Genomic DNA, 57,671 nt, shown 5'->3' with positions numbered 1-57,671 from the left:
CTGATTTTGTGCGAAACCAATCTCGACGAAATATTTAAGCACATCAAAAACACGTCGCCCCAACTTGTAATCATCGATTCCATTCAGACCATCTACGACGATGCACTCGAATCGTCGCCCGGAAGCATTTCGCAAGTACGTGAATGTGCCGCTTCCATCTTGAAGTTTGCCAAGCAATCGGGAATTCCGGTGATTCTCATCGGACACATCACGAAAGAGGGCAGCATAGCCGGTCCGAAAATTTTGGAACATATCGTCGATACCGTTTTGCAGTTCGAAGGCGATCAACATTACATGTATCGCATTTTGCGCAGCATCAAAAACCGTTTTGGCAGTACTGCCGAATTGGGCATATACGAAATGCATCAGTCTGGGTTGCGTGAAGTAAGCAATCCCTCGGAGCTTTTGCTCACACAAAATCACGAAGGGTTGAGTGGCGTAGCCATTGCTGCCGCCATTGAGGGCATTCGTCCGTTTCTCATCGAAACGCAATCGCTTGTGAGCACGGCGGCATATGGAACTCCTCAACGATCGGCAACGGGATTCGATATCAGAAGGATGAACATGTTGCTGGCCGTTCTCGAAAAACGTGCCGGTTTTAAGTTGGCTCAGAAAGATGTGTTCCTGAATATCGCCGGAGGCCTGAAGGTGAACGATCCCGGATTGGATCTGGCCGTAATCAGTGCGGTGCTTTCGTCGAGTCTCGATATTGCTGTTGAGCGCGACACCTGTTTGTGTGGCGAGGTTGGGCTCTCAGGCGAAATCAGGCCGGTAAACCGCATCGAGCAGCGCATTTTGGAGGCCGAAAAGTTGGGCTTTGCGCGCATCCTCATCCCCTCTAACAATCTGAAAGGTTTTTCGTCGAAAGTGCATATTGAAATACAACCGGTGAAAAAAGTGACGGATGCTTTTCGTCTCCTGTTTTCGTAAATAAGGGTATCCTCTTTTTTGATACTCAAAAAAATGTATTATCTTTGCACCCGCTTTAAGCGCGAACGGTACCTTGACCGAGTGGCTAGGTAACGGTCTGCAAAACCGCTTACGGCGGTTCGAATCCGCCAGGTACCTCACGAAAAAGAGGCTGTCTTCAATTCAGGACAGTCTCTTTTCTTTTTCTGACGTTTCTAATCTTTTGCATTAAACAAGTGACGCAGAATTTTCGGATATATGATGAGAAATAAGAAGTGAAGAAAGAAAGAAGTTGGAAATGGGAATTGAAAGTTACGAGTTACGAATTACAAGATGAAAATGAAACTTTCTAACTTTATGAACTTAAATGATTATCATAACTCCTGTACTGCCCGGATTCATCCGTAAATCGATAAATCATCGAATCAATCAATTTACATTATCCATTTTGAATTGATTCTTTGGGGCGTTGCCCCAAACCCCACATACTTTTTTGCCTTGATGCAAAAAAGTATGCAAAAAAAAATCAAGACTGCATCTCATCATCGACCCGATAGCTGCTTGTTCGCTAAAAGACAAATAACTCGCCGCCTTACGGCGGCTCAAACAGCTTGTCTTTTGCCTGACGGCACGCTCTCTGCGCAGATCGGGTACCCCGATGATGAGATGAGGTCGGGAAAATAAGGGAGAACGGATGAGTGTGAGAGAAGAAAAGAAGTTAGAAATGAAGAAATATCATAACCCCTGCACTGCCTGGCGACAGCGCTTGTCCCCTTATCTTAAGGGGACTGTTCAGATGGTGTAATCCCATAATTGAGAATTTAAGAAAGAAGTGGGGAAGTCAGAAGTGGGAATTTTAAATTACGAATTTTTGTTTTTGTTTGTTCGCTTTTCGCCCGCATGAATATTCGTTTGTGCAACTGCAGTGGTTCTGCCTTTCAGGCAGCAATGGCAGGGACGTCTTTGTCCGCAGGTCGTGACCTGCGGTTATGAAGATTATTGCCTTTCAGGCAAAAGTGAGCTGGTGAATTGAAGGCTTCCGCTGCGATGAATATTTCTGTATTCGAGGGTGTTTTTGGCTTGAAAAGCCGAATTTTCATAACCGCAGCATTTATTCTGCGGCATGAATCGTCGTCGGAAACCTGCCTGAAAGGCAGTACCTTTCCGTCGCCGGCGCTGAATATCCGTCTGTGGACTTGTTGGGGCGTTGCCCCAAACCCCACATACTTTTTTGCCTTGATGCAAAAAAGTATGCAAAAAAAATCAAGACTGCATCTCCTCATCGACCCGATAGCTGCTTGTTCGCTAAAAGACAAATAACTCGCCGCCTTGCGGCGGCTCAAACAGCTTGTCTTTTGCCTGACGGCACGCTCTTTGCGCAGATCGGGAACCCCGATGATGAGATGAGGTCGGGAAAATAATGGATAATTGAGAATTTAAGAAAGAAGTGGAAATTTTAAATTACGAATTTTCGTTTTATTTGTTCTTTTTTGCCGGCGAAGATATTTATCAATGCAGCGACAATAGTTCTGCCTTTCAGGCAGTAATGGTAGGGACGTCTTTGTCTGCAGGTCGTGACCTGCAGTTATGAAGGTTATTGCCTTTCAGGCAAAAGTGAGCCAATCAATTGTGCGAAACAAGAGTCCTGTTTTTTCGGCGGAACGACCTCTGCGTACAAACAATTATCATTCTTTTAACGTTGAGCGACTTTTGTGCATACACAAAACAACAAAATCGATGGAATTATACCATTTGTTGAAACACAAATGCCATTCCTGAAAAAAATTTCGGGCAAGTGATACATACAATGGTCGTTCGGCAGAAAAAGAAGAGTGTTTGTGAAGATTATGAAGCATTGGAAAAACCTGCTACCGAGGAAATTCTGAGTGAAAAATATAGCCCGAATTTTCATTCGAGCCAAGTACGATGCGAAAAGTAGGTGGAGCTTACAAAAAACGGATATCCCTTGTTGTGTTTTTTCGAAGATGAAATAATTGCGCCTGTTAATCGTGCTCTTTCTTTTTGAAAGCATCTACAATTTTTGCATAACTTTCTTTCCAGGCCGATGACACGGAATTAAAGAATTCTCCGGCACTTTCTTTCACGACGTCCCATTTGCTGTCGGCAATTTTGTCGAATTCATCCAACTTGGTGGATAGTTGCGATTTCAACTCTTTCAGGTTATCGAGTTGTTTGTAATATTCCTCCTTGGCATCGTCGGCAATCTCGTTTGCTCTTGTTTCCATTTCGTCGATTCTGCTCGATAGTTCGTCCAGCACACTCTGAGCCTTGTTTTTAAATTCTTCTTTTTTCATCGCGAATGCATTTAGTTGGTTAATTTAATCGTTACGCTATTAACGTCGAATCGCATCTATAAGTTCAAAACCAAGAGTGTCCGAAATAGGTAAAAAAGTAAGAAGAAATTTAAGCATCTCGAATGATTTTTGAGTTACTGGTTTTGCCAAATTGGTAAAAAACAGACCAGCCTCTCGGAATCGAGAAAAGTTCATAAACTTCGTAAAGTTAAAAGTGTTGAATATGTGGATTTGAAATTTACAAAAAATCCTTTTGAACTTAAAAATAAAATAATACATTTGAAGCCGGAAAGAGATTCAAGTTCTCCTCAACAACTTACTTTCTTTCTTTATGAACCTTAGTAGTTATAGATATGATTGTAACCGAATTGCTTGAACAAGCAAATTAACGATTACTTAATTTACGGGAACATAGGATTTTATATTAAAGGTTATATGCCATAAGGGTTTCAGTGGGTATTCAAGCGTTGTATCCCGCTCAAACTACAAAGCGGTTTGACAAGAAACTACCACTCAATTCCTTACGACACATATACGTAACCGTTAGTCGACAATGGCAAATTAGGAGGAAATGATTGACAATGAGGAAATATTTGACCGTCATATTAGCGATAATTATCTTTGCCATTATTCATGAGGGTACTCACGCTCTTATGGCAATGGCATTTGAAGAGTATGAGGCATTTCAGGTTCATCCCTACGGATTGGAAGTTATATTCAAAACTCCTGTAGCTGAAAGGCAAGGCATCAAGTGGGGTTTTATTTCAGGAATGAGCAACTTCATTACGATTGTGTTGGGCTATTCAATGTTCTTGTTTAGAGTGAAGATAGCACGTTTACAAAGTTCCTTTTTTGGTTCGTTAGGCTACTGGCTGATTGTACTTTTTTTGCTGGTGGATGCATTGAATCTCTCCATTGGTCCTTTTATCTATGGGGGAGACATCGGAGGTATTGTAGTGGGATTTGGTATTAATCAGTATCTTGTTCAGATTGTATTTTTTGTGATCTTTCTCATAAATAGGGAGCTCATTGCCCAAAAACTACTTCCGGTATATGGCATAAAGACTAAACATCCTCTATTCCGACCATGGATAAGGCCAAAAGAAAACAGGTAATTGCAGCGTCGCCTAACAAAAGACGTATCTCTATCCCAAATCCTGCTTTGCAGGACTTCAGATATCCTCGGAACGTTTGCGGCAAGCGTACCACGACATAAAATTAAATGACAGAACGGACAAGTTCCATACTTTCTTTTTCCTTTGACGATTGCCAACTCAATCATTCTTCTAATTTTAAAATCGCTTAGGACGCTATTTGGTTCAAAATATGAAAAATACAAAAATTTGACGGGGTATGCGTCCTTAAAACTTCGCTATACGCTACAAAACTCGTATCTTTGCAGTTCCTTATGCTTATTTATCAAAATATTAAATATATGCTGAACATTGTTATTTTTGGGGCGCCCGGATCGGGGAAAGGTACACAAAGCGCTAAGCTAATCGAAAAGTACGGATTGAAACATGTTTCGACCGGAGATTTGTTGAGGGCAGAAATAAAGGCAAACTCGCCGCTTGGCCAAATGGCCGAATCCTATATGTCGAAGGGGCAGCTTGTTCCGGATGAGGTTGTTATCGGAATGTTGGACGAACTGATCAAGAAAAATTCCGATGTCGAGGGGTTCATATTCGATGGCTTCCCTCGAACCTTGGAGCAGGGGAAAGCGCTCGACGAAATGCTCGAAAAAAACGGTCAGTCCATTTCGCTTGTTCTCAGTTTGGAGGTTAAAGACGAAGAACTCGTTGAACGTTTGCTGAAACGTGGCGAAATATCGGGAAGAAGCGACGACAATCGCGAAACGATAGAATCGCGGCTGAAGGTTTATTACGACCAGACAGCTCCATTGAAAGAATTTTATCGCCGGCAGGGTAAATTGCACGAAATATACGGCGAAGGCTCCATCGACGATATCTTTGCCGCGATGGAGAAAGTGATTGATTCATTTGCCCAATAATATAATCATGGCCGAAACCAATTTTGTTGACTATGTCAAGATTTTTTGCCGTTCAGGAAAAGGCGGGCGCGGATCTGCTCATTTCCGGCGCGAAAAGTACATCCCCAAAGGGGGCCCCGACGGTGGCGATGGAGGTGATGGCGGAAGCGTCATTCTGCGCGGTAATCGCAATTATTGGACTTTGCTTCATCTGAAATACGAACGACATATTTTTGCCGAACATGGCGAAAACGGGGCTCGCAGTCAACGAACAGGCAGGAAAGGTGAAAGCAGGGTAATCGATGTGCCTTGTGGAACAGTTGCTTACGATGCTCTCACCGGCGAATACCTCTGCGATATCACCGATGACGGGCAGGAAGTTGTTTTGCTGAAAGGCGGTCGTGGGGGATTAGGCAATACGCATTTCAAAAGTGCCACCAATCAGGCGCCACGTTACGCACAGCCCGGCGAACCGTATCAGGAACGATGGGTTATTCTCGAATTGAAAGTGCTGGCTGATGTCGGTTTGGTCGGATTTCCGAATGCCGGCAAATCCACATTGCTTTCGGTGGTTTCGGCTGCCAAGCCCAAAATTGCCAATTATCCTTTTACCACACTCGAACCCAACTTGGGAATCGTTTCGTATCGAGACGGAAAATCTTTTGTGATGGCCGATATTCCGGGCATCATCGAAGGTGCAAGCGAAGGAAAGGGATTGGGATTGCGATTCCTTCGCCATATCGAACGAAATTCGTTGTTGCTTTTCGTGATTCCTGCCGACGCGGACGATATTAAAAAAGAATACGAAGTTTTGCTCAACGAGCTCACTCAATATAATCCCGAATTGCTTGATAAGCGTCGGGTTCTTGCCATTTCCAAATCGGATATGCTCGATGACGAACTGATTCACGAAATGTCGTTTTCGTTGCCGGCCGATATTCCCTACGTTTTTATTTCATCCGTCACCGGTTACGGAATTTCGGCACTCAAAGATTTGCTTTGGCGAGAGCTTAATGCTGATGATATGGTGAGTCAATTTTCTGTTTCTCGAGATTCGATTGTCCATCGAAAGCTCGATGTCAGGTCTCTTCATTTTGATGAAGACGAAGAAGATGTTTCCGATGAGTTCGATGACGACTTATATGACGAGAGCGAAGACGATGAGGATGATACGGATTATTTCGAAGAAGATTTTTAGATTCCCTATATGCATCCACATCCCGAATATCCGACTTTGTTGCAATTCGATTTGCTGAGTGCTGAACCCGGAATCGAACATTTTTTTACTACGCGAAGCGGTGGCGTAAGCAAAGGGGAATTTTCATCGCTTAATCTGGGAAATTATTCCGATGACGATCCGGTGTCCATTTTCGAGAATCTGACCATTCTGGCTCGAATGTGGTACATGAACCCTTCGGTCTTTATCGTTCCGCACCAAACTCACGGCAGCCGTATTTTGGCTATCGATGAGCATTTTTTGTCGTTGCCTCTCTCGCAAAAAAACGAAATTCTGTATGGCGTAGATGCAACCGTGACGCAGCTGAAAAACTTTTTTTTGTGCGTAACCGTAGCCGACTGTGTTCCCATTTTGCTATATGATCGAGCTAAAGGTGTTGTTGCTGCTGTTCATGCCGGTTGGCGAGGGACAAGCGATCGAATGGTGGAGAAAACGATTCGCTTTATGCAAGAGCAATATTCGTCTTCGGCTTCTGATGTTGTTGCAGCCATCGGCCCTGCCATTTGCATGCAACATTACGAAGTGGGGGATGAGGTGGTGGAAATTTTTCGTCAACAAGGTTTCGATTTATCGTCGGCTTCCATCAAAAATGAGATTACCGGAAAAATGCACATCGATTTGAAAGAAATTAATCGTCTCGAACTACTCCGTATGGGAATTCTCCTCCAACATATCGAGAAAGCGGATCTTTGCACATACGAAAATCCCGATCTGTTTTTCTCGGCACGCCGCCAGAGTGTGCATTGTGGCCGAATGCTTTGTGGCATTATGCTGAAATAAAAAAAGGAGCGAATTTGATGATTTTCGCTCCTTTCCCTGTCACTAAAAAAATGTTCAGGTTTGCCGGAAATGACTGCTTTCAATTAATAACGTTGGCTTACAACGTCCCAGTCAACAATCTTCCACAGTTCTTTCAGGTGGTCGGCACGACGATTCTGATAATCGAGATAATAAGAGTGTTCCCATACATCGAATCCCAGAATTGGAGTTAATCCTTTTCGAACGGGATTACCGGCATTGCTTTCGCTGTCGATTGAAAGTTTGCCATCTGCGTCTTTAGCCAACCAAACCCATCCCGAACCGAACAAGGCGACTCCGGCTGCAGTGAAATCTTCTTTGAATTTTTCGAACGAGCCGAATTGTGCATTGATAGCTTCGGCAAGTTTCCCTTTAGGTTCGCCTCCACCTTTGGGTGAGAAAGAAGTAAAATAGAGGTTGTGATTCAACACCTGTCCTGCATTGTTGAAGATAGCTCCATCGCTTTCTTTTACAATGGTTTCAAGATCGGAATTTTCAAACTTTGTTCCGACTATAAATTTATTCAGATTGTCCACGTAGGCCTGATGATGCTTGCCGTAGTGGAGTTCGATGGTTTGTTTGCTGATAACCGGCTCCAATGCGTCGGTTGCGTAAGGTAATGCTACTTTTTCGAATGTCATAGTTTTTTTGTTTTTAGATGAATTGATTTCTGAATTTTGAGCTTTCACTAAATCACTTCTCCCGATCAGTAAGATGGAAGCGATCAAAAGAACCCAATAGCTGTGATTAATTTTCATATTTATAAAATTATTTTTTTTGTTTCTGCTTTCGTAAATATATAACGAATCAAGATTTTATTTGTTCATTCTAATTTAGACTGATTCTTATTAATAAAAGCTAAATAGGATAAAAAATAAAAATGCCGATAATGCAACGAGCTCGATAAAACAAATTTGCGAAGCATATTAAAAAAATCACTACAATTAGTGATTGATTTGCACCACTTTATTCTATTTCTTTGCAGTCGAAATAGTCGAAAGTTTGTAGCTTTCCCATGATAACAGATCGAAAAATGAAACAAAACAACATTCCATTAACAATCTTCAGACGATTGTCGCTGTTTATAGTCCTCCTACAGGTTTTGACATTTCGCTCGAATGCGGAAGATTTGGACACGCTTCGTCAATACACCCTCGACAGTATTGTCGTTTCGAGTTTCAAACTGCCTAATAAAACCTGGGCTGTGCCGGTGGCTGCCACCTCGATGAATGCCAAAACAATGGAACGCCGACAAATCGTTGACATGAAAGATTTTTCGGCTACGATTCCAAATTTCATCATGGTCAATCGCGATACGCGATTGACATCATCTGTGTTTATACGCGGCATTGGTTCGCTGATCAACACACCGGCGGTGGCCATGTATGTGGATGGCGTTCCGCATTTCGAAAAATCGTCGTTCGACATCAATCTTGCCGAAATCGACAATATTACATTTTTGAGAGGACCGCAAGGGACACTTTACGGACGAAATGCGATGGGAGGAATTATTTTGGTAAACACGACCTCGCCTTTTGTTCGTCAGGGAACGACCATCAAACTTCGCTACGGCAGCTACAACGATGCAATGATTGCTTTTTCGCATCTGGATAAAATCAACGAACAGTTTGCTTATGGAGTTTCCGGAAATTACAATCATAACGACGGTTTTATCGAAAATACCTATAAAAACGAAAAAGCCGACCGACTCAACACCGGTACGCTTAATCTTCGGCTTGAATGGAGGCCGACAAATAGTTTGAGCGTGCGTTTCCTTAATGGGTTTGAATATACCCGACAGGGAGCTTTTGCCTACGGCGTCGTGGATACGGTGAAAAATTACGTGGACAGCGTAAGTCTCGACCACGACAGTTATTACGATCGCAAAATTTATGATTCAGGATTGCAAATCGATTATCATAATTCCGTTTTCTGGTTGCGATCACAAACCTCTTTCCAACTGCTGAATGATGAATATAACGTCGATCAGGATGCTTCGGCAAAAGATTTGTATTACGCCGTTCAGGGCGAAAAACAGCGATTGATTTCGGAAGAAATCAACATTAAAAATTTGAATGAGAGTCGGTATAATTGGAATTTCGGTCTTTTTGCATTCAACCACAACATCGACAGAAGTACGGATGTCTTTATGAACATGGCAAAACCGCCTTACAAACTTGTCAAACGCTACAACGATTACAGTCGTGGCTTTGCCGTTTATCATCAATCGGAGTTTCAAATCACTCCCAAGCTGCACTTTGTTGCCGGAATTCGCTACGATTACGAACACGACCATTCCGATTTTATTGAAAACAAAGTTACAGGCAGCGAAACAAAGCTCAACAATCAATACGATTCGCCGCTCACTTTCACGCAATGGACACCCAAATTTTCGCTGCAGTACTGGCTCAACAGTGACAATCAAGTGTATGCAACCGTGGCCAAAGGATACAAAACAGGCGGATTCAATACGGTTTTCGAATCGGAGGACGAACGTACGTTTGGGCCGGAAACCAGTTGGAATTATGAAATCGGAGCGAAAACATCTTTTTTCGAAAAAAAACTTTTTGTTGAAGCCGCACTCTTTTACATTGACATCAAGAATCAACAGATCAAACAATTGCTCGATTTACAAGGTCTGAAAGTGCACAATGCGGGCAATACGGTGAGTAAAGGTGCTGAACTGTCTTTGAGAGCCAATCCCATTCGGAATTTGAGTTTGAGTGCATCTTATGGCTATACCCATGCCACTTTCAAGGATTATGTTTACAACAGTACCGTCAATTATGCCGGAAATTTTCTTCCATTCATTCCAAAACATACCCTTTCGATAAATCTTGAAAAAATTTTCCCCTATCGATCGGCTATTTCGGATCAGATTTTGTTCAATGTCGGATACACGGGAATGGGAGAGATTTATTGGAGCGAGAATAACGAAACGAAACAACCGTTTTATGGCACACTCGATGCCAGCTTGGGCACGAACAAAGGGAAAGTCGATTTCACATTGTGGGCTAAAAACATGACCGATACCAAATATTTAGGTTATTACTTCGTAAGTTCCGGTCGAAAGTTGGGAAAACCGGGAAAACCGTTCACGGCAGGAGTAAGTTTGAGCTATTCGTTATAATTTTGTGGAATGAAATCGAAATCGGGAACCACAACATACAATCTTTTCACCTTTTTTTCGCTCTACATCGCACAATCCATTCCGATGAGTTTTTTTGCGACGGCACTTCCCGTGTTGATGCGACAAGGTAACTATTCGCTTTTTGCCATTGCCCTGCTCAAACTCATCAAACTGCCCTGGATCGTGAAATTTTTGTGGTCGCCGCTGGTTGATTCCCGCACCGACACTACACGACAATACAAACGATGGATATTGGGTGCCGAAATCGTGTATGCCGCTATCATTTTTGTGGTAGCCATGCTCGACATTCAAACCGATTTTTCGCTCATTATTTTGCTCATCCTATTGGCATTCATTGCCTCCGCCACACAGGACATTGCCACCGATGCAATGGCAGCACGTGCTTTCGAACGGAAAGACAGCAGTCTGCTGAACAGCATTCAGTCGATGGGCTCATTCACCGGAAGCATGGTTGGCGGGGGTTTTCTGCTTCTGCTGTTTCATCAAATGGGCTGGACGAAGATGCTTCCTTGGGTTGCCGTTTTTGTGCTGATTGCATTGATTCCTTTAGTCATCAATAAACAGATTCAACTTCGTGAACGAAAAAACACGAAAAAAGCCTCGCCAAAAGACATGCTTTTGTTTTTCACCCAAAAAGGGATTTGGCGACAAATTGTTTTTCTCGTTTTGTTTTATGCCGGACTTATCGGCATCCTGTCGTCGCTCAGTCCGTTTTTGGTCGATAAAGGATATAATATTAAGGAAATTGGTGCAATGGTAGGCATTTTCGGGGTTTCCACGGGAATCTTTTTCTCGTTCGTTTCAGGAATTTTTATTCGAAAAATAGGGAAACAAAGAGCTCGAAAAATCATTGCGTTTTTCATCCTCATTCCTGCCGTTTATTTCATTTGGCTTATTTCAAACGAAAAGCCGAGTTATGGATTGATATTAACCGGCGTGGCACTCGTCTGGTCTATCTATGGAATGGCATCGACGCTCATCAACACCTCTGCGATGGACATTGTGCGCGACGGGCGCGAAGGTACGGACTTCACCATTCAAATTGTATTGACACACTTGGGTGCAATGATTATTACACTGGTAAGTGCCAAGGTAGGCGATGTGCTCGGATTTAAAGGTTTGTTTATCATGGAATTGGTTATTGCTGCAATTTCGCTTATATTTGTATTGTTTACAAGACCTTACACTTTGGATGTAGAAAAGGAATTTTTAAAATGAATCAGCATATCCTCGAAAAATATAACGTTCCTGTACCGCGATATACAAGTTATCCGCCGGCTAACTTTTTTCGGGACGATTTCGCGGAAAGGAATTTGTTGCAGGCAATTGAAGAATCGAATTCTCAACGGCCCCATCATATCTCGTTTTACATTCACATCCCCTATTGCAAGCGAATGTGTTATTATTGCGGATGCAATTCCTATCCACGCACCGGCGAAGCCGACGAAAAAGCTTACGTAGAAGCGGTATTGAAAGAAATAGAATTGGTTTGCGACAAAATAGACAAAAGTAGAAAAATTGCTCAAATCCATTATGGAGGCGGATCTCCGAGTTCCATCGATCTCAATTTGATTCGAAAGATCAACGACTCGCTTCTCGGCAAATTCGATTGTATCGAAAATCCCGAAATTGCTATCGAATGTCATGCCGGATATTTGACAGAGAAAGATTTCCAAAGCCTGATCGATGCCGGCTTCAACCGAATGAGCATCGGCATCCAGGATTTTGACAATAATGTTCTGAAAGCTTCAAACCGGATACCGACTTTGTTGCCCATCGAACAGATTTTCGAACTGCTTCGTAGCAAAGGCATACGCATCAATCTCGATTTCATTTACGGGTTGGCTTTGCAAACAGCTGACAGTTTTTCGAAAACGATCGAAAAAGCAGTTCCCCTTTTCCCCGACCGTCTGGTAACTTTCTCGTATGCCCACTTGCCTTCGCTTTTCCCGCGTCAAAAGTTTCTGGAAAGATTCGGTCTTCCTTCGGAAAACGAAAAGGACAAGATGTATCATGCCGCTCAAAAAATTTTGCTCGAAGCCGGATACAAACAAATCGGCCTCGATCATTTTGTCCGCGAAAGCGATGAACTTTTCGAAGCTTGGCAAATGCACAATCTGAGTCGAAATTTTCAGGGCTATTGCACACGTCGCACCACCGGTCAGGTTTATGCGTTCGGCGTTACCGGCATCAGTCAACTGACCGGAGCTTATGCTCAAAACACAAAAGTAATTTCGGAATACGTCGAAACGGTAAACAGCGGACACATTCCCGTGAAAAAAGGTTATCGACTCAACAACGACGAACAAATTACGCGTGAAGTGATTACCGACCTGATGTGCAACGACCAAATCGAGTGGCAGCAAATTGCCTCGCGATTAAATCTTACGATAGCAGAAGTAAAAGCTGCCACAGCCTATTCCGAACAGAAAATGCAGGAATTTGCCGCCGACGGAATTATCGATTTCGACGAAAACCATCTTGTAATGAAAGAAAAAGGTTCGCCATTTCTTCGTAATGTGGCGGCATCGCTCGACAAACTGCTCATCAACAGCAATAAATTGTTTTCAAAACCTATATAACAAGACATGGAAAAAGATGTAACCATCATCGGAGCCGGACTCACGGGACTTTCGGCAGGCGTGGCACTGAAGAGAAGAGGCGTTTCGTTTGCGGTTCTCGAGAAGTCGGATCGTTCCGGCGGACAAGTTCGCACTTATCACGAAGATGGATTTGCTTTCGAATCCGGCCCAAATACCGGTTCCGGAATGTCCGAAGAACTGATGAACCTTTACGATTTGCTTTCGGATCAATGCCAAATTGAATATGCTACCAAAGAAGCCGAAAGCCGATGGATTTGGAAAAACGGAAAATTTCATAATCTTCCAAGCGGGTTGTGGGGTGGGATCACCACACCGCTTTTTACACTTTCGGACAAATTTCGCATCTTGGGCGAACCTTGGCGCCCCAAAGGAACCGATCCCGACGAATCGGTCGGTTCGCTTGCATCGCGGCGACTGGGAAAATCGTTCGTTGATTATGCAGTCGATCCTTTTCTTTCGGGCATTTATGCCGGCGATGCCGATGCACTCGTAACCCGTCATGCATTGCCCAAACTTTATGAGCTGGAACAAAACTATGGCAGCTTCATTCGCGGCTCCATCGCATTGGCAAAGAAAGCCAAAGAAAAGCCCAAGACAAGCGGCAGTTCTGCCATCTTTTCCACCAAAAACGGAATGGAAGAATTGCCTAAAGCAATGGCTAATTTTATCGGAAAAGAAAATCTGTTTCTTTCCACTGACGATATTTCCATCGTTCCCGACAGCGAAACCGGCTACTGGGTCGTGAAAGGAACTCAAAATGGTCAACCGGTTGAAATCAAATCGAAAGAAGTGATTACTACCATCGGTTCGTATGCTTTGCCATCGGTGCTGCCATTTGTCGATGCCGACGATATGTCAAAAATCAGCAATCTTCGCTATTCGCCGGTTGTGCAGGTTGCCGTCGGAGTAAAAGATTCGCGTCCATTGAAATTCAACGCTTTCGGCGGATTGTTTTCTTCGAAAGACAACGAAGATTTTTTGGGAATTTTGTTCCCTTCGGCTTGTTTTGTGAACAGAAGTCCCGAAAACGGAACCCTTTTTTCGTTTTTTATGGGAGGAATGAAAAAAATCGGCATTACCGAATTGCCTGATTCCGAAATCGAGAATAAAGTACTGAAGGGATTTCATCAGAAATTGAAATTTCCGGCAACCAAAGAACCCGATTTAATTCGGATTTTTCGGCATAAATATGCCATTCCGCAATACGAAAAATCGTCGGAAGATCGATTTAGAACCGTAGAAAAACTCGAAAAGCAATACAAAGGATTGCACATCGCCGGCAATCTGCGTGACGGCATCGGAATGGGGCAGCGCATTTTGCAGGGAACATTGCTGGGAAAAGAAGTTTTGAAGTGATTTCCATATCTGAACCATACGTCCATAGAGATTTAAATCACATTAATCATAATTTGTGAATTTGCCACTCATTTGGATTGTCTGAGTATGTGATAGCCAATTACAAAAAAGAAGACAGATGAGTGATTGTTTATATAGTGTCCGACAAAAAATATACGCTAAAATGAAGGAGAACCCCTTTCGGTAATTCCCCCGGAAGGTTTACCTTTATAGTTGCAAAACAAAAAAGATAACCGACATGGGCAAAGGTACAAATTTTAGCGGACAGCCGATCTTTACACAGCTGTTAAATTTATTGGACAAGTCAAAAATATCAAAGGCCTTCAAGTAGTTGGGAGCTGATAAGTATGTGAAGCGATTCACCGGCTATAAACATATTGTTGTGATGTTGTTTGTTGCTTTCGAGGGCTACAACTCCATTCGTGAGACTGTATTGGGTCTGCTGTCCAATGCACATAGGCTCGGGCACCTTGGCCTTGATTATGTTGTCCGGCGCAGCACTCTTTCAGAGGCCGATGCCCGTCGTACACCCGATATCTTTGCCCGGGTATATTATGATACCTATCGACGTTACTCCGGTAGTTTAGCGGACGGCAGCTTGAGTAAACAGGATATGAAGCGGCTTTACATCATGGATTCGACCACGATAACGCTGTTCAAGAACATTCTGAAAGGCGTAGGGCGTAACCCTGATAATGGAAAGAAAAAAGGGAGTATCAAAGCCACACCATCATCCGTTCGGAAGATAACCGGCCATGTTTCATCCGTTATACAGAGGCCGCAAAACACGACCATCTTTTGCTAAAGGAGGTAAATCATGTGGATTACGCACAGTATGAGGTTTTCACTCGTAAAAGGATATGATACGTGACCCGAAAGGATAACGCCCTTTACCAGGCACGCAAAGAGTTCTATATCCCGGATGATGCAGATTTAGGTGTCCTGAAAGACGAACAGATTGAGCTTTCTTACGGTAAGAACAAATCTGAAAAGCATCTTTCCAGACGTATTGCCTATTGGGATTCCACCAATGGGTGACTGTTTGAGTTCATCACCAATAACATGGATCTTCCGGCAGAAGTAATCGCGCAGATTTATAAAAAAAGATAGCAGATAGAGCTGCTTTTTAAACAGCTAAAGAAGAACTTTCCTTTGAAGTATTTTCCGGGAGACAATGAGAACGCTATTATCATACAAATTTGGTCCGTTATGCCAGCCAACTTGCTACTGATGATACTCAAAAGCTAAATTAAGCGGAAATGGGCATTTCCAAACATGGTTTCTGTAATCAGACAGCACTTGATGAGTTAGATCAATGCCGGAAGCTTCTTTGAGAATCCTGAAAAAACTTGGCAGGAACTTATTGAAGAGCAAAAGGCTCGTCAAAAAGGAATGACGGATCAATATTCGCTCTTTCCTCAATGGGAGGGGGCTTACTTTTAGAAACTCACGAAAAACAGGGCTGAAAGCCCGTGAAATAGTGTCAAAAATTTAAACACCCGGTTTTACCGGACAACATATTGTTTTGGCATGGAATACATATCGGGTAAATCCTGTGAGAAAAAAGTTCTCGGATCATTATAAAACCTCAAAAAATCATTTTCTGATGTATGTCCTTTGTAAACGGAAAAAAAGTGCGCGCCTTCTTCTGCCGGATCATAGGCATTTCTCCACATTACCACCATACTTATGGTTTGACCAACAAGCGGGGTTAACAGCTGCTTGGTCCAATAATCCGTAACCGGAGATCCATTCGGATAACGGATGCCTTCTACTCCGGTTTCTGTGATCCCGCAAGGCTTTTTTATGTCTTTTGAAAATTTGCTCAGGGCATGAGCGTTAATTGTCAACGTATTGGGATTTAATCCATGATACGAATCCATTCCGACAAAATCAACATAGTCATTTCCCGGCCATCGATACAAAAAATCATTGGTTGTTTTGGGTGAATCCATTTGAGGTGAGATGGCATAAATAAAAGAATTGACTCCCTTGATGTCTCTAAGATAGTTGACCGTAAATTGCCATAAATCGATAAATTCATTTTGAGTGGTACATGAACTTCCCCACCATGACCATGTTTGTGTATGTTCATGAAAAGGGCGAAAAATTACCGGTATTATTTCTCCTTTATCGCCTTTTAGATGGGATGAAAATACAGCTAAACGATCCAGCCAACTTTTAAATCGTTTATTTGTATCGCTGCCCTCCTTAAGAATTTCCTTTACTACATCGTTGCGCGAATTATCCCACGAATCACCCCCGGTTAACGGATTATTCAAATGCATACAAGCTATGATTACTTCTCCGCGTCCATAGGCTTCCAATATAACTCTCCTTCGGATGTCATTTTCGCGAATGCTGTTTTCAGTGAGGCACCGATCATCCATAATGGGACCAAAATCGACACTGAAAACCGCAGGATAGTCTCCGCATACCTCTTTGGTATCGGAACGCCCGGCTTCATTGTACCATTTACGTCCGTACCAAAGATCATCATGATGTCCAAACATAAATCCTTTTTGTTGTATTTCCCATAAATTGGCATATAATGCTTTGGTTTCCAACGTGGCGTTTTTATCGGCCATGTATAATTCGGTTATTTCTTCCGTATTATTATTCTCCGTATTTTCAATTCCGTCTTCCGATTTTGAACAGGAAACGGTAAAAAGAATCAATAAAAATGCTAAAAGTACCTTGTCATTTTTCATTGTGCAGTAAGTAATTACTATTTGTAAATTTGAAAGATTATGCCGTCCAATCGGTTAAATTGCTTTTTGCAGTTGGAGTATTTAATTCGGTATCCACAGTATCCAAAACGCATATAATTTAATATTCAAAAGTAGTATAAACAACCAACGAATTTGCCGGCACAGTGATGATTTCTCCCTTATCCCATCGTAACGTCAAGTTATTTTCATCGGGCAACAGTACATGATCGCCTTCTGTTTTTAAGTTACCCTGTGAATAAACGAATTTTTTTGCGTGATCCAACCCGGCCAATGAAGAGTGCCGGATTTTCACTTGTTGAACTTCGTTTGAAATATTGAGTAATGCCAACATATAGTTGTTGTCTTTCCCCGAAAAAGTGGCTTTTATAGCCGGATTCCCGGTCACGCTTACCTTATATACATCAGATCCTGTGGGCATATATCGACACAACAATGACCATGCATAATACCAGGGACGAACTTTCTCTTCTTCTTTGCCAAAAAATTCTTCTCCCAATATATTCCAAAAACCCCATATTTTCAACTTTTCCGGGGATTCGTTAGCGTGCATGGCATCATCCAGCATCCAAGCGACAGACCCCGAATACCCTGCATTTATCGTTTGTATTAAAGCATCGGCCATATCTATTCCATACATATAATCGTAAACAAACAGTTGGGAATCGTCTTTCGATGCATACTTTTTTGATTGTGCCCGACTGATATTTTCTTTTTTATAGACGGAATCGGCTTCTTCCACAAATTTAAGGCCTATTTCGCCCATGACGATCTGCTTGTCTTTAGGAACTTGTTTTTGATAGGCTCGAATGATATCGCTGTATTTTCCGGAATTTACCGTAATTTTGGATGGATACGTATGAATATCGTAAAGACCAATTTCTTTCGACAAATGGGTCGCACAACTATCGATCCACCATGTTTCTTTCGTATCCCAAATCGCAATGTCGGGTCCAACCATTTTTACTTTTTTTGTCAAATTTTGATTTTCCATTTCGTCATGGAAAAAACGAAGGGCTTTTTTCCATACCGGATAACTGCCGTTAGTGGCTGCCCAATACCCGTTGGGTTCGTTTATCAAATTGTAATAGTTGATGCATGAAAACGATTTTTCATTTACCAAGTAATTCAGATAATCGACCGCATATTTGATATTCCGCTCATTTATATCGGATTCATCGATCAATCCCCAACCCCAATCACCAAACATAACCTTGACATTGCGTGATTGGCAATAATCCAAAATAGGTTTGATATTCTCAATATTCTTATCGGGGTTGAGAATTCCGTTTTCAACTAAGGAAGTGGTATTGAGCATCACTCGGATAAAATGAGGGCGCATGAAATCGAGACGAGCATATAATTTTTCCCAATCCGATGGGGATATTTCCAGTTTCACTTCTCCGTAATCCAGTTGATAGGGATCCCATTGAACACCGTTGCCGATATAATTTTTACTGACTAAGGTATCGGCATGAATCGTTACATAGGTAACATTTTTTTCGCTGTTGCAACGTACAAATGAAATGAACAGTAACGATAGAAAGAGAATGTGTTTTGTCATATTATTCATCTGTTTTTAGTGTGGAATAAAATGCAGGGAATCAACTTATCATCCCTGCATTTTTACCTGTGAATTTATTGTTTTGTCACCATTATGAAAAATTTGCGGGTTTTTTTTACAAATTTATCATAATCGGAATAAATGTGATCCCAATCATCAGTTCCGGATAGTTGGAATGAAAAAGCGTTATGAGGGATGGTTATCCAATGTTCGATATTATTACCAATGTTATCTTTGAAAAGCATATAAGTACCCGGATTTTCCAATACACTTATCGTTGTTTTTCCATCCATATCGGTAAAAGTAATCGTTCCTGCCGAATAATTTCTCACCCAATGACTTTCTCCCTTTGGAATTTGACGATAAAAATGATTTACGTCGATATCGATTCCCGGATTTTCCGGATTTTGACTGCCATTAAAGATAAAATCGGCATATTTACCATCAGGACCCGGATCGTTGACACATATTCCGGAAGTATTCCCTTCATCCGAAATTTCGGTCATGGTAAAGGTGAGGGTATTGTCACATTCGGCTTGTGGTAAATTTTCTCCTACCCAACACCATGGTTTATCCAATAAAGACAATACCGCACCTCCCCACCATTCAGGACCGGTTCCTCCATATAAGACTAAATCGTCGATGGTCCATCTCCCAATCAGTGTTTCCGAAAATTCGGTTGCATATATGGTGTATTCCCTTGTTTTTCCATTCTGTGACGTGACCGTTATCGCTGCTTTCCTTTCTGCATTATTAAAATCGAGTGTACTGCCGGGTTGGATTGAACAGGTGGCGCGGTAAGAGAGTAAAATCTTTTCCAATTCAACTTTTGATAAATCGGGTATCGCATCCACATTCAATTTAATATAAATTTCACCATTCTCCTCATCGATTCGTTGGATTTCGGCTGTTCCAACTTGATTTTTGAACTTAATGCTCAAAACAGATCGCTCATTGTTCCATTTACCTTCTTCTATATCGGCTAACGGATCTTTTACACAGGATTGTTGAAAAATGGTAACTACGATCAGACTGACAACTATTATTATCTTTTTCATATTTTTTTTATTATCTTAATTCACCATTCAAATTAATTTCGGCTTGAGGTATCGGATAAAATGTATATTGATTTTCGGTTAATCCGGCATCAACTACTTCCTTGATTTCCACAATTTTATTATAACGACGAAGGTCATACATATAATCGCCTTCGAAAGCCATTTCAAATTTTCTTTCTTTCCTTACTTCATTTCTAAAATCGGCAGTACTCAAACCCGGGCGCAAATTTCCTAAACCGGCCCGTGAACGAATGTAATTAACCAGGTTGTAGGATAGATCATTCGGACCTGCAGCTTCTGCGTAAATTAATGCTATATCAGAGTAACGGATCAAAAAAGGGCGGGTGCTTGTTTTGTCTCCTTCAAATTCAGGGTCGATATATTTACGACAGAAGGGATATAACAAATCACCGGGATATTCACTTTTTACCTGCCCGTTGGCATCATATACTTTATTCACTATCAGGTGATTTTTTCGTCTGTCATTAGCATCGTACGCGTTATAAAAATCAATCTCTGTACGATATTCTCCCCAACCATCATGCGATGGAATAAATTCATCGGTATCGCCTTGTTTCAAATAAATGGTCGCTCCATCGATATAAGGAATGAACATTTTCGATATTTTAGAATATTCTCCTTCGGTTTGTCCGGTTCTATCCATTCCCATGATGAATATTTTTTCTTTGCCCCGCGGATTTTCAACATCATATATGCTTAGTAAATTATCTTCAAATCCATACGTATTTTGCTTGGTAATTACTTCATTGGCAAAATATGCCGCACTATCGTACATTTGGGTAACGTCGCGTTTCATATCGCGATACAAAAGTACGTTGTTTTCTTTTGCGCTGGCAACATATAAATAGGCTTTTGCCAATAGGGACTGAGCTGCAACACGATCGGCACGCCCGATTTTGGGTTGTTCATAAACAGGCAATAATTCGATGGCTTTGCGGCAATCGGTAAAAATAATTCCCCATGCTTCATCCATATCGGCAGCCAAACCGGCCGAAGTCTGTTCTAACGTTTCAACAAGGCTGTAGTGCATCGGAACCAGACCAAAGTTGCGAACCAAATTAAAATAATTCCAGGCACGAAGAAAATAGGCTTCCCCTAAATATTGATTTTTCAGTTTCGTATCAAAATCTGCATCCGGCACTTTTTTGATTACTGCGTTGGCTCGGTTAATTCCGATATAGGCATATTTGAAAAAATTTTCGAGTGTTTCATTTGTTTTAAAATTGATCACTTTCCAATTATTCAAGTCTTGATTGTGTACCGACGCATCGGATTTTGTTGTTAACATTTCGGTAGGCATATCGCCAAGGAAAAATATCGATCGTGAATATTCCAAATAATTTAGCGTACCATATGCATAATTAACAGCGGCTTCTGCATCTTCGGCTGTCTTGAAAAAATTATCTTCAGAATAAAATCCGTAAGGGTATTCATCTAAATTGCAAGCCGTAAAGAGAGCGATAGAAAAAAAGATAACGAGTTTTATTTTAGTATTCATAATAATAGTGTTTAAAAAGTTATATCGATACCAAAAGTCCAATTTCTTAAACGTGGATATCCACCATAATATACCCCCAATAAATCGACTTCAGGATCGTATCCTTTAAAGTTGGTAAAGGTGTACAAATTGGAAGCATTTACATATAAACGGAGTTTTGAGGCAACTATTTTTTCGCTTGGCAACTTAACCGTATATCCCAGTGTTAAATTTTGAACGCGTAAAAACGAACCGTCTTCAATCCACCAATCGGAAAACATAACTTGCCTACCATCCCTCAAACTCGGGTATTTATTTGTAGGATTATCCGGCGTCCAACGCAAGGGTTGGTTACTAGGTTGATTAAATGCTTGTGTATTGACCACATCATTACCCACAACCCCATTTAAGAAAATCTCGGCATCAAAATTCCGCCATCGGGCATTCAGTGATAAACTGCCGGTAAAATCGGGATTGGGATCTCCAATAACATCTTTATCGTTTTCATCGACTGCGCCATTTTTATCCAAATCGACATATTTATATTCTCCGGGCATGGCATACTCACCGGTCAGTCCGGCTTCTAAGCCTTCAGCCAAGGTTTGTATGATTCCGTCTGTTTTATATCCATAAAAAACATTTACAGGGTGACCTATGGCCAATATATTGGTGTATCCCCTATACTGTTCCAAGTTATTGCCACTGTATTCGAAAAGTAAATCGGTTCTTTCATTGGTAATCAAACCCGACTCGAGTGTATTTCCTAAATCGAGTACTTTATTTTTATTTTTTGAGAAGATGAGAGTCCCAGACAACGTCCAATCGTTGTTGTCGAGAATTATACCATCGACGGTAAGTTCGATACCCCGATTTCGAAGTTTACCATCATTCACCCACATTTTATCGTAACCCGAGGAAAGAGCCAAATTACGTTCGCGTAAAAGATCATACGTTAATTTGTTATAATAATCAAACGTCACTCTCAATCTTCGATTAAAAAAAGCGAGATCAATTCCGAAATCCGATTGAGCCGTAGTTTCCCATTTTAAACCCGGATTGGGTATCCCGCTCCATACGCGATAAATCCATCCCGGTCCGGTCCATCCGGATACGTAACCCGGACCAATAGTGGTTACCCAATTGCCATCGTTGTAATATTTCCCCGTTCCGTATCTGCTCAATGTTTGATAAGGGCTTATACCTTGGTTTCCTGAAATGCCGTAGCTGAAACGAAATTTCAATTCGTCAAACAGGTTTAAATTTTTGACAAAATTCTCTTCATGAGCTTTCCAGCTGATTGCACCGGAAGGGAAAAAAGCCCATCGATTATCTTTACCAAATTTTGAGGATGCATCGGCACGGGAAGTGAATGTCAGTAAATACTTATTATTGTAAGTATAATTTATTCTTGCCAGGTAAGACAACAGTTTCGATTCGGAGTAACCGTTGCTGATCACATTTTTTTCGGGATTCCCTGCCGACATATTCTCGTTTTTCAATGCTTCATTTACAAAATCATTTGCTTGAAGATACGAACTTCGAGACATGGAATATTCATAGGAATGTCCTACCATTACACCGATATCATGTCGGTCCGCAACTAGTTTTTGGAAATTAGCATACGTCTCTGTAACAAAATTTTGTCCTTCCCAATTATTTATCACCCCTTGTCCGTTATTAAATGTACCGGCTTCGGTATATTTTTTGGGATAATAGGCGTCCTGCGTAGATTTGCCATATTTATAATTGAGTTGCGATGTTAATTGCAGCGATGGGAATACTTGCCATTCCAGGGCTGCCGAACTGATATTATCAAACATTTTCGTTTGATTTTTCCTATGATCCGAGATCGCTATGGGATGTGAGTAATCGTTGCTGCTCGTCAAATAGTAATCTCCATTTTCATCATATACAGGAAATATGGGATTTCGCCAATATGCCAAATCGTTATTGGTATTTCGGTTTCCTAAATATAAAATATCGGAAAAACGAAGATTTAGATTGTCATATAGCTTGTGATCGACTTTCAAATTAAAGCCCAATTTATCGTAATTATCCTTGATATATACACCTTGATCCGTAAAATAGTTTGCACTAAAATTAATACGGGTTCTTTCAGTTGAATTGGCAAAAGAAAGGGTCGTATTATTCGATAGAGGAGCATCTCTGAATACGAGTTCATCCCATCGGGTATTCGTTTTCCATGTGGTCATAAGTTCTTCGACAGAAGGATAATAGATACCGGTAGAGCTTACTTCTCCAACATAAAGCGGGGACAGGCCTGCATTGGTTCTTGCCTCATTATTGAGCAAAGCCATAAGAACAGGATCTCTCCATAAATTGAGTTTGGAAGTAAATTCAGACATAACCAGTTGCTGCTTGATTTGTATGGTAGGCTTTCCTATGCGCCCTTCTTTAGTGGTTACCAAAATGACACCGTTTGCTCCCCGAGATCCATAAATTGCAGAGGCTGAAGCATCTTTTAGAATTTCTACCGATTCGATATCAATTGGATTTATTTGTTTCAAATCGCCTGCTTCACCTAAGGGGAATCCATCTACAACAATTAACGGAGAATTTGAACCTCGCAGCGAACTGGCACCTCTGATACGTACTATTGAGCCTGCACCAGGATCTTGCGAAGAATTTACAATTTGTAAACCGGCTGCGCGTCCTTGCAATAATCCTTCGATGGAATTGGCCGGAATATCTTTAACAACATCGGTTTTTATACTTGCAACCGATCCTGTGAGGTCGCTCTTTTTTACTGTTCCGTATCCCACGACCACAATTTCCTGCAATTGCAAATTATCCACCAGAACCACATCAATTCTTGATCTGCCTTCAATCGGTATTTCTTGTGACTGAAAACCGACGTAGGAAAATTCCAAAACGGCATTTTTTGGCACACCTTTCAGACTGTAAAAACCGTTAATATCGGTGGCAGTACCCATGGGTTCCCCTTTCACCTTTACTGTTGCCCCTATAAGAACTTCTCCTTGACTGTTCTTAACGTACCCCGACACATTTATCGGATCACCCTCTTGTTCGATAGAGGCAAAGGTAACATGAGGAGTAATCCAACACAGCATGATTGCCAGGCAATAAAATAATAATAAGGATGGTTGTTTTTTTCTTTTCATTTTCATGTTCATTTTAAATTATCAGCGGTTACTAAACAATAGACGGATTCTATTTTCCAAAAGTAGATATTTCTATCATCCTTTCATTCAAATAATTTGCTAATTAATTATACTATTTTGAATAAGATAATTTTTTTTCTGAATATTATACTTGGTCCACTTTATGTCGATTTCCGGTATTAATTGTACTATCTATTTTGCAAGCTGCTAAGTAAATAATCGATCAATTCGCGAACGGAGCATGTAGCTAATCCTACGTATTTATCGGAACAACCGTAATACACATATAAAGTATCGTTAACAATAACGTTCCCAGTTGGGAATACGCATCCTTTATAAAACCCATCAAACTCATAGTCGAATTCGGGTTCTAATATAAAATCGTTGGTTTTGGCTATGATTTTGAGAGGATTATTTAAATCGAGCAATAATGCTCCCACACGATAACAACCTAATCCGCCTTTATCGACCCCATGATACAAGAACAACCATCCTTTATCCGTTTTTAAAGGGGGAGCGCCTCCACCCACTTTTTCCTCCCAGGTACCTTTTCTTCCTGTTAGAAGCAGATGACTGTCTTTATTTTCCCAGTTCAGCAGATCATCAGAAAATTTAATCCAAATGGACGGATATTCAACACCATACGTTTCGCCGACATATTGTTTTGGGCGGTGAATCATCACATATTGATTATTAATTTTTTCCGGAAATAAAATAACGTCTCGATCATCAAATATGGGTGAAGTAATACGGCCTAATCTCCTGAATGAGCGGAAATCATTGGTAAGAGCCAGCCCCGAATTGGCCAAATTATATTTTAATACTTGAGGGGCTTCATTATCGCATTCCGGAAATAAGACCTCATCATGACCAAATTCCCAATATTGTCCCGGATGAAAAGGACGGTATGCATAAGTGATATAGTACGTATTTCCAAACTTTACTATTCGTGGATCTTCAACACAACCTGCATCGGGACCATCCGGACTAGGGGAGAAAACAGGCAAATTGGATTGACGATCAAAATTTATACCATCATTACTTGTTGCCAGTCCAAAACGAATAACATGTTCCTTGTCATTTCCCGCTGCCCGGTATAGCATATAAAATACACCTTTATCGTAATAAACCCCCGGATTACAAGTAACTAGGGATTCCCAACTGTTTTCAATTTTTGGACTTAGAATCGGATTTCCTTCAAATTTTTTTAATTTCATACCTCATTCTTATATTTGATTATTAAAACTTATTATGTGTTTATCTAAATATGAGCCATATTAAAGCACAGATTATCAATAATATAATAGACCACGCTAAATAATTTTTATACCAAGCTCCATCTTTCAGTGAATAATATTCTTCAATAAAATCTTTTTTAGAGAATGTGGTATTTGTTAATTTTTCACTACTAGGTTTCGATGAAAAAAGACTGGTGATATATATTAATATCAAACTAAACATGAAGAGAAAGGGGACAATTAAAAGAAAATGCAGGTTGCCAAATATATGTGTTTTGAAAAACAATAAGAGCACAGCGACACCTAATCCGCCCATTAATCCGATAAATGCACCATTGGCATTGGTCCGTTTGTTGAATACACCTAATATGAATGCTGCCACAATGGGCGGGGAAATATAGGAGAGCATTTCTTGATAATATTTTAATAATGAACCGAATTTTCCAATTTGAGGTGCCCAAACAGCTGCAATTAGTATTACTATACAAGAAGTAATCTTTCCAATTTTAACTAAATTCTTTGAATCGGATTGTTTGTTAAATTTCGAGTAAAAATCCATGGTAAATAGTGTAGATGTAGCATTCATGATTGCGCTTAATGTCGATATTAAAGCAGATAGTAATGCGGCTAATGATATACCCAGTAAACCAACAGGCATTAAATTCAATATCATGGAAGGGTAAACCATATCGGGCTTTTCCAAGCCCGGAAATAAGTTTCCGGCAATTACTCCGGGAATAGCGATAATAAACAATGTACTAATGGTTAAAAACCCTGTCAAAATAATCCCTCTGCGGCCTTCATCAATCGATTTGGAACTTAAAACACGTTGTACCAATGTTTGATTATTCGCCCAAAAATAAATTCCCAATATCGGCATTCCCACTATAAGTCCCGGCCATGGTGTTGCAGGATCATCTAAAGGACGTATAAGTTTCGTTAAGATGTTATTGTTTTGAAACAGCTCTGCGAAATAATCTCCCCCTTGGATAAAACAAAAATAGGTTAATAAAACGGAACCTAATATAAGAATAATGGCTTGTATTAATTCGGCATTAATGGCTGATGACAATCCTCCCGGAATGGTGTAAGAAGCGGCTATCAACGCAAATATGATAACGATCAATTGGAGATCGGCAACAGGGAAAATGAGTTTGATAATAAGAGCTGCGGCATACAGTGCACCGGCTGCATCAAGAAAAATATTTCCAATAATACAAATTGCTGAAAAATAATATCTTGAACGTTCGTCATAGCGTTTTTCTAAAAATTCGGGAATGGTGAATACTTTCGATTTTATATAGAGAGGTAATAAAAATATGGCAAAAAATACCATAACGACAACCCCTGTTAAATTGTAGTTAAAAACAGCCAAGCCTGTGTGGTATGCGTCACCTGATTGACCGATGAGTGTTGTACTCGAAATGCTTGCCGCAAAAAGTGATAATCCCACAATCCACCATGGCATGGAACGTCCTGCCAGAAAATAGGATTGCGAATCGGCACTTTTGCCCTTTTTTAAAGCCCACCAAATGATTGCACCTAAATAAACAAATACGATGATTACGTCGATGATTCCAACTGAAATTGTTTTCATATAATCGCTGTTCGCTTTTATTTTTGTGGAAGCAAAAGTAGGGAAAAACATGACAATATTTTTGCATTATTTTGTTTTATAGTTATATTATTTTGAATAAAATCGTGCATTTTCATTATTATTTATATATTTGCCATAGAAAAATGTTTTAATGATGAAGGAGATACAAAAAGAAATAACCCCTATTTCCGATAATGATTTATTTATCGTGTTGGATCATCCGAATGCTATGTTTGATTATCCGGTTCATTATCATTCTGATTTTGAAATCAATTTAGTATTGAATACCTATGGCAAACGAATCGTGGGAGATTCTGTGGAAGAATTTGATGGGCTTGATTTGATAATGATAGGTCCAAATGTGCCTCATGCATGGAAAGGAGAAATCATAAAAGGCAATCACGTCATCACAATTCAGTTTTCGGATCAAATTTTGAAATTGCCCATCTTGGAAAAACGATTATTTGTTCCAATCAAACAATTGCTCTTTGATGCTCAGCGAGGCTTGGATTTTGCAGAATCTTCAAAAAAAATTGTAAGTGAAAAAATTCTTCGCCTTACCAAAATGCAAGGATTCCATACAGTGCTTGAATTTTTTTCAATACTTCATGATTTATCGGTTGCCGATAAACGTGTTTTGGTGAGTAATCAATTTGACAGTTCTTCTATTATTCAAACCACGAAAAGCCGCAGAATTGCAAAAGTATGCGATTATATCGAAAAAAATTACGATAAGGAAATTAAACTAAATGACGTAGCGGAATTAATAGGTATGTCAGAATCTGCATTCAGTCATTTTTTTAAGAAAAAGACAAATTGTACTTTTATAGAATTTCTTACCAATATCCGGATTGCCCATGCTTGCCAAATGTTAACGGAAACGACTTCAAATGTTGCTGAAATTTGCTACTCGTGTGGATTTAATAACATGTCGAATTTTATAAGAATATTTAAAAAGAAAAAGGGAAGGACACCCAATGAATACCGAGCATTTATTTCACAAATGCTGATAAAATATTAGTGAAAGTCGCTATAGTCTCATTTGAAGCGACTATATTTAATAACTGATTAATATATTTATTTTTAATTAAATCCTTAACCCAACTTTCCAGTACCCTCTTTCATTGCGTTAAATTTTAGTTAAAGTCACAGCTATTTTCGAGGGTTAAAACGTTAAAACAGTCAGGTAAAAAACATAAGTAATTGAAATTCAACAAGTGTTTTTTAAAACCATTTTGTACTCCTCCCGCAGATTTGGCAAAACGCCATAGAATACAGACCTTTGCCATCATGTATTTCGATTTGTCCGTCCACCACAGTCCGGTAACGAAAATGCCCGAATCGTATTTTCGCATCAAGGAAAGCTACCGCGATTTTGCAGGAGTAAACCGCACTCGTATCCTGCTTACTCCCGGCTTTATCCCTGAACCGGACAGTGAGCAGCGCAAACAGGTAGCCACGCTGCTTACCTATTGGAAAGACAACCGCCGTCAAGCCTCTGTTTTTGCCATAGAAGAAGATTACGAACCCGTTGTGGTTGAATTTGCCCGCAAGTATTGGTTACAGATACAGGAGAAAGGTACCCTTGATATACCGGTTGAAAATAAAAAGTCCGCAAAAGGAACTTAAAGAACGTTCGATGAATGAACTCTTCAGTAATCGTTTTGAGGAATCGTTACAAAAGATAGAGGCATCACTGCATAAAAAAGGTGGCATAAAGAGATACGACCGCGTATTGATGCGCATCGGACGGGCGCAGGAGAGTTATCCCTCCGTTCATCGGTTCTACCGGATTGACATTGAAAAAGATGAAAAAGAGGTGGTAACAGCCATGCAATGGGTCAAAAAACGGGAGTGCGACATGGATGCCGATTCGGGTACCTATTTTCTGCGTACATCGGTTGAACGATTGGACGAAAAAACTACCCGGGATTATTACAATCTTATTCGCGAAATTGAAGCGACTTTTCGCTGCCTGAAAACGGATCTCGACCTTCGTCCCATCTATCATCAAAAAGATGAATCTTGCGAGGCTCACCTGTTTTTCGGATTGCTCTCTTATTGGGTGGTGAACACCATCCGACATCAACTCAAACAAAAGGGAATCAGACATCATTGGACGGAACTGACACGGATCATGTCCACGCAAAAAGCAGTGACAACTACGGCGGTGAATAAGCCGGGGGAGAGGGTTACATTCCGCAACTGCACGTTACCGGAGAGCAAGGTCGCCGAAATATACGATGCCCTGAATTATCAACATCAGCCATTCAAACGACGAAAAATTTGTACTCCCCAAACTTACCCGACCGAATATTCATCCTGCTGTACGGCAATAAGTTCGGCCTGATGCGTGGAAAGTTGGGTTAATGAATTGTTTAACAAAGTTGATCCCGAGAAAGAAATTCAGGCAACGATTACTCCCCAAATCTATTTGGGTTGGAGAATTCCCAAGCGGTACTCCTGTGATTTCAGAATGCAATTTTTCAACATCGAAAAGCAATACAAAGGATTGCACATCGCCGGCAATCTGCGTGACGGCATCGGAATGGGGCAGCGCATTTTGCAGGGAACATTGCTAGGAAAAGAAGTTTTGAAGTAAAAGTCTTTCACATTCGGTAATTCCATTCTCGACGAACAAATTTTTCGACTCGAATCGCCTCGATTCGAGCTATGTCTTCTTTGGTTAACGACGAAAGAGCATCCAAACCGAAACAGGCTAACAGTTTTTGCGAAAAGATTGCAAAAAAATCATTCGCCGGAGGCGCCGAAAAGCCGTTTTTGAGAAGATAAGATCGAAGATTCTTGACAGGGCTGGGCACAGATTTTGATGCTTTCGCGATAAAGTTGGGATGTGAAGGAGACAAAACCCGCTGCAACATTGCCAAATCGGTATCGTAAAGTAACGTTCCGTGATGCAACTCACGATTCTTTGAAACATGCGATGCCGTACCCGAAACCTTAAAACCCTCCATCCAAAGGTCTCTTCGCTTTCCCAATGTTACAGGCAGATGCATCGATGCAAGCACTTCGATAATCGGGGTTAAAAAATCCGTACCCAGAGGATGCTCTGTCTTGTCCGATATAAAACAATAATTAAGATTGCCCTCATCATGAAAAACTGCCCCACCACCGGACAAACGTCGAAAAACACGAATTCCGTTCTCGATGCAGAAATCCATATCCACTTCATTGATAACTGCTTGATTCAACCCGATAATCACGCTGGGTTCATCCACATAAAGCAACGCAAAATCTCCTTCATTTTCTGTCAGAAGATACTGTTCGGCGGCAAGATTAAATGACGGATTATTGGATGGAGAAAAAATGACTTTCATAGTTGCAAAAATAGAAAAAACGTCCGAAAAAATGGTTTTATCGAACGTTTTTGAATATAAGGATTCAATACCACTTACTTCACGTTGAAAGCCACACGAAGCTCTTCGATTTCCTCGTCTCCGATCGGTTTCAATTCGCCGATTGCATTAGCCATCACAAGCGAATTTGCCGAAAATTCGGCCACTTCAAGATAATCGAAAGTATTCAGGAGTTTGTCTCCGGTTACGAAAACACTGTCATTTTCGACCAGGATTACCCGATGGTGATTGAACATTTCGGCAACCTTGTCAATTTCGTTGTAAAGTAATCCGAAAGGAATCGAAGGAACATCCTGAAGAAAAATCCAACTTTCGGGAATGGTTCTGACATCGAATTTGGTTCCACTTACCGCATGCGCCATCAGATTGACAGGCTGGGTGCAGATAATGGAGTTGATGTGCGGATTGAGTTGAAAAATGCGCTGATGCAATGCTACTGCACGACTGGGAGTCTTGCCCGCCTCGGCCATTCCGTTCTTTATCTGAACAATATCTTCGGGCATGATATCCCAACGTGCCACATCACGCGGAGTAATCAGAAAATCGTCTCCTCGCCAACGAACGGAAACCGTTCCATAGGTAGAAATCATCAACTGCTGATCGCACGCCCTGCGGATAATATTTACCATTTCGGTACGTATGGCTCGTTCGTCCGACGGATAATTAATATCCATGAAATGAGGTACGTTGACCGGAATATGTTCAGAGTATCGCGACACATCCTCGTCTGTCAGATAATTGACCCCGCCAAGACGTTTTGCATTCAGAATCGTTCGGCAACAGAACTCGAGTGTTTCGAAACGTTGATAGGCATCCATCATGTTCGTTCCACCCAATACAACGCCATGATTTTCCATAATCACTGCCTTGAAACGTGTGTCTCGAAATTCATTTGCAATTTTTCGTCCCAAGTCTTCACTTCCCGGACAACCATAAGGTGCAAATCCAATGTCGCCGCAAATATTATGGGCTTGGGGAACAATCTTGGTGTCGGGCACTACGTGTGCAATGCTGAATGCCACCAATGCAGGCGGATGTGCATGGATGATGGCCGTCAGTTCGGGACGTGCTTCGTAAATCGCTTTATGAAACGGATATTCCGACGAGGGTTTGTGAGGTCCGATCACAGTTCCATCTTTTTTCACACACATAATGTCCTTGGTGGTCAAATTTCCCTTATCGACGCCGGAAGGAGTAATCCAGATATCGCCATTTTCGTCGCGGATGGAAATATTTCCACCTGAAGTGGTGGTCATTCCACTCCGATAAATACGTCCGATGATCACGCAGATTTGCTCCACGGGATGCATCAGGTTAACGTTCAATTGTTTCATTGAAAAATTATTTTGAATTTTGTAACGACGGATGATTGTTCAACAGAAACGTCTCCGCTTCAACGCTCCACAAACCTTTATGGCGCTTGCAGATTTCTGCCAGACTTTTGAAGAAAGAATCGGTTTTACCCAATTCGGCAAAATCGTCGATGGCCGTAAGCGGCATTTCGATGTGCGTATAAATCAATTTTTTCCCTCCCGGAATTTCAGGCAGGTGATTTGTAGCTTCGGGCACAGCATTTAATCCCCCGATGTGCGTAACCAAGCCGGCCGGATCGAGACCTCGGCTCATAATGTCCAAAGCTTCTACCATATCGTCGTTGTTTCCACCACTCGTTCCCACGATATGTGTATAGGCGTAATGCACGTTGTAGAAATTGAACATTGCGCTGAAACTGGGATCGCTCGGACCGGCAAAAAAATTGAGACATCCGTCAAATGAGAGAATGGCATCGCCTTGTTCCACTACCGGCCGCACGGGTGCAAACACAAATACATCATTGAACCCAGTTCCACCACTAATCGCTCGCAATTCCTCAACGGGATTTTCCAACGCACCGGTGTTGACATAACGCAAATCGATACCCCGTGAAGCGGCAAATTCGACGGTATAAATGGATGCAGCCCTGTCGAGGCGTACCTGATTGACGTCGGTAACCACAAGCAATGCGGGTTTGCGATCTTCGCGATGGAGCACATAGTTGATGGCGGCCAGTCCCATCGGCCCTACTCCGGCCAGAATAGCCATTTTGCCGCCATCCACAATTTCCATTTTGTGCACGTAACTTCCCGGCGTCGTATGATAGTTGGCATGCATTGCCCCTATGACACATGAAAGCGGTTCGGACAACGAAGCGGGGTAGAATCCTTCGCCGTGAAAAGCGAGCAGACAATCTTTCTCCATCACTTCGTTGGGAATGACGACGTAGGTGGCATCACCGCCAATATATTTGTAACTGTAGCCGGGAGCACTCAAAATACCTACAGGTCCATTTTCGTAATACAGTGCGGGCTGTATCGAAAACTTGTCGCCGGGTTTGAATTTGTGTGCCCATTTCGCGCCTACTTCCAATAATTCTCCTGCAAATTCATGTCCGATGATCACCGGATTATCGGCAACATCTTTCGGAACTCTTTTGTGATCGGCTCCCTGTGAAGAAGCCTTGTATGACGACATACACAAGGAATCGGAAACTACTTTGGCCAGGATTTCGTCATCCTTGATTTCGGGCAATTCAAACTCTTCGAGACGAAGATCTTTTTTGCCGTATAATCTGACTGCTTTTGTTTTCATATTTTCAGAACCAAGAGTCAAGAGTCAAGAGTCAAGACATTAACCAAACTTCTTTTCTTTAGATTCCCGGATTTTTATTTAATTTAATTTTTCCTTAAAACCAATACTCATTTTTTGAAATTCACTCAATTTTTCTTCTAAATAATTATATATGCGAATCAGTAGTTGAAACTGATTGCGAGTTTATGTAGTTAAAGTATTTAAAATCAATAAAATAAATGCGCTGAATATTTGCTCAATCCGCTGAGAATCATTAACTTAGAAGAATAAAACCCATTATTTTTCAAGTATGATTCCCAGCGAGAAAGAGTTTAAACTGATACAGATTTATATGTATATATGTGATTTATACGACGAGGAATTGAAATATTATTGCCAAAGATACAGCAATAATTCCAATCCCGCTTTCACAGACCAGGAAATAATGACAATTTACCTGTTTGCAGGACACTGTCAAAAGTATTTCCGGATCAAGGATATATACAATTTTGCATCAGAATATCTTTCCTCATGGTTTCCCAAATTACCTTCATACCGGACCTTTAATCTCAGGTTAAACCGTCTTAATGAAGCCTTTCGGGTATTATCCACCAGATTGATATCTTCATTCATGCCGGCTGATTGCAATAAGGGCATATCCCTTGTCGATTCCCTTCCCATAATAACTTGTGCGGGTAGGAACAGGCAAGGAAAAGTGGCCCGGGAAATAACCGCCAAGGGATATTGCTCAACAAAGAACATGTATTGTTACGGGTTGAAACTTCATGCGCTGACCCTGCGCAGGGAGGGAACAATCCCCTTTCCGAAATCCTTGATGGTCACTCTTGCCGAAGATAATGATCTGACGGTTTTTAAACAGGCCTGGGGTGATTATATCTCCGATACCGTAATTTTTGGAGACAAGATATACTCCGATTTTGAATACTTCAACGATGATAAAAAACAAAAACAGAATATTGAAATGTATACTCCTGTCAAGGCAATTAAGGGACAATCCGAACAGGAAAAGCAGCGCCAAAAAGCTTATAACGACTTGTTCTCTACGGCTGTTTCCAAAATCAGGCAACCCATAGAGTCATTCTTCAACTGGTTGAATGAAAAAACAACTATTCAAAGAGCACAAAAAGTAAGATCCACTAAAGGTTTACTTGTTCATACGATGGGCAAAATTGCCATCGCTTTCATTTATCTAATTTTTTAAATACTGATTCGCATTATATTTATCTTTATATGAAAGATTTAGCGATACAATTAATTCTGTCTCCAATTCAAATGTTGAACCAAGTGATATTTCGAGAAATTGGGCAAAATCTTTATTGCCGGACTTCGCCGAACCTTCGGCAATATTGGTAGGAATAGAGACTGCAGCTCTTTGCATTTGCGAAACCGGTCCGAAACGTTCCGTTTGGGGAAACGTATTCACAAGTCGGTAGATATCAGAGACAAAAGCCACCGATTTATTCCCAATATCCAATTTCTTAAAATTATGCATTTCAATTTTCTCTTGGTTCTTGAATCTTGCGTCTTGATACTGCTGTCTAAGACAACATCACCTGCCCTCCCGTGATCGGAAGTGCCTGCCCCGTTTCTCCACACTGCTCCATCAAATACAGTACACCTCTGGTAACATCGGCCGGCGTGCACCCTTTTTTCATGGGAACTTGTGAGAGGTAATATTGGCGAACATCTTCGATAGTTTTTGCGCCGGGAACTTTGCCTGCCTTGAGATATTGCAGAAATAACCCATTTTCGGGATTGCTCCAAAGCGGACCCTCGTAAAAATTGCCCGGACAAATACTGTTGACCTTGATGCGGAACGGCGCCAGTTCGAGAGCAAACGACTGTGTAAGGCCGATTCCTCCGAATTTGCCACCGGCATAAGCAAAATTGGCTTTGCTGCCTCTTAATCCCGATTTGGAATTGATTTGGATAATGTCGGCATAATAATCTTTTGGTGCAAACCGAGTTTGCAATTTCAGGATGCGGCTCACGACCTTTACGCCATAAAAATATCCGTAATAATTGATTCGGGTAACAAAATCGAACGTTTCGGGCGACATTTCGTCGAGACTCCCTGCACGCAATACCCCCGCATTGCTGATGTAGCAGTCGATGGCGCCAAAACTGCAAACTGCATCCTGTACCAAACGTTCGAGACTTGAAATATTCGTTACATCCGTTTTTACGAAAACGACCCGATTGCCGTTACAAAGCGTATTTAATTCGCCGGCTGTTTTTTGACCTGTCTCTTCGTTCAAATCGGCTACCACAATATTGGCACCTTCTTTCACCAGACAACGAGCGATGCCTTCGCCAAAGCCTTGCGCCGCACCCGTAATCACGATGGTTTTGTTTTCGGCGCGACCGTTCGATGTTGCGGTTGACACACTTCGACGGTAATTTTCGACTTCCCAATGATCGATGAAATCGATTTGAGTCTGCGTCATGGGATGTGCTCCACCAAACGATTGCGAAAGATAAGCCACTTTCATGGCATCTTCAAACACGTCGAGGATGGTTTCACACTGCCGGGCATTGAGGCCGGCGGCAATAAGTCCGATTCCCTTCATCAGCAAAACATGCGGATGATAGCCATATTTTTCAATAAAAAACGGGATTTTTCCCCCTGCTTCTCGAAGTAAAGTTTCTTCCGAATCGCTGTCGAAGAACAAATAATTCGATTTGCCATACACAATTTCGTCAGGAGTGAAAGGTTTTACAATCAGTTGCCGGTTTTCGACGTTCTCCGAGAAAAATTCAATGAGTGCATTGTTGCGGACTTTCAGGGTTTTCAGTCCGTTGGACGAAAGCATCATCCTGACAGCAGGAATCACCTTCTCTACATCTCGGCTCGGGAGCGTTTCGTCCGAAGGAAGCGATTTTTGTACCGATTTTTCGAGTGTGCCGAAAATATCGGAATAAATATTCCCGATTTCTTCGATGGCATCGGCAGCCACAAATATTCCGTGATTTTGCAACCAGATGACATGGGGTTCTTCGTTGTAGGCAGCACGAAACGCTTTGATTTTTTCTTCTACTTTTTTAAACAACACGTAACCCGGATCGGTATATTCCACATAAAGCGCTTTTTCGCCGAAAAGCTTTTTCAGACCGGATTCGGCTTGTTTCGAACACATCAGCGCATTAACGAGCGTGGGATGCAAATGCACTACGAAAGCGTATTCGATGATGTTGTGCATCGAAGTTTCTACCGACGGACGCTTATCTTTGGTAAGCGTTGCGGCAGCCAGATCGTTTTTCACCTCTTCCTCGCGCTGCGCGACATCGTCGCTGTATTTCTTTTCGGACATCGGACGAAGCTTTGTCCTGTCGAGCACGGCAAATCCTTCTTCGGTAATGGTTGCCAACGACGCACCACTTGCTTTTACCCAAATTCGATCGGCATTTTTATATGAAGTATTTCCTCCCCCTGCAATCACATACCGACTGTCTCGGCCATAAAATTGCGATATTTCTATCAGTTGCTCTATCTCTTTCATTTTTATTTTTTTACCACTTATGCTAAGTTTCTCTAATTTTTTGTGCTTCTTCGTGCCTTTGCGTCTTCGTGGCGCAAAATGCTTTAATCCAAATCACAAAACCCGATCAATTAATTCTTTTCCCAAATTCACAAATTCGTAACGTTTGGAACGATCGGCAAAACCGTTTTCGTCCACAAAACCGCGCAAACCTTGTTTTACCAAATGCTGATGCGCAGCAATTACACAGGCACCCTCGTAGTTGATTTTTTTCAATTTTTCCGAAAGCGGAATTCCATTTCGGGTCGAAAGCAAAATCGGCTCCATAGCCGGTGTATTGTGTTCACTTCCGAAAGTAACCACAAAGCCTTGATCATAAAGATATTCGGCATATTTTTCGAGTAAGTGCAGATCGTTTCGGGTCGAAATAAACTCTACCGAATGAAATCCTCTTTCGGTAAGTTGACGAGAAACTCGCTCCAAATCGTTTTCAAAATCGGTATAGTTACCTTTTGCATCGTCGGCCAGAAACGGATAAGTAGGAATTCCCCCGCCGGCCAGAATAATGTTGCAAACCGACTGAACGGGAAGAAACGCCGTCGTTTCTTCGGGGACGAATGCAGCGCCACCGGCCTTGAGCAAATTCGAACGAATTTCGTTTTCCACACCTGCCCAATCGTCCACTGAAGATTTCAACGGTTTCCCGTCGAAAAGCAGTTCAAAAACCGATTGGATTTTAATTGCATCGTTTTGGCAATATTCGTAAACCTTCATCCGAAGCGCCTTTGCCAAATGTCGTTCGCGGATCAATCCTTTCGTCAGTTCGCGAACAATTTGGTCGAAATCGAGCGCAAAGCCGATTTTTTTCTGCTCGAGCACTTCGTTGAGCTTGGAGCACATTGCCTTCACCTGTCTGTTGGAAGCTTCGCGAACAGCCTGCAATTGTGAGTCAAACGGTTCATTGAGGCGGAAAGGTTGATGTAAACCCTTACCGCTGATGTACGTACGACCCGGATTAGCCGGATCGTTCACACGCAAACCGGTTTTTTGGTCATCCTCGTTCAAAGCAATAAATTCGATTCCGAAAAGCGGATACAGCCTTCTTCTACTACAGCCATCATTCCACTCGTCGTATCCGGCCGTCGTGTAAAAATCGTTGATCCCTACGACTTTCACATTTTCGGCAGCAGCTCTGTCGAGCGCATCGTCGATATCGCGAAAAGCGCTAAAGGAATAGGGCGTATGAAGATGGGCATTCACATTGGCAACTGCCTCACCTCGATCGTTTGAAGAACGATCTCGAAAGAAATTATTTTCCAATTCCGTATTCATTTTTTAATGGATCGGGGGCTATTTTGCCGATCGTTGAACGACAATCATTTTTGTGATCTTACATGAAAAATGCAATATCGATTCGCGTACCTTGTGTCTCGGTGTCTTCGTGATAAAAAATAGCCACAAAGACGCTAAGGCACAAAGCAAACACAAAGCTTACTTCTTTATTTCCGACTTCTCTACTTTTGACTTCTCTAATCTTTTCATTCCTTCACCTTTTCGCGTTCGATGAACTGCGTTTTGTTCGCACTCTCGATGGCTTTCAAGGCGATATCTTTCACCGTTTTTTCCGAAACATCCACTTTAGCCGATGCTTCTTTCAATTGCTGTTCCATTTCCTTGATTTTGGATTGAAGTGTCTGAATCTGATGATCTTTCAGATTGATAATTCCCTGAACTTCTTTCTCGCGAAGTTCTTTTTCGTAAGCATAAACAGACTGCAATCTTTTCTCGGTCTCTGCCTGAGCTTTTTGAACGGCTTCGGACAATCTCGATTCGAAATTTTCCGCTTGTGCCCGAAGAGATGCGAGCTCGTTTTCGCTCTCCTTCAACTGTTTTTCGCGTTCGGCAACTTCCTTTTCGAATGCAATCTTCCGTTCCTTTAACTCAGCCTCCTGACGGTTTTTCATCTGAAGATATTCATCTTCTTCCTTTTTTCGCTTTTGCTGCGTAGTGTAGGCATATTCCTCTTCCTCGCGGCGACGCATTTTGGCAAGATTTTCTTTTTCCGCCTTCAGCACAGCCTCATGCTCGGCCTTCTCTTTTTCCCATGCCGCGCGGGTTTGTGTGATTTGCGAAGACAACTCCTCTTTTCGGGCATCCATTTCCTGTTCGAATTGCTCTTTCTGCTCTTTCTGTGCCAAAAGGATAGCCGAAAGCGAATCGGCATTTACCGAGATGCCATACAGATCATCAAGTCGTTTTTCCTCAATTCGAATGGCATTTTGAATCGTTTCGAGTTTCTTACGCTCGTCAGCCAATTCTTTTTCGATAATTTCGAGTGCAGCGACAAATTCCGATTTAATTTTCGCAATTTGTGCTTCAATATCGCCTTCGGTCGTTTTGGTTGCCTTTTCTACCGTTTGCACATCCTGCTTTCGCTGTTGAACTTCTTTGGGATTGTCGTTCGATTTTTGCTCCACTTTTTTCAACAGTTTTTCGTAAGCCTCCAAAATCTGAGCTTTCGTATTTTTTTCGGATACCGGCTGTTCCATATTTACATAAAATTTTTAGGGTGAAACAATTACTTTTATTAATATCCAGTTTTTTTGAACTGTCACAAAAGTAATATAAGTAATTCAAAATTATTCTTTTAGATTCCTTTTTTCGCTCTTCTTGCCATTTCACCATCGGTGAAGTTCTGCGACGGAATATATCCTTGGAGCGGCTGGATACGCTGGTGAATCATATCGAGAAACCAACCGGGTTGCGGGAAAAAAGCCGTTTCGAGTTCGTGAGCCGGAGTGATCCAGTTGCGCGATCCCAACACACACACCGGAGCATCGAGATAATCGAAGCAGAGTGAACCGATATTGGCAGCCAAATCGTTGAGGAATGAACCTCTTGCACATGCATCACTCGCGACTATTATTTTCCCTGTCTTTTTCACCGATTCGATTACTTTTTCATAATTAAAAGGAACCAACGACCGTGCGTCAATGACTTCGGCACTCATGCCATATTTTTCTTCCAACTCACGGGCAGCTTCCAAAGCTTGATACAATGTATAGCCGATCGTAAGAAAAGTGATATCTTTTCCTTCTTTTTTGATATCGGGTTCGCCCAATGGAATTTCGTAATATCCGGTCGGTACTCCACCTTTGTGAAACTGTTCACCAATATCGTAAATGCGTTGACTTTCGAAGAATACAACCGGATCGGTTCCCTGCAAGGCGGCATTCATCAGCCCTTTGGCATCGTAAGGTGTAGCGGGAAAACAAACTTTGATTCCCGGAATATGTGTCAAAAGTGAAGACCAATCCTGCGAATGTTGAGCGCCATATTTCGAACCGACTGATACGCGAACTACAACGGGCATTTTCAGCACATTTCCACTCATGGCCTGCCATTTGGGCAATTGATTGAAAATTTCGTCGCCTGCGCGTCCCAGAAAATCGCAGTACATCAGTTCGGGGATAACACGTCCGCCACACATGGCATATCCGACGGCCGTTCCAATGATCGAAGCCTCGGCAATAGGTGAATTGAAGAGCCGATGATATGGCAACGCCTCCGTCATGCCGACATACACGCCATAAGCACCACCCCAATCACGATTCTCTTCACCGTAGGCAATAAGGGTGGCATCCTTATAAAACCGATCCATGATGGCTTCAAAAATGGCGTCGCGCAACTGAAACTGCTTCATCTTGCTGAAAGGTTTGCCTTCGGCATCGAATGCAAAACGCTCTTTGGCAGCAATCTTCTTAACCCGCGGATTTTCCTCCAAAGGCATCAATACTTCCGGCTTCGCATCGGAGAAAGAATCTACCGAGCCGTTCGAAAACATCAGGTCGCCGATCAGCTCGGGATTTTTCATGCGTGGCGAAATATTGTCATCGATAGTTTTCAAAAACAACTCGTAAATGAGGGTTTTTACATCGTTCCACACATTATCCAAATCGGTTTGCGCAGCCACTCCGGCCTCAATCATCTGCTTGCCGAACGAAGCAATGCAATCGTGCTGTTGCCAAGCCTCGACTTCTTCTTTTGTCCGATACGAAGAAGCATCAGATGACGAATGTCCGCTATAACGATACGTAAGTACATCGAGCAAAACAGGACCGTTTTTTTCTTCGATAACTTTCCGTTTTCGTTTATAAGCATCGATTACGGCAAGCGGATTATACCCGTCCACGCGCTCAGCATGCATCTGTTCGGGATTAACACCGGCGCCGATGCGGGCAGCAATGCCGTAACCCATTGTTTCGCCACAAGTTTGTCCGCCCATACCGTACTGATTGTTCATGATATTGAAAATGATAGGCAATCCGCCTTTCATATCGCCTTCCCAAAGCTGCTTGAACTGATCCATAGCCGAGAAAGTAATTCCTTCCCACACGGGGCCACAGGCAAGTGCAGCATCGCCGATATTGGCAACCACCAAACCGGGTTTGCGATTAACTTTCTTGAACAGCGCTGCACCAACGGCAATATCGCCCGAACCACCTACAATGGCATTGTTGGGATAAACGCCGAAGGGCGTGAAAAATGCGTGCATCGATCCGCCCAACCCTTTGTTGAAGCCCGTCTCGCGCGCAAATATTTCGGCCAGCGTTCCATAAACCAAAAATCGGCGAGCGAGCTCTTTTGTGGTTCCGTTGAAATCTTTTTGAACGATTTTCAAAATGGTTCCGTCGAAGAAATTCTCCATGATTTGCATCAATTGCTCATCGTCGAGTTTGTGAATTGCCGACATCCCTTTTGCAAGAATTTCTCCATGCGAACGATGACTCCCAAAAATGAAATCTTCAACAGTAAGTGTCCAAGCCATACCGACTGCTGCCGATTCCTGACCAATGGAAAGGTGTGCAGGTCCGGGATGGTTGTAGGGCGTTCCGTTATATTCGCCTTTGGTTTTGATGAGATTGATCATGGTTTCGAACTCGCGAATCAAAACCATATCATGATACATGGCCTTAAATTCGCCATCTGAAAAATTGTTTCGTTCATCCTTCACCGTTTTTTGATACTGGTTGACAGGAATAGCTTGAAATTCGATAAATCCCGGTTGTCGTACTTGATTGGGATCGATAAATTCACTTTTTGGCATATTATTTTTTGATTTGATGATTTACTGATTTACTGATTTGATGATTCGTTAATTTTCTTTTTAGTGGAAGATATAATTTTTGCAAGTATTTTTTTAATGCTGTTCAGTGTTGGCAATAAATCGGCTATCGGAGGATAATTTTCAGCATTATCACATATCAGAAGCCAATATTCAGTTTCTTCTACTTCTTTTGCTGCAATTTTCATTTTGTGTAGAAAATCCGTAATACTTTCTGCATTTTGGGCTTCACGAACATTTGCTCCGATTGAAGTACCTGATTTCAATAATTGATTAGCAACAACAAATCTTTTGTTTTTCTCCAGAATCTCACAATAAGAGACAATTTGCATAGCAAAATCAAAACTTACCTTAACTATTTCATTTTCTTTTGAAATCATTGAATCAATAAATCTTGAGTCTCCTCTGATAACCCCATTTTTCAAAAATGCGAAAGATTGAGATATTTCAGACGAGAGTTGTTTAAAAAATTATTCATTAGAGAGTTTACATTATTTTTAAAACATATCCATTTTTTAATGGAAAAACAGCGTCTTTTTTGACTCGAAAGCGATCTTTTACTTGCTTGCATCTCGTGTTTCAGTATTCTTCTGAAGTTTATCCAAGTAGCCCGGGAGTAAGCCCATAGGCGGTTGGCAGCAAGTCCGCGGTAGCGTGTCTTGCCGTTTGTGAGGTTATATCCGAATTGAAAAATTGTGGCTTCCACATTGTTTCGCTTCCATTTCTCCCTGATGGGGACATCTCGCAGCTTTTGCCTTAGCATGGATGTACGGACATCCTCTATCGTGAAGTAACGGTATTTGCCATCATCTGTTTTGACGCGCCATTTCTTTACAGGTTTTCCTGTCTGTGAGTCTATCTTTGTTGTTGCTGCCAAACATGCTGTAATAATTATTTGTGTTTTAGTGTCCAGTACTATCAGCTCATCGGGATTCTCTTCACCGGGCGTGAGTTCATACCTGGGAGGCTGGCCCTGTATCCCTGTAAGGATTAAATCAATGTCATTTTCATTGGCATAATCTTGAGTGCCGGTACTGTTATAAGCCCCGTCAGCATATACTTTTTCAATCTTATCATCAAGGAGCTTTCGTGTTTCCTCGATGGAGGGTTCAAGAAAATCGCAGTCCGGGGTTGAGACAACATCCAGGTTTACATCGGTAACCAGGTTCAATGGCTGCCTGTCGCTATCATCAGGCTGTCCTTCGCTATCCTTTGGTTCATCATCGCATGTTTCAGTAATGTTTGCGGAATAGCCCTTTACTCTCTTTCCACCCTTGTTACGGTAGTGGGAGTCGGTATCGTGAGGTGATTGTACAGATTTAGCGCTTATCTCGTCATTCTCTTTAGGGAGTACAATCTTATCGGGAGTTACAGTAAACTGCTGTTCAAAGACAGCCTTCAGAGTCTGGTAAGTACCATAGTCATGCCTTTTAAACAATTTGATAAAACGATACATCAGCCTGCCTAAAGCAACGAAACAGGTATCTACCTCCTTCTTGTTACTGCGATAGATGAACTTGCTCCCCTCCTCGTCCATGATATGATCGATAAGGTCGAACTCCTCCTGTGACAGGCTGCGTTTGTAAATATGATCTGAACGCTCCTCTATGAACAGGGCAAGTGTTTCATGTACAAGCTCGTAGCGGGTATACCAGGAGATGTTGCTTCCTATAAGCTTGCTGTCCATGAGTACCTGTTTGCCGCTGACTTTGAAATCAAGTATCTGGCTTTTAGTTATCTGCTGCATACACTCCTTGAACAGATCCGTGTCATTTTCCCTGTTATAGTCCATTACTTTCTTGCGAAACAGGTAGTAAGTGGAAGGGACCGGAGCGGTGTCGGTAAGGTTCATAAGCCCCAGAGAACTGCGGACTAGCAGGTTATAGTTGCATTCCGTGAAGAGTTGTTCATCGCTCCAGCCCTGGCCCTCTTTCAGGATAATCATTCCCACGAGAACGCGTATGGAAGCGTTAGGACAACCGTTATCTAAAGAATAAAGGACACTGAAAATATCTTCATTTACACGCATTATGACGTGTTCGCGGAACATATTATGCCAGGAGTCATTTTTCAGATAATTCTTCAACGAGGTGCCTTGTAATATCCCGGCAGGGGATGAAAACATGTCCATTTGTGGATTCTTATCGGATTCTTTAAACATTTTTCCGGTTTTAAATATACCGCTAATATACTGAAATATAGATTAATATGCAAGCAATTAGGATACTGATTTTAGTGCATTTTTGAAAAATTTAAACCGTCCCTTCCGGGCGTCACTGAATTGAAAATAAAAAGTCAGAGACTTTTCGGAGTGGACTCAATCTTCACATTATTAAATTGTTTCATTTCGACCTTGTTCAACTAATCAAACGAAAAAATAGTTTCCTTGATTATCTCGCTAACGGTTGGATGCGGAAAAACAACTTCCTGTAATTCTTTTACGGTCATTTCCTGTTCGATAGCCATGCAAGCGCCATAAATGATTTCGCTCGATGGATTTCCCAATAAATGCACCCCAATAACTTCGCCGTATTTTTCTCCAACCAGCACCTTGCAAAGACCGTTGCCTCCTTCGTTTTCGGCTACGAAACGGCCCGAGTAAGACATCGGAAGTTTGGCCATCTTGTAGGTAATGCCTTTGGCTTTGGCCGATTCTTCGGTTTCGCCCACGCCTGCCACTTCGGGATTGGTGTACACCACGCCGGGAATGGCATTGTAACGCATCCTGTCCTGACGTCCGACAAGATTATTGACCACCACTTCCCCTTCGCGACTTGCCGTATGAGCCAACAGCGAGAAACCCGTAACATCCCCGGCTGCAAAAACTCCGGGCACATTCGTGCGCATTTTTTCGTCGGTCTTGATGCCGCCTTTGTTCAGTTCCACGTTCAGATTTTCCAATCCGAATCCTTCTGTTACAGGACGACGGCCGACACTTAGAAGAATTTTTTCTCCTTCAACCGTTTGTGTTTTGCCCTCTTTTTCGAAAACCACTTTATGTCCGTCCACCTGCACCACTTTCGCATTCAAGTGGAAATCAATTCCTTTTTTGGTATAAATATCGCGAAGCATCGCCGAAATCTCGAAATCGAGACCACCCAATATTTCGGGCAACATTTCTACAATCGTAACTTTCGTTCCCAAACTGTTGAAAAAACCGGCAAATTCCATTCCGATAACGCCTCCGCCGATCACAACGAGCGATTTTGGCTGCTGTTTCAGTTCGAGTATTTCGCGATTGGTAACCACGACGTCACCCGCTTCCTTTAGGCCGGGAATAGGAGGCACGGCTGCCTCGGAACCGGTGCAAATCAGCAGGTTTTTACCTTTATAGATATTGCCATTGCAGGAAACTTCTATCCCGTCTTGTCCACGACCGACTATTGTGGCAGCGCCTTCGATAACAGTTACTTGATTGGCTGTCATTTTACTTTTGACGCCTGCAACCAGTTTTCGTACTACCTTATTTTTTCGGCTGATGATCTTTTCGTAATCATATCCAACATTTTCGGCCTGTACTCCATATTTATCTGCATGCAAGGCGTTTTCGTACGTTTTAGCACTATAAAGCAAAGTTTTTGTGGGAATACATCCTTCATTGAGACACACTCCGCCTAAGGCTTTCTTTTCGAAAAGCGTTACGGACAATCCATGATGTCCTGCCCTTTCAGCCGCTACATATCCTGCAGGGCCACCACCAATAATTAATAAATCAGTCATAAAGTATTAAAAGTTAAAATAGTTCGATTTCGAGATTTTCTATTTCCTCTGCAATCTGTTTCAAAAAGCGTGTAGCCTCGCCGCCATCTAGTGAACGATGATCATAGGTGAGGCTCAATCCGATGTAAGGAACAAATCCATAAACCCCATCTCCCAAATCTTTTGGCCGGAGAACAATTGTGTTCACACCCAAAATTGCCGATTGCGGCAAATTGATAATCGGCGTAAAAATCTCAACGCCATAATTTCCCAAGTTGGATACGGTAAACGTACCGGCCTCCGGCGAAAGAATCTCCGGATTCACATTCCCCTTCCGACATGCCGCTGCCACTTCCTTAAGCTGGCTTGCCAATCCGATGATGGAAAGGTCATCGGCATTGCGCACAACCGGCACCATTAATCCCCGATCGGTATCGACCGCCAAACCAAGGTGAATTTTCTTGAAATATCGAATGCTGTCGCCGAGAAAATGCGAATTCACATTCGGAAATTTTTGCAAAGCTTTGATCACGGCAAAGCAGACAAAATCGTTCAACGTGATATTCACCTGCAACTGTCCGCTTTCAAAGGCTGCTTTTGCCTTTTTGCGAAGTTGGAGAATGCGTCGGGCATCTGCACCCAAATGGTGTGTCAACTGAGCCGAGTTTTGAAGCGAAGCCTGCATCGATTTTGCAATCAGCTTGCGGATATTGGGCAATTTCCGATCTTCGTAATCCAACCCATAAACGGCATTTGTCGGAGCCGATAAATCTATCGATTTTGCCATTCCGTTTAATCCGCTTCCCGATGTAGTCGGTTGCAACCCTTCTTCGGCAGCAAGTTTTTTTGCCAACGGCGTCAGTTTGGGACGATTTTCGAGTGCGCTTCGAACGTCTTTTTCGATAATACGACCATTGGGGCCTGAACCGGCAAGAGCGGATGTTTCGATTGCTTCTTTCTCGGCAAGATGTCTGGCTCGGGGCGAAACCGGAGCATTATTTTTATTCGGTTGAAGTTCTGGAAGAGGCGGTTGTTCGGGAGAATTTTCGACTTTGGCAACCGCTTGTTGAGTTTCCTTTTCTACTTCCGCAGCCGGTATATCGGTTTGCGCGAGCAAATCGGAATAATTTTCACCGGGTTCGCCGATAATCATCACGTTTTGCAGCACGGGAACTTCGTCTCCCTCGCTATAAAAGCATTCGAGCACAGTTCCGTCCTGCGGTGACACTTCTTCAAAAGAAGCCTTATCGGTTTCATAGGAAAAGATGACTTCTCCTTTTTTTACTTTATCGCCTTTTTTCTTGATTTCTGCAATAATACAAGTTTCAACCGATTGCCCCTGCTTGGGCATAATAATCGATACAGCCATTCATTTATGATTTAAGTCGTTATATTTATTTTCCAATATCGAAACACATGAGTAAGATTTTTTTACGATATGCGATATAAAGATTTTACGAGTGTTTCGATGCAGATATTAATTCTGTTTAGTGATTACAAAAATAGACATTCTCGAGTCAACAATCGTTATAATTATTGATTTAACGACTATAATATTTGATATAATTTCATCGGAAACTCGATTTTTTCTTCCGAAATCATTCAATTCACATAAAATAATATCAAATATTGCAGTTATAAAATCATTTTTTCAATTACAAAGTAAATTTACATTGTTTACTTTTGCCTAAAACATTTATTTTTAATCTTTATTATTTCAGCCCGATGGGAAACAAATCAGTATCTTTTTTAGCAATCGATCTCGGAGCCTCGAGTGGAAGAGCCATGTTAGGCATTGTGGAAAGCGGAACATTGGAATTGCATGAAATCAATCGGTTCAAAAACCCGATCATCGACATTCACGGACGTTTATACTGGGATTTATTTCATTTGTATTCACAAATCTTGAAGTCGCTCAAAATAGCAAAAAACGAAGGAATCGAACCGGCTTCCATCGGAATCGATACGTGGGGTGTCGATTTCGTAAGTTTCGGTAAGGATGGCGAACCGTTGAAAATGCCTTACAGTTATCGCGACACGCACACATTCGGTGCACCCGAAAAATTTTTCGAGAAAATTTCGCGTCGGGAAGTTTATCGAAAGACAGGTATTCAAATCATGAATTTCAATACACTTTTTCAGTTGGACACCCAATTGAGAGAACAAAATCCAATTTACCCGTCCATCGATAAAATACTTTTCATGCCCGACGCATTGTCATATCTGCTTACGGGGAAAATGGTTACCGAATATACCATTGCGTCCACATCACAACTGATTGATCCATACACTCGTAAATTCGATGCCGACTTGCTTTCCGCCATCAAATTGAACGAAAATCACTTTGCCCCTATCGTGTTTGCCGGAACAACCATAGGAGCGCTGTCGAAATCGGTACAAAACCAAACAGGGTGTGGCGCTATTCCGGTAGTTGCGGTTGCCGGACACGATACGGCTTCGGCCGTACTGGCAACGCCGGCTGCAAATAAACATTTTGCTTACCTCAGTTCGGGAACGTGGTCGTTAATGGGAATCGAATCGGAACAGCCCGTGATTAACGACACCACATTTGCCCTCAATTTCACCAACGAAGGTGGTGCGGACGGCTCGGTTCGCCTGCTTAAAAATATTTGCGGGATGTGGCTCATCGAACAGTGCAAAAAAGAATGGGACAATAACGATGAAATATCCTATCAAGATATCGTGGATGCTGCCAAACAAGCTCAGCCTTTTCGATGCTTCATCTATCCTGATGCTCCGATTTTTGCTAGTCCGAATTCGATGATCGATGCCATTCGGCAATTCTGCACCGAAACTGGTCAATACATACCGCAAACGATGGGCGAAATTGCCCGTTGCATCTACGAAAGCCTGGCTTTTCGTTACAAACAGGTGTTGAATGATTTGCAAAAATTAGCCTCTTTTCCGATCGATGTTCTTCACATCATTGGCGGCGGATCGCAAAACGACATGCTGAATACTTATACGGCCAATGCCATTGGCAAAAAGGTGATAGCCGGACCATCGGAGGCAACAGCCATCGGAAATATTCTCGTGCAGGCTCAAACTGCAGGTTTGGTCAACAACAAACAGGAAATGCGCAATATGGTAGCCCAATCTTTCGATTTGAAAACCTTTCTGCCGGAAGACATCCAAAATTGGGAGTCGCATTATGCCGAATATCTTCAAGCCACACATAATTTTTAGATTTTCACATAATTAATATCATCATCAAATGAAAGACGAACAGATCAAGAAAGCGTACGAAGCCGCTAAAGAGCAGTACGCTGCGTTAGGAATCGATGCCGATCAGGCTGTCGAAAAATTAAACACAGTATCCCTTTCCATACATTGCTGGCAAGCCGACGATGTGTTGGGTTTCGAAAATCCCGAAGGCGGTTTGTCGGGAGGAATTCAGGCCACCGGCAATTATCCTGGAAAAGCACGCAGCATCGAGGAGTTGCAAAAAGATATCGAAAAAGTGCTGACACTGGTTCCGGGAAAACATCGGTTGAGCCTTCATGCCATTTACGGAGACTTTGGCGGACAATTCGTTGATCGCGATCAAATCGAACCTAAACATTTTCAGGTATGGATGGATTGGGCCAAAAAGAATAATGTGAAACTCGATTTCAATTCTACCTTCTTTTCTCATCCTAAGTCTGATAGTGGATATACACTTTCGGATTTCGACCCCGAAATCCGAAAATTCTGGATTGAACATCTGCGCCGTTGTCGCCGCATAGCCGAAGAAATGGGACGTCAGCAAGGCGATGCCTGCATTCACAACATTTGGATTCCCGACGGCGAAAAAGATAAAACCGTTTCGCGAATGAAACACAGGGAATTGCTGAAGCAATCGCTCGACGAAGCACTGGCCGAAAAAATCGATACGAAGTATCTGAAAGATACCGTGGAATGCAAACTTTTCGGTATTGGTAGTGAAAGTTTTGTGACTGGTTCCCACGAATTTTATATGGGCTATGCCATCAAGAACAACATGATGCTCACCTTGGATGCGGGACATTTCCATCCGACGGAAGTGATTTCAGATAAAATTTCATCGATGCTGCTATTTGTTCCCGAAGTCAATCTGCACGTCAGTCGTCCCGAACGCTGGGACAGCGATCACGTAGTAATCCTCACGGACGAATTACTCGCTCTCTCACAAGAAATTGTTCGTTCTGGACAAATCGATCGCGTACATATCGGGCTTGACTATTTCGATGCTTCCATCAACCGGCTCGGCGCTTATGTGGTAGGCATCCGATCGGCTCAAAAAGCCATGTTGCAAGCGATGCTCGAACCAACAGAAAAATTAAGAGATTTCGAATTGAAGAACAAAAACTTCCAACGCATGGCCTACCTCGAAGAACTAAAAGCTATGCCATGGAATGCAGTTTACAACTATTATTGCCTGCAGCAGGCCGTTCCGGTTGCCGACGAATACATCGCAAGCATTCAAGCCTACGAAGATGAAGTAACATCAAAAAGATCATCGAGATGAACACAATTATCGGGTTGATTATTATTGCAATAGGGAGTATGGGCCAATCGAGCTCATACGTCCCTATCAATAAAATCAAAGATTGGTCGTGGGAAAACTTTTGGCTCATGCAAGGAGTTTTTGCCTGGATTGTATTCCCATTGTTGGGAGCATTGATGGCAAATTCGTTTCCGGAGCTTATGCAAATTTATGGCGCAAATTCCGGAGCAGTACTTGCAACGGTTGGATATGGCATTTTATGGGGAATCGGGGGATTGACTTTCGGCCTTAGCATGCGTTTTCTGGGGATTGCTCTGGGACAATCCGTTGCATTGGGAACCTGTGCCGCTTTCGGGACGCTTATTCCGGCGGTGCTTAGCGGGACCGACCTGCTTTCACCCAAAGGGCTGATATTGTTGTTGGCGGTTGCCGTAACACTCGTTGGCATTGCATTGGTGGGGTATGCTGGCAGTCTTCGCTCGAAAAACATGTCGGAAGAAGAACGGAAAAAAGCCATCAAAGACTTTGCACTGAAAAAAGGACTGCTTATCGCCTTATTGTCCGGCGTAATGAGCGCCTGCTTCAGCTTGGGGCTGAATGCCGGAATTCCCGTAAAGGAAGCAGCCATTGCCATGGGAGCGCCGGAATTGTTTGCGCAAAATCCGGTTACTTTGCTGGTTACACTCGGCGGTTTCTTCACCAACCTCGTCTATTGTCTTTATATGAACTCCAAAAACAAAACCGGTGGCGAAATCAAAAATTCATCGAAATCGGTTTTAATCAACAATCTGCTTTTTTGTGCACTTGCCGGCCTCTTATGGTATTCGCAATTCTTCGGATTGGGAATGGGACAAAGTTTCTTCGAACCCGACAGCGTGATGATGGCATTTTCGTGGAGTATTCTCATGTCATTGAATGTGGTTTTCAGCAATGTTTGGGGAATCATTCTGAAAGAATGGGTCGGCGCCGGCAAAAAAGCCGTATTTTTCCTGGCAATAGGAATGGCGACGCTCATCTTTGCGCTGATTATTCCGAATTTGTTTAGGTAATCGAATACAATCATCATCAATTTTCATTTCGGCACAATACGGTTATCAACAAACTATCTGTTTATTACTGTATTGTGCTTTTGTTTTTTTACTTATATTTGTCGATGAATAAATGATACCTTATAACCAACAAGAAGACATGCGGTATAACGATTTTGGTATCGATTTTAAGTACCTGATAGTAAACGAAAAAGATAAAAGTTTCGGTCTTACTGTCAATACAGTCGGTTTTCAACCAATCCCGCCACATGCTTTATATCCATCGACCGAACATCCTAAAAATTATTATTTTGATCCATGCAGAGGCAGAATATTATCTGAATATCAAATTCTTTATATCAGCAAAGGAAAAGGGACTTTTACTTCGGAATCTACCAAAAAAACCACCATCGAGAAAGGTCAAGCTATTCTTCTCTTTCCGGGTCAATGGCATACCTACTGCCCTTCCTACGAAACCGGATGGAATGAATATTATATCGGATTCGAAGGCCGCATTATCGATAATATTGTTGCCAATGGATTTATATCAACGGAGAAACAAATATTCGACATCGGCGTAAGCGAAGAATTGGTTGACTTATATTCGACAGCAATCAAAGTTGCTAAAGAGGATAAAAAGGCGTCTCAGCAACATTTATCAGGTATTGTTCTCAATATTCTGGGATCTATACTTTATCTGTCCTATAATAAAGATTCTGATTCCAAAGAAACCACTCAAATAGTTGAGCGGGCCAAAGTGATCATGCTCGAAAATATCAATAAAGAAATTGATATTCACGAAATAGCTTCGAATTTGGGAACGAGCTATTCCTGGTTCAGAAAAGTATTTAAAGAATACACCGGATTTGCACCCTCACAATATTTTCAGGAATTAAAACTCAGAAAGTCTAAGGAACTGCTAATCGAATCAAACTTATCGGTCAAAGAAATTGCCTATCATCTCAATTTTAGTTCCTATGAATATTTCTTATCATTCTTTAAAAAAAGAGTCGGCCTGACTCCTTTAGAATACCGGAATATGGGAAAATAAATTTCCCACCTGCAGATTCCACAACATAAATAAAGACAAGAAAATAATCTTCTTTTCGATATTGCTCTTTTATCATTCCATTCTAATTTACAATGAAAACATACTTAATCATATCCTTCATTTCATTTATTCTGGCCTTCATGGTTAATGGTCAGCAAATCTGCACAATCATTCCCAAAAGTCTCACTTGCGAATATCTGTCGAATCCAACCGGCTTGGACGTAACGCAGCCGCGATTCAGCTGGACACTGAATGCAACTGATGAAAAGAAATTCGGCCAATTACAAACGGCTTATCGTATTTTAGTTGCTTCCTCAACAAACAATCTCGACAAAAAAATCGGTGATTGTTGGGACTCCGGCTGGGTAAAGTCCGACGATATGCAACTGATTCGTTACGAGGGCAAAGAACTTCAATCCGATAAGGATTATTTCTGGAACGTAACCGTCAAAGACGAAACAGGCAATATTTCCGCCGTAAGCGAAACTGCGACTTTCAGCACAGGTCATTTCAATCAGGCAGAATGGACGGCCAAATGGATCGGGACCTCTGAAGTATATGATCCGAACTGGGGTAGCAATCAAATGTACGATCCTTGGTTCAGAAAAAATTTCGATCTGAATCAAAAGCCCGAAAGAGCAATCCTTTTTGTGGCATCGGTCGGATATCACGAAGTGTATGTGAACGGGCAGAAAATTGGTGACCACGTGCTTGCACCGGCAGTAACCGATCATACCAAACGTGCCCGATATATTGCTTATGACATTGCTCCCGCACTGAAAAAAGGCAAAAACACGATCGTTTTTTGGCTCGGAACTTCATGGTCGATTTTCGGAGCTTACGCTACTCCCGATAAACCCAGAGCACCCATTGTCATTGCTCAAGTCGATATTTACGGCAGCAACCGCCACAAACTTGCCAGAGTCATTACCGATGAATCTTGGCGAACGCATCCCAGTCCCAACAAGCTCATCGGAAATTGGGACTTTGGAGCGGGCGGCTATGGCGGGGAGATTTGGGATGCCAATCGGGAAATCGACGGTTGGGATCAGCCAAACTACAACGATCAATCGTGGCAGAAAGCAACCGTTTATACTCCAAAACTAAAATTGTCGGCTCAACGAGTGGAAACAAATAAACTGTTTCGTGAAATTCAGCCCATCAGTATTGAAAAACGTTCCGATGGAAGTTATCGCGTGGACATGGGCGTAAATTTTGCCGGATGGACGCAGATACCCGTTAAGGGAAATCCGGGTGATACGGTTCGCTTCTTATTTTCCGAACGGGAACAGAACGATATGACTTTTGGTTTGCAAAATGCTTTCGTTATCGGACAGACAGGTGAAGGTACCTTTCGTAATCGATTCAATTACAGCTCAGGCAGATGGATCACGATTCTCGGATTGAAATCTGAACTTCGTAAGGAAGACATCAAAGGATGGAACGTTCGAACGGATTACGAAAATGCAACAACCTTCGAATGTTCCGATCCTTTACAAAATTGGATATACAAAACCATTCGATGGACTTTCGAAAATCTGACGCTCGGCGGATATGTGGTTGATTGTCCACAACGCGAAAGGCTGGGGTATGGCGGCGATGCGCATGCGACATCCGAAACCGGCATGTTCAATTATCAGTTGGGAGCTTTCTACAACAAATGGCTCGAAGACTGGCGCGACGTACAGGGTACGGAACCGATGGTCGGCAATATGAACGATCCGAATTGGGCTCGAAAACAAGTTGGCAGCGGCAGACTGCTTGGAGGTGGCATTCTTCCACAAACTGCACCTACCTATCATGGTGGAGGTGGCCCGGCTTGGGGCGGAATTGTGGTAACGTTACCGTGGTTCATGTATCAACATGAGGGAGACGCCGATGTCCTTCGTGAAAATTTCGAAATGATCAAAGGCTGGATGAGTTTTCTGGATACGAAAGTCAAAGACAATATGCTCACGCGTTATGGCGGTAATTGGGATTTCCTGGGAGACTGGTTATGGCCACATGCTACTGAACAAGGCATGAACAACAACTCTGATGAAAACCTGTTTTTCAACAATTGTTACTGGATTTACAACCTGAAGACTGCGACCAAGATTGCGCGAGTCATCGGCAAAACAAATGAAGCAGAGGAGTGGGAACATCAGGCTGACATTTCGAGCAAGATTCTCCATGCAAAATATTATCATGCCGATGATCACAATTATTCTGATGGAACCATGCGAAGTTTGGCAGCTGCCTTATATGGCGATATCATGCCAAAAGAATTGCGGCAGGCCGTGATGGAACGGCTCGAGCAGGAAATTCTTGTCAATCAGAAAGGACATATCGATGTGGGGATTACCGGCGGAGCCATGCTTTTCAAGGTTTTGCGCGAAGAAGGCCGAGATGATCTTATCTATTCGATGACATCGCAAACCACTTATCCAAGTTGGGGATTCATGCGCGAAAACGGGGCTACAACAATATGGGAAATGTGGGAAAAAGATTTGCCCGGACATTCCCTGTTACACAGTTCTTACCTTTATCCTGGCGCATGGTACGTTGATGGCGTGGCAGGCATAAGACGTGATCCGGAAATTCCGGGATTCAGAAAATTCATCATTCGCATCCCTCTCTTGACCGAAGCACAAATTTCGTGGGCGAAAGCCGAATTCGATTCTCCCGCAGGTTTAATTAAATCGCATTGGGAACGTAGTGACGGAAAGACAGAATTAAACGTAACAGTACCGCCAAATTGTACGGCCACGATTTATTTTCCTGATGAAAAGGGGAAAACGGTGCACGAAAAAACGGGATTGGCAAATAAAATCGGCAAGAAAGACGGATGTCTGTTATTCGAAGTTTCGGCGGGTAATTACCAATTCACAAATTAAGATTTATCGATTCACATATTAAATTTTTTTACAATGAAACGCATTTATTTATTTATCAGCATTTTATTCGCTATTGTGATGAGTGCATGTCAGGGAGAAAAACCAACAGTTTCCTCTCTGAAAGTTGAAATGCAGGAAAATCCCGAAGGAGTTGTCACCACGCAGCCTCGATTTTCCTGGCAAATAGCATCGAACACTCCGGATTTGATGCAAAGTGCTTATCAAATTCAAGTAGCAAGTTCCGAAGAAGATTTGGTGCAGGGTAAAAATCTGCTGTGGGACACAAAGAAGGTGAAAAGTGATCAGTCGATTCTGATTCCTTACGAAGGCAGTGAGCTGTCTTCGCGCCAAGTTTGTTTTTGGAGAGTGAAAGTATTTACAAACCAAGGAAACAGTGATTGGAGTGCAATCGGACGTTGGTCGATGGCGCTGCTCAACGATGCTGATTGGCAGGCCAAATGGATCGGCGAAGATTCGCTGTCGAATCCCGGCGAAACCATGAAAGGTGATACGCGGTTAGCTGCGCGTTACCTACGCAAGCCCTTTACTACAGACAAAGAAGTAAAAAGAGCCGTTCTTTACATTTCGGGATTGGGGTCAAGCGAAGCTTATATCAACGGGAAACGGGTGTCGGAAGACGTTTTTGCTCCAACGGTGTCGTGGTATCCCGAAAGAGTTTACTTCAATACCTACGATGTTACAAATTTGATTTCGCCCGAGACGAACGTAATCGCCGTAAAGCTTGGTAACGGACGTTATTTCGGTATGCGCGGATCGGCATTCGATTTCGACAATCTGCAAGTCTTCGGACTGCCGAGTTTGCTTGCGCAATTGGAAATAGAGTACACCGACGGTACTTCTCAGATCGTAGTAAGCGATGAATCGTGGAAAGTTACCTCAAAGGGACCTATCGTGGCCAACAACGAATACGATGGTGAGGAATATGACGCCAACCTCGAAATGCCCGGTTGGAACACAACCACTTTCGACGACAGTTCATGGCTGCAGGCGGACTTGATGCCGGCTCCGAAAGGAAAACTTACGGCACAACCCAATCCCAACCTCCGCGTGATGGAGGAAATAAAACCGATAAAAATTACCAAACTTCCTGACGGAAAATATATCCTCGACATGGGGCAAAATATGGTGGGTTGGTTGAAAATCGAAAAACTGAACGGGAAAAAAGGCCAACCTATCACCATGCGCTTCGCCGAACTGCTCAATCCCGACAGCACACTGTATTTGGCAAACCTTCGAGGAGCCAAAGTTACGGACATCTATACACCCGCAAAAGACGGAGAATTCAGTTGGGAGCCATCGTTTGTATATCACGGATTTCGTTTTGTTGAAATTTCGGGCTTAGATGCAATGCCTGACTTGTCGGCATTCACCGGGAAAGTGATATACGACAAAATGGAAACTACCGGACAATTTGAAACCAACAACGAAATCATCAACCAGACTTTCAAAAATGCCTATTGGGGCATTCGTGGAAATTATCGCGGCATGCCCACCGACTGTCCGCAACGCGACGAACGCATGGGCTGGTTGGGCGATCGCGCCACGGGATGTTTCGGCGAAGCTTTCGTTTTCGACAACGCCTTGCTTTACAGCAAATGGGTGCAGGATATCGAAGATTCTCAAAGTCCGGAAGGGAGCATTTCAGTAGTCTCGCCGCGTTACTGGACTATCTATAATGACGACGTAACCTGGCCGGCCGCTTACTTTTATGCTGCAAACATGCTTTATCATCAGTATGGCGACACCAATCCGATCATCAAGCACTATGCTTCGATGAAACGTTATCTGGAGCGCATCCAACAGGTATCCATGCAGGATTACATCCTTATCAAAGACACCTATGGCGATTGGTGTATGCCTCCCGAAAGACAAGATCTCATTCACTCTCAAGATCCGGCACGCAAAACGGCGGGACCGATTCTGAGCACGACGATGTATTACAGCCTATTGAACCTGATGACGCAATTTGCCGAAATTTCCGGTAATCAGCAAGATACAACCGAATTTAAGGATATGGCTGCAAAAATCAAGGAAGCCTACAATGCAAAATACTTCAATGCCGATTCGGCAAAATACGACAACAATACGGTAACGGCCAATATCCTTTCGCTTTGTCTGGGATTGGTTCCCGAAGGATATGAACAAAAGGTTTTCGATAATGTCGTAAGGAAAACCGAAGTCGATTTCGACGGACATGTTAGTACGGGTGTATTGGGAATTCAACAATTGATGCGGGGGCTCACACAATACGGAAACGTTGATTTGGCCTATAAAATTGCGACAAACGACACTTATCCGAGTTGGGGATATATGATCCGCAAAGGTGCTACTACTATCTGGGAACTTTGGAACGGAGATACTGCCGATCCTGCTATGAACTCCGGAAATCATGTGATGCTGCTGGGCGATCTGATCATCTGGTATTACGAAGATCTGGCGGGCATCAAATGTGCACCGGGCAGTGTAGCTTACAAAAAGCTGTGGATGGAGCCGAAATTTCCCGAAGGATTATCGCATGTGAAAGCATCTTATAATTTTGTGTATGGCGAAATCAAAAGCGAATGGACTAAGGAAAACAATTCTTTCACTTGGGATATTGTCATTCCTGCGAACACTTCTGCCACCGTCAAGCTGCCGAAGCAACTCAATATTGCTTCACCATCGGGCAAAGGCATACACAAAGTGACCGAAACCGATGACGCAATTGAAATCGAA

At 42.3% G+C, this 57,671-nt stretch carries 43 protein-coding genes and 1 tRNA gene (2 of these 44 cut by a window edge); 22 read left to right on the top strand and 22 right to left on the bottom strand.

Annotated features, from left to right (window positions below):
• Both radA and EJN84_RS07690 read left to right on the top strand, forming a co-directional pair.
• Nucleotides 1-930, top strand: the 3' portion of a protein-coding gene (gene radA / locus EJN84_RS07695; RefSeq protein ID WP_101486609.1) for a DNA repair protein RadA. Its footprint begins 438 nt before the window's first position; the window shows 930 of its 1,368 coding nt (coding positions 439-1,368); its start codon lies beyond the left edge, outside the window; its stop codon occupies nucleotides 928-930.
• 67 nt (nucleotides 931-997) lie between these two features.
• Nucleotides 998-1,068: transfer RNA gene (locus tag EJN84_RS07690), tRNA-Cys, on the top strand.
• Between the two features lie 779 nt (nucleotides 1,069-1,847).
• On the opposite strand, the gene EJN84_RS07685 is transcribed toward EJN84_RS07690, so the two are convergent.
• Both EJN84_RS07685 and EJN84_RS07680 read right to left on the bottom strand, forming a co-directional pair.
• Nucleotides 1,848-2,252 carry a hypothetical protein gene (locus tag EJN84_RS07685; RefSeq protein WP_129594875.1) on the bottom strand — a complete coding sequence of 135 codons (405 nt, stop codon included), beginning with the start codon at nucleotides 2,250-2,252 and terminating at the stop codon, nucleotides 1,848-1,850.
• Nucleotides 2,253-2,912: 660 nt separating this feature from the next.
• Nucleotides 2,913-3,224, bottom strand: a complete 312-nt coding sequence (locus tag EJN84_RS07680) for a sll1863 family stress response protein (protein WP_129594874.1) — start codon at nucleotides 3,222-3,224, stop codon at nucleotides 2,913-2,915.
• A 581-nt stretch (nucleotides 3,225-3,805) separates the two neighbouring features.
• Here EJN84_RS07680 and EJN84_RS07675 point away from each other — a divergent pair.
• The 4 genes from EJN84_RS07675 (at nucleotide 3,806) to pgeF (ending at nucleotide 7,231) form a co-directional block, all read left to right on the top strand.
• The gene (locus tag EJN84_RS07675; RefSeq protein WP_129594873.1) at nucleotides 3,806-4,339 is read left to right on the top strand and encodes a hypothetical protein; all 534 of its coding nucleotides are present in this window, start codon (nucleotides 3,806-3,808) and stop codon (nucleotides 4,337-4,339) included.
• Nucleotides 4,340-4,659: 320 nt separating this feature from the next.
• Complete coding sequence (locus EJN84_RS07670) at nucleotides 4,660-5,235, top strand: adenylate kinase (RefSeq protein ID WP_129594872.1); 576 nt, start codon at nucleotides 4,660-4,662, stop codon at nucleotides 5,233-5,235.
• A gap of 7 nt (nucleotides 5,236-5,242) precedes the next feature.
• A complete protein-coding gene (gene obgE / locus EJN84_RS07665; protein WP_129594871.1) occupies nucleotides 5,243-6,412 on the top strand; it encodes a GTPase ObgE in 1,170 nt (389 codons plus the stop codon).
• 9 nt (nucleotides 6,413-6,421) lie between these two features.
• Entirely contained in the window at nucleotides 6,422-7,231 is an 810-nt protein-coding gene (pgeF, locus tag EJN84_RS07660) for a peptidoglycan editing factor PgeF (RefSeq protein WP_129594870.1), read from the top strand.
• An 83-nt stretch (nucleotides 7,232-7,314) separates the two neighbouring features.
• Here pgeF and EJN84_RS07655 read toward each other — a convergent pair whose 3' ends face one another.
• Nucleotides 7,315-7,890: a superoxide dismutase gene (locus EJN84_RS07655; protein ID WP_101486611.1), complete on the bottom strand. Its 576-nt coding sequence runs from the start codon at nucleotides 7,888-7,890 to the stop codon at nucleotides 7,315-7,317.
• A 392-nt stretch (nucleotides 7,891-8,282) separates the two neighbouring features.
• Between EJN84_RS07655 and EJN84_RS07650 the strand changes: the two genes are divergently transcribed.
• The 5 genes from EJN84_RS07650 to EJN84_RS12370 all read left to right on the top strand — a co-directional run bounded on the left by EJN84_RS07650 (nucleotide 8,283) and on the right by EJN84_RS12370 (nucleotide 15,164).
• Nucleotides 8,283-10,379: a TonB-dependent receptor gene (locus EJN84_RS07650; RefSeq protein WP_165004164.1), complete on the top strand. Its 2,097-nt coding sequence runs from the start codon at nucleotides 8,283-8,285 to the stop codon at nucleotides 10,377-10,379.
• A 9-nt stretch (nucleotides 10,380-10,388) separates the two neighbouring features.
• Nucleotides 10,389-11,618, top strand: coding sequence for an MFS transporter (locus tag EJN84_RS07645; RefSeq protein ID WP_129594868.1), 1,230 nt, complete (start codon nucleotides 10,389-10,391; stop codon nucleotides 11,616-11,618).
• A complete protein-coding gene (gene hemN / locus EJN84_RS07640; RefSeq protein WP_129594867.1) occupies nucleotides 11,615-12,982 on the top strand; it encodes an oxygen-independent coproporphyrinogen III oxidase in 1,368 nt (455 codons plus the stop codon). Before EJN84_RS07645 ends, hemN begins: the two co-directional genes overlap by 4 nt.
• A gap of 6 nt (nucleotides 12,983-12,988) precedes the next feature.
• Entirely contained in the window at nucleotides 12,989-14,359 is a 1,371-nt protein-coding gene (gene hemG / locus EJN84_RS07635; RefSeq protein ID WP_129594866.1) for a protoporphyrinogen oxidase, read from the top strand.
• 331 nt (nucleotides 14,360-14,690) lie between these two features.
• Nucleotides 14,691-15,164 carry a DUF4372 domain-containing protein gene (locus tag EJN84_RS12370; RefSeq protein ID WP_262707349.1) on the top strand — a complete coding sequence of 158 codons (474 nt, stop codon included), beginning with the start codon at nucleotides 14,691-14,693 and terminating at the stop codon, nucleotides 15,162-15,164.
• Nucleotides 15,165-15,864: 700 nt separating this feature from the next.
• Here the strand turns inward: EJN84_RS12370 and EJN84_RS07625 are convergent.
• The 7 genes from EJN84_RS07625 to EJN84_RS07595 all read right to left on the bottom strand — a co-directional run bounded on the left by EJN84_RS07625 (nucleotide 15,865) and on the right by EJN84_RS07595 (nucleotide 27,186).
• Nucleotides 15,865-17,070, bottom strand: a complete 1,206-nt coding sequence (locus EJN84_RS07625) for a glycoside hydrolase family 26 protein (protein WP_129594865.1) — start codon at nucleotides 17,068-17,070, stop codon at nucleotides 15,865-15,867.
• A 118-nt stretch (nucleotides 17,071-17,188) separates the two neighbouring features.
• Nucleotides 17,189-18,652, bottom strand: coding sequence for a hypothetical protein (locus tag EJN84_RS07620; RefSeq protein WP_129594864.1), 1,464 nt, complete (start codon nucleotides 18,650-18,652; stop codon nucleotides 17,189-17,191).
• Nucleotides 18,653-18,726: 74 nt separating this feature from the next.
• Nucleotides 18,727-19,710: a hypothetical protein gene (locus tag EJN84_RS07615; RefSeq protein WP_129594863.1), complete on the bottom strand. Its 984-nt coding sequence runs from the start codon at nucleotides 19,708-19,710 to the stop codon at nucleotides 18,727-18,729.
• A 10-nt stretch (nucleotides 19,711-19,720) separates the two neighbouring features.
• Nucleotides 19,721-21,229 carry a RagB/SusD family nutrient uptake outer membrane protein gene (locus EJN84_RS07610; RefSeq protein WP_129594862.1) on the bottom strand — a complete coding sequence of 503 codons (1,509 nt, stop codon included), beginning with the start codon at nucleotides 21,227-21,229 and terminating at the stop codon, nucleotides 19,721-19,723.
• 11 nt (nucleotides 21,230-21,240) lie between these two features.
• Nucleotides 21,241-24,363: a SusC/RagA family TonB-linked outer membrane protein gene (locus EJN84_RS07605; RefSeq protein ID WP_394343088.1), complete on the bottom strand. Its 3,123-nt coding sequence runs from the start codon at nucleotides 24,361-24,363 to the stop codon at nucleotides 21,241-21,243.
• 176 nt (nucleotides 24,364-24,539) lie between these two features.
• Nucleotides 24,540-25,568, bottom strand: coding sequence for a glycoside hydrolase family 130 protein (locus EJN84_RS07600; RefSeq protein WP_129594860.1), 1,029 nt, complete (start codon nucleotides 25,566-25,568; stop codon nucleotides 24,540-24,542).
• 40 nt (nucleotides 25,569-25,608) lie between these two features.
• Nucleotides 25,609-27,186, bottom strand: a complete 1,578-nt coding sequence (locus tag EJN84_RS07595; protein WP_129594859.1) for a sodium:solute symporter — start codon at nucleotides 27,184-27,186, stop codon at nucleotides 25,609-25,611.
• Nucleotides 27,187-27,340: 154 nt separating this feature from the next.
• Here EJN84_RS07595 and EJN84_RS07590 point away from each other — a divergent pair, with 154 nt between their 5' ends.
• The 4 genes from EJN84_RS07590 to EJN84_RS07575 all read left to right on the top strand — a co-directional run bounded on the left by EJN84_RS07590 (nucleotide 27,341) and on the right by EJN84_RS07575 (nucleotide 29,788).
• Nucleotides 27,341-28,207, top strand: coding sequence for an AraC family transcriptional regulator (locus EJN84_RS07590; protein ID WP_129594920.1), 867 nt, complete (start codon nucleotides 27,341-27,343; stop codon nucleotides 28,205-28,207).
• A 182-nt stretch (nucleotides 28,208-28,389) separates the two neighbouring features.
• On the top strand, nucleotides 28,390-28,815 hold the full coding sequence (locus EJN84_RS07585) for a hypothetical protein (protein ID WP_129594858.1): 426 nt from the start codon (nucleotides 28,390-28,392) through the stop codon (nucleotides 28,813-28,815).
• A 10-nt stretch (nucleotides 28,816-28,825) separates the two neighbouring features.
• Entirely contained in the window at nucleotides 28,826-29,536 is a 711-nt protein-coding gene (locus EJN84_RS07580; RefSeq protein ID WP_129594857.1) for a transposase, read from the top strand.
• A 3-nt stretch (nucleotides 29,537-29,539) separates the two neighbouring features.
• Entirely contained in the window at nucleotides 29,540-29,788 is a 249-nt protein-coding gene (locus EJN84_RS07575) for a hypothetical protein (RefSeq protein ID WP_129594856.1), read from the top strand.
• Between the two features lie 7 nt (nucleotides 29,789-29,795).
• On the opposite strand, the gene EJN84_RS07570 is transcribed toward EJN84_RS07575, so the two are convergent.
• The 3 genes from EJN84_RS07570 to EJN84_RS07560 all read right to left on the bottom strand — a co-directional run bounded on the left by EJN84_RS07570 (nucleotide 29,796) and on the right by EJN84_RS07560 (nucleotide 33,191).
• On the bottom strand, nucleotides 29,796-30,524 hold the full coding sequence (locus EJN84_RS07570; RefSeq protein ID WP_129594855.1) for a lipoate--protein ligase family protein: 729 nt from the start codon (nucleotides 30,522-30,524) through the stop codon (nucleotides 29,796-29,798).
• Between the two features lie 74 nt (nucleotides 30,525-30,598).
• Complete coding sequence (locus EJN84_RS07565; protein ID WP_129594854.1) at nucleotides 30,599-31,897, bottom strand: class II aldolase/adducin family protein; 1,299 nt, start codon at nucleotides 31,895-31,897, stop codon at nucleotides 30,599-30,601.
• 7 nt (nucleotides 31,898-31,904) lie between these two features.
• A complete protein-coding gene (locus tag EJN84_RS07560) occupies nucleotides 31,905-33,191 on the bottom strand; it encodes a zinc-binding dehydrogenase (protein WP_129594853.1) in 1,287 nt (428 codons plus the stop codon).
• A gap of 289 nt (nucleotides 33,192-33,480) precedes the next feature.
• Between EJN84_RS07560 and EJN84_RS12490 the strand changes: the two genes are divergently transcribed.
• Nucleotides 33,481-34,392, top strand: a complete 912-nt coding sequence (locus tag EJN84_RS12490) for a transposase (protein ID WP_317125858.1) — start codon at nucleotides 33,481-33,483, stop codon at nucleotides 34,390-34,392.
• On the opposite strand, the gene EJN84_RS07550 is transcribed toward EJN84_RS12490, so the two are convergent.
• The 9 genes from EJN84_RS07550 to EJN84_RS07510 all read right to left on the bottom strand — a co-directional run bounded on the left by EJN84_RS07550 (nucleotide 34,381) and on the right by EJN84_RS07510 (nucleotide 46,863).
• Nucleotides 34,381-34,683: a four helix bundle protein gene (locus EJN84_RS07550; protein ID WP_129594852.1), complete on the bottom strand. Its 303-nt coding sequence runs from the start codon at nucleotides 34,681-34,683 to the stop codon at nucleotides 34,381-34,383. The two genes, EJN84_RS12490 and EJN84_RS07550, sit on opposite strands and share 12 nt — an antisense overlap.
• A 46-nt stretch (nucleotides 34,684-34,729) precedes the next feature.
• Complete coding sequence (locus EJN84_RS07545; RefSeq protein ID WP_129594851.1) at nucleotides 34,730-36,691, bottom strand: SDR family NAD(P)-dependent oxidoreductase; 1,962 nt, start codon at nucleotides 36,689-36,691, stop codon at nucleotides 34,730-34,732.
• Nucleotides 36,692-36,784: 93 nt separating this feature from the next.
• Complete coding sequence (locus EJN84_RS07540) at nucleotides 36,785-38,002, bottom strand: PHP domain-containing protein (RefSeq protein ID WP_238943963.1); 1,218 nt, start codon at nucleotides 38,000-38,002, stop codon at nucleotides 36,785-36,787.
• Between the two features lie 206 nt (nucleotides 38,003-38,208).
• Nucleotides 38,209-39,219 carry a coiled-coil domain-containing protein gene (locus EJN84_RS07535; RefSeq protein ID WP_129594850.1) on the bottom strand — a complete coding sequence of 337 codons (1,011 nt, stop codon included), beginning with the start codon at nucleotides 39,217-39,219 and terminating at the stop codon, nucleotides 38,209-38,211.
• A gap of 98 nt (nucleotides 39,220-39,317) precedes the next feature.
• Nucleotides 39,318-41,777 carry an alpha-ketoacid dehydrogenase subunit alpha/beta gene (locus tag EJN84_RS07530; RefSeq protein WP_129594849.1) on the bottom strand — a complete coding sequence of 820 codons (2,460 nt, stop codon included), beginning with the start codon at nucleotides 41,775-41,777 and terminating at the stop codon, nucleotides 39,318-39,320.
• A gap of 29 nt (nucleotides 41,778-41,806) precedes the next feature.
• Nucleotides 41,807-42,175 carry a four helix bundle protein gene (locus EJN84_RS07525; protein WP_129594848.1) on the bottom strand — a complete coding sequence of 123 codons (369 nt, stop codon included), beginning with the start codon at nucleotides 42,173-42,175 and terminating at the stop codon, nucleotides 41,807-41,809.
• A gap of 41 nt (nucleotides 42,176-42,216) precedes the next feature.
• Nucleotides 42,217-43,956, bottom strand: a complete 1,740-nt coding sequence (locus EJN84_RS07520; RefSeq protein ID WP_129594847.1) for a transposase — start codon at nucleotides 43,954-43,956, stop codon at nucleotides 42,217-42,219.
• 200 nt (nucleotides 43,957-44,156) lie between these two features.
• Nucleotides 44,157-45,515: a dihydrolipoyl dehydrogenase gene (gene lpdA / locus EJN84_RS07515; protein WP_129594846.1), complete on the bottom strand. Its 1,359-nt coding sequence runs from the start codon at nucleotides 45,513-45,515 to the stop codon at nucleotides 44,157-44,159.
• Between the two features lie 13 nt (nucleotides 45,516-45,528).
• Nucleotides 45,529-46,863, bottom strand: a complete 1,335-nt coding sequence (locus EJN84_RS07510; RefSeq protein ID WP_129594845.1) for a dihydrolipoamide acetyltransferase family protein — start codon at nucleotides 46,861-46,863, stop codon at nucleotides 45,529-45,531.
• A 356-nt stretch (nucleotides 46,864-47,219) separates the two neighbouring features.
• Here EJN84_RS07510 and rhaB point away from each other — a divergent pair, with 356 nt between their 5' ends.
• The 6 genes from rhaB to EJN84_RS07480 form a co-directional block, all read left to right on the top strand.
• Entirely contained in the window at nucleotides 47,220-48,701 is a 1,482-nt protein-coding gene (rhaB, locus tag EJN84_RS07505; protein ID WP_129594844.1) for a rhamnulokinase, read from the top strand.
• 28 nt (nucleotides 48,702-48,729) lie between these two features.
• Nucleotides 48,730-50,001: an L-rhamnose isomerase gene (locus EJN84_RS07500; RefSeq protein WP_129594843.1), complete on the top strand. Its 1,272-nt coding sequence runs from the start codon at nucleotides 48,730-48,732 to the stop codon at nucleotides 49,999-50,001.
• Nucleotides 49,998-51,029, top strand: coding sequence for an L-rhamnose/proton symporter RhaT (gene rhaT / locus EJN84_RS07495; RefSeq protein WP_129594842.1), 1,032 nt, complete (start codon nucleotides 49,998-50,000; stop codon nucleotides 51,027-51,029). The genes EJN84_RS07500 and rhaT overlap by 4 nt, the downstream gene beginning before the upstream one ends.
• 139 nt (nucleotides 51,030-51,168) lie before the next feature.
• A complete protein-coding gene (locus EJN84_RS07490) occupies nucleotides 51,169-52,059 on the top strand; it encodes an AraC family transcriptional regulator (RefSeq protein ID WP_129594917.1) in 891 nt (296 codons plus the stop codon).
• A gap of 92 nt (nucleotides 52,060-52,151) precedes the next feature.
• Nucleotides 52,152-54,935 carry a family 78 glycoside hydrolase catalytic domain gene (locus EJN84_RS07485; protein ID WP_129594841.1) on the top strand — a complete coding sequence of 928 codons (2,784 nt, stop codon included), beginning with the start codon at nucleotides 52,152-52,154 and terminating at the stop codon, nucleotides 54,933-54,935.
• A gap of 33 nt (nucleotides 54,936-54,968) precedes the next feature.
• A protein-coding gene (locus EJN84_RS07480) for an alpha-L-rhamnosidase (protein ID WP_129594840.1) crosses the window boundary here: on the top strand, nucleotides 54,969-57,671 show its 5' portion. Its footprint extends 36 nt past the window's final position; 2,703 of the gene's 2,739 nt are visible here — the first part of the coding sequence; it begins with the start codon at nucleotides 54,969-54,971; its stop codon lies off the right edge, out of view.

Origin of the sequence: Seramator thermalis, assembly GCF_004138125.1 — a bacterium.
GTDB lineage: Bacteria > Bacteroidota > Bacteroidia > Bacteroidales > Dysgonomonadaceae > Seramator > Seramator thermalis.
The sequence above is the reverse complement of the archived record's forward strand: the minus strand, read 5'-3'. Positions and strand labels throughout refer to the sequence as shown.

Bases quoted from the DNA above. Each gene is read 5' to 3' on its own strand.
- EJN84_RS07680 (WP_129594874.1), bottom strand. From the start codon at position 3,224: ATGAAAAAAGAAGAATTTAAAAACAAGGCTCAGAGTGTGCTGGACGAA.
- EJN84_RS07675 (WP_129594873.1), top strand. From the start codon at position 3,806: ATGAGGAAATATTTGACCGTCATATTAGCGATAATTATCTTTGCCATT.
- EJN84_RS07670 (WP_129594872.1), top strand. From the start codon at position 4,660: ATGCTGAACATTGTTATTTTTGGGGCGCCCGGATCGGGGAAAGGTACA.
- obgE (WP_129594871.1), top strand. From the start codon at position 5,243: ATGGCCGAAACCAATTTTGTTGACTATGTCAAGATTTTTTGCCGTTCA.
- pgeF (WP_129594870.1), top strand. From the start codon at position 6,422: ATGCATCCACATCCCGAATATCCGACTTTGTTGCAATTCGATTTGCTG.
- EJN84_RS07655 (WP_101486611.1), bottom strand. From the start codon at position 7,890: ATGACATTCGAAAAAGTAGCATTACCTTACGCAACCGACGCATTGGAG.
- EJN84_RS07650 (WP_165004164.1), top strand. From the start codon at position 8,283: ATGAAACAAAACAACATTCCATTAACAATCTTCAGACGATTGTCGCTG.
- EJN84_RS07645 (WP_129594868.1), top strand. From the start codon at position 10,389: ATGAAATCGAAATCGGGAACCACAACATACAATCTTTTCACCTTTTTT.
- hemN (WP_129594867.1), top strand. From the start codon at position 11,615: ATGAATCAGCATATCCTCGAAAAATATAACGTTCCTGTACCGCGATAT.
- hemG (WP_129594866.1), top strand. From the start codon at position 12,989: ATGGAAAAAGATGTAACCATCATCGGAGCCGGACTCACGGGACTTTCG.
- EJN84_RS07625 (WP_129594865.1), bottom strand. From the start codon at position 17,070: ATGAAAAATGACAAGGTACTTTTAGCATTTTTATTGATTCTTTTTACC.
- EJN84_RS07620 (WP_129594864.1), bottom strand. From the start codon at position 18,652: ATGACAAAACACATTCTCTTTCTATCGTTACTGTTCATTTCATTTGTA.
- EJN84_RS07615 (WP_129594863.1), bottom strand. From the start codon at position 19,710: ATGAAAAAGATAATAATAGTTGTCAGTCTGATCGTAGTTACCATTTTT.
- EJN84_RS07610 (WP_129594862.1), bottom strand. From the start codon at position 21,229: ATGAATACTAAAATAAAACTCGTTATCTTTTTTTCTATCGCTCTCTTT.
- EJN84_RS07605 (WP_394343088.1), bottom strand. From the start codon at position 24,363: ATGAACATGAAAATGAAAAGAAAAAAACAACCATCCTTATTATTATTT.
- EJN84_RS07600 (WP_129594860.1), bottom strand. From the start codon at position 25,568: ATGAAATTAAAAAAATTTGAAGGAAATCCGATTCTAAGTCCAAAAATT.
- EJN84_RS07595 (WP_129594859.1), bottom strand. From the start codon at position 27,186: ATGAAAACAATTTCAGTTGGAATCATCGACGTAATCATCGTATTTGTT.
- EJN84_RS07590 (WP_129594920.1), top strand. From the start codon at position 27,341: ATGAAGGAGATACAAAAAGAAATAACCCCTATTTCCGATAATGATTTA.
- EJN84_RS07580 (WP_129594857.1), top strand. From the start codon at position 28,826: ATGAATGAACTCTTCAGTAATCGTTTTGAGGAATCGTTACAAAAGATA.
- EJN84_RS07570 (WP_129594855.1), bottom strand. From the start codon at position 30,524: ATGAAAGTCATTTTTTCTCCATCCAATAATCCGTCATTTAATCTTGCC.
- EJN84_RS07565 (WP_129594854.1), bottom strand. From the start codon at position 31,897: ATGAAACAATTGAACGTTAACCTGATGCATCCCGTGGAGCAAATCTGC.
- EJN84_RS07560 (WP_129594853.1), bottom strand. From the start codon at position 33,191: ATGAAAACAAAAGCAGTCAGATTATACGGCAAAAAAGATCTTCGTCTC.
- EJN84_RS12490 (WP_317125858.1), top strand. From the start codon at position 33,481: ATGATTCCCAGCGAGAAAGAGTTTAAACTGATACAGATTTATATGTAT.
- EJN84_RS07550 (WP_129594852.1), bottom strand. From the start codon at position 34,683: ATGCATAATTTTAAGAAATTGGATATTGGGAATAAATCGGTGGCTTTT.
- EJN84_RS07545 (WP_129594851.1), bottom strand. From the start codon at position 36,691: ATGAAAGAGATAGAGCAACTGATAGAAATATCGCAATTTTATGGCCGA.
- EJN84_RS07540 (WP_238943963.1), bottom strand. From the start codon at position 38,002: ATGAATACGGAATTGGAAAATAATTTCTTTCGAGATCGTTCTTCAAAC.
- EJN84_RS07535 (WP_129594850.1), bottom strand. From the start codon at position 39,219: ATGGAACAGCCGGTATCCGAAAAAAATACGAAAGCTCAGATTTTGGAG.
- EJN84_RS07530 (WP_129594849.1), bottom strand. From the start codon at position 41,777: ATGCCAAAAAGTGAATTTATCGATCCCAATCAAGTACGACAACCGGGA.
- EJN84_RS07525 (WP_129594848.1), bottom strand. From the start codon at position 42,175: ATGATTTCAAAAGAAAATGAAATAGTTAAGGTAAGTTTTGATTTTGCT.
- EJN84_RS07520 (WP_129594847.1), bottom strand. From the start codon at position 43,956: ATGTTTAAAGAATCCGATAAGAATCCACAAATGGACATGTTTTCATCC.
- lpdA (WP_129594846.1), bottom strand. From the start codon at position 45,515: ATGACTGATTTATTAATTATTGGTGGTGGCCCTGCAGGATATGTAGCG.
- EJN84_RS07510 (WP_129594845.1), bottom strand. From the start codon at position 46,863: ATGGCTGTATCGATTATTATGCCCAAGCAGGGGCAATCGGTTGAAACT.
- rhaB (WP_129594844.1), top strand. From the start codon at position 47,220: ATGGGAAACAAATCAGTATCTTTTTTAGCAATCGATCTCGGAGCCTCG.
- EJN84_RS07500 (WP_129594843.1), top strand. From the start codon at position 48,730: ATGAAAGACGAACAGATCAAGAAAGCGTACGAAGCCGCTAAAGAGCAG.
- rhaT (WP_129594842.1), top strand. From the start codon at position 49,998: ATGAACACAATTATCGGGTTGATTATTATTGCAATAGGGAGTATGGGC.
- EJN84_RS07490 (WP_129594917.1), top strand. From the start codon at position 51,169: ATGCGGTATAACGATTTTGGTATCGATTTTAAGTACCTGATAGTAAAC.
- EJN84_RS07485 (WP_129594841.1), top strand. From the start codon at position 52,152: ATGAAAACATACTTAATCATATCCTTCATTTCATTTATTCTGGCCTTC.